48 protein-coding genes and 1 tRNA gene (2 of these 49 running past the window's edge) are annotated in these 57,671 nt (G+C 69.9%); 12 read left to right on the top strand and 37 right to left on the bottom strand.

The features are described 5' to 3' along the window. The 6 genes from uvrC to Acy02nite_RS06355 all read right to left on the bottom strand — a co-directional run. Positions 1-881, bottom strand: partial view of an excinuclease ABC subunit UvrC gene (gene uvrC, locus Acy02nite_RS06380; protein WP_239174291.1) — the beginning only. It extends 1,285 nt beyond the left edge of the window; the window shows 881 of its 2,166 coding nt (coding positions 1-881); its start codon is at positions 879-881; its stop codon lies beyond the left edge, outside the window. Between the two features lie 101 nt (positions 882-982). Continuing rightward, positions 983-1,525, bottom strand: coding sequence for a Rieske (2Fe-2S) protein (locus Acy02nite_RS06375; protein WP_203738833.1), 543 nt, complete (start codon positions 1,523-1,525; stop codon positions 983-985). Between the two features lie 436 nt (positions 1,526-1,961). Next, positions 1,962-4,931, bottom strand: coding sequence for an excinuclease ABC subunit UvrA (uvrA, locus tag Acy02nite_RS06370; protein ID WP_203738832.1), 2,970 nt, complete (start codon positions 4,929-4,931; stop codon positions 1,962-1,964). A 192-nt stretch (positions 4,932-5,123) separates the two neighbouring features. After that, complete coding sequence (locus Acy02nite_RS06365) at positions 5,124-6,920, bottom strand: glycosyltransferase family protein (RefSeq protein ID WP_203738831.1); 1,797 nt, start codon at positions 6,918-6,920, stop codon at positions 5,124-5,126. 134 nt (positions 6,921-7,054) lie between these two features. Continuing rightward, positions 7,055-7,681, bottom strand: coding sequence for an MBL fold metallo-hydrolase (locus tag Acy02nite_RS06360; protein WP_203738830.1), 627 nt, complete (start codon positions 7,679-7,681; stop codon positions 7,055-7,057). After that, positions 7,681-8,388 carry a maleylpyruvate isomerase family mycothiol-dependent enzyme gene (locus Acy02nite_RS06355; protein WP_203738829.1) on the bottom strand — a complete coding sequence of 236 codons (708 nt, stop codon included), beginning with the start codon at positions 8,386-8,388 and terminating at the stop codon, positions 7,681-7,683. Before Acy02nite_RS06355 ends, Acy02nite_RS06360 begins: the two co-directional genes overlap by 1 nt. A 180-nt stretch (positions 8,389-8,568) precedes the next feature. Between Acy02nite_RS06355 and rsgA the strand changes: the two genes are divergently transcribed. Then, on the top strand, positions 8,569-9,600 hold the full coding sequence (gene rsgA, locus Acy02nite_RS06350; RefSeq protein ID WP_203738828.1) for a ribosome small subunit-dependent GTPase A: 1,032 nt from the start codon (positions 8,569-8,571) through the stop codon (positions 9,598-9,600). 193 nt (positions 9,601-9,793) lie between these two features. Here the strand turns inward: rsgA and Acy02nite_RS06345 are convergent, their stop codons facing one another. The 10 genes from Acy02nite_RS06345 to Acy02nite_RS06300 form a co-directional block, all read right to left on the bottom strand. Then, the gene (locus Acy02nite_RS06345) at positions 9,794-10,501 is read right to left on the bottom strand and encodes a hypothetical protein (RefSeq protein ID WP_203738827.1); all 708 of its coding nucleotides are present in this window, start codon (positions 10,499-10,501) and stop codon (positions 9,794-9,796) included. 20 nt (positions 10,502-10,521) lie between these two features. Next, positions 10,522-11,034 carry a SigE family RNA polymerase sigma factor gene (locus Acy02nite_RS06340; RefSeq protein ID WP_203738826.1) on the bottom strand — a complete coding sequence of 171 codons (513 nt, stop codon included), beginning with the start codon at positions 11,032-11,034 and terminating at the stop codon, positions 10,522-10,524. 144 nt (positions 11,035-11,178) lie between these two features. Then, positions 11,179-12,957 (bottom strand): type IV secretory system conjugative DNA transfer family protein, encoded by a 1,779-nt coding sequence (locus Acy02nite_RS06335; RefSeq protein WP_239174289.1) that lies wholly within the window; start codon positions 12,955-12,957, stop codon positions 11,179-11,181. Beyond that, the gene (locus Acy02nite_RS06330) at positions 12,954-13,973 is read right to left on the bottom strand and encodes a C40 family peptidase (protein WP_203738825.1); all 1,020 of its coding nucleotides are present in this window, start codon (positions 13,971-13,973) and stop codon (positions 12,954-12,956) included. Before Acy02nite_RS06330 ends, Acy02nite_RS06335 begins: the two co-directional genes overlap by 4 nt. Then, positions 13,970-15,496 carry a putative type IV secretion/conjugal transfer ATPase gene (locus Acy02nite_RS06325; RefSeq protein WP_203738824.1) on the bottom strand — a complete coding sequence of 509 codons (1,527 nt, stop codon included), beginning with the start codon at positions 15,494-15,496 and terminating at the stop codon, positions 13,970-13,972. Before Acy02nite_RS06325 ends, Acy02nite_RS06330 begins: the two co-directional genes overlap by 4 nt. Next, on the bottom strand, positions 15,496-17,040 hold the full coding sequence (locus Acy02nite_RS06320; protein WP_239174287.1) for an SCO6880 family protein: 1,545 nt from the start codon (positions 17,038-17,040) through the stop codon (positions 15,496-15,498). Before Acy02nite_RS06320 ends, Acy02nite_RS06325 begins: the two co-directional genes overlap by 1 nt. After that, the gene (locus Acy02nite_RS06315) at positions 17,037-18,530 is read right to left on the bottom strand and encodes an ICP22 family protein (RefSeq protein WP_203738823.1); all 1,494 of its coding nucleotides are present in this window, start codon (positions 18,528-18,530) and stop codon (positions 17,037-17,039) included. The genes Acy02nite_RS06320 and Acy02nite_RS06315 overlap by 4 nt, the downstream gene beginning before the upstream one ends. After that, entirely contained in the window at positions 18,523-19,359 is an 837-nt protein-coding gene (locus Acy02nite_RS06310; protein ID WP_203738822.1) for a hypothetical protein, read from the bottom strand. The genes Acy02nite_RS06315 and Acy02nite_RS06310 overlap by 8 nt, the downstream gene beginning before the upstream one ends. Further along, entirely contained in the window at positions 19,356-19,667 is a 312-nt protein-coding gene (locus tag Acy02nite_RS06305; RefSeq protein WP_239174285.1) for a hypothetical protein, read from the bottom strand. The genes Acy02nite_RS06310 and Acy02nite_RS06305 overlap by 4 nt, the downstream gene beginning before the upstream one ends. Before the next feature lie 35 nt (positions 19,668-19,702). Continuing rightward, positions 19,703-20,578, bottom strand: coding sequence for a hypothetical protein (locus Acy02nite_RS06300; protein WP_203738821.1), 876 nt, complete (start codon positions 20,576-20,578; stop codon positions 19,703-19,705). Between the two features lie 276 nt (positions 20,579-20,854). Between Acy02nite_RS06300 and Acy02nite_RS06295 the strand changes: the two genes are divergently transcribed. Continuing rightward, positions 20,855-21,112 carry a hypothetical protein gene (locus tag Acy02nite_RS06295; protein ID WP_203738820.1) on the top strand — a complete coding sequence of 86 codons (258 nt, stop codon included), beginning with the start codon at positions 20,855-20,857 and terminating at the stop codon, positions 21,110-21,112. A gap of 29 nt (positions 21,113-21,141) precedes the next feature. Continuing rightward, positions 21,142-22,122 carry a zeta toxin family protein gene (locus Acy02nite_RS06290; protein ID WP_203738819.1) on the top strand — a complete coding sequence of 327 codons (981 nt, stop codon included), beginning with the start codon at positions 21,142-21,144 and terminating at the stop codon, positions 22,120-22,122. Between the two features lie 96 nt (positions 22,123-22,218). On the opposite strand, the gene Acy02nite_RS06285 is transcribed toward Acy02nite_RS06290, so the two are convergent. After that, positions 22,219-23,418, bottom strand: a complete 1,200-nt coding sequence (locus Acy02nite_RS06285; protein WP_239174283.1) for a MinD/ParA family ATP-binding protein — start codon at positions 23,416-23,418, stop codon at positions 22,219-22,221. Between the two features lie 308 nt (positions 23,419-23,726). Between Acy02nite_RS06285 and Acy02nite_RS06280 the strand changes: the two genes are divergently transcribed. After that, positions 23,727-24,350 (top strand): ATP-dependent Clp protease proteolytic subunit, encoded by a 624-nt coding sequence (locus Acy02nite_RS06280; protein ID WP_203738818.1) that lies wholly within the window; start codon positions 23,727-23,729, stop codon positions 24,348-24,350. Positions 24,351-24,437: 87 nt separating this feature from the next. Here Acy02nite_RS06280 and Acy02nite_RS06275 read toward each other — a convergent pair whose 3' ends face one another. Next, positions 24,438-24,863 (bottom strand): uL11 family ribosomal protein, encoded by a 426-nt coding sequence (locus Acy02nite_RS06275; protein ID WP_203738817.1) that lies wholly within the window; start codon positions 24,861-24,863, stop codon positions 24,438-24,440. 208 nt (positions 24,864-25,071) lie between these two features. Continuing rightward, positions 25,072-25,896 carry a lytic transglycosylase domain-containing protein gene (locus Acy02nite_RS06270; RefSeq protein WP_203738816.1) on the bottom strand — a complete coding sequence of 275 codons (825 nt, stop codon included), beginning with the start codon at positions 25,894-25,896 and terminating at the stop codon, positions 25,072-25,074. Between the two features lie 150 nt (positions 25,897-26,046). Between Acy02nite_RS06270 and typA the strand changes: the two genes are divergently transcribed. Beyond that, positions 26,047-27,909: a translational GTPase TypA gene (typA, locus tag Acy02nite_RS06265; protein WP_203738815.1), complete on the top strand. Its 1,863-nt coding sequence runs from the start codon at positions 26,047-26,049 to the stop codon at positions 27,907-27,909. Between the two features lie 478 nt (positions 27,910-28,387). Here typA and Acy02nite_RS06260 read toward each other — a convergent pair whose 3' ends face one another. Continuing rightward, on the bottom strand, positions 28,388-29,389 hold the full coding sequence (locus tag Acy02nite_RS06260) for a TerC family protein (protein ID WP_203738814.1): 1,002 nt from the start codon (positions 29,387-29,389) through the stop codon (positions 28,388-28,390). Positions 29,390-29,961: 572 nt separating this feature from the next. On the opposite strand from Acy02nite_RS06260, the gene Acy02nite_RS06255 reads away from it, so the two are divergent. Continuing rightward, positions 29,962-30,297, top strand: coding sequence for an antibiotic biosynthesis monooxygenase family protein (locus Acy02nite_RS06255; RefSeq protein WP_203738813.1), 336 nt, complete (start codon positions 29,962-29,964; stop codon positions 30,295-30,297). Positions 30,298-30,587: 290 nt separating this feature from the next. On the opposite strand, the gene uvrB is transcribed toward Acy02nite_RS06255, so the two are convergent. From uvrB to rpsA, 3 genes are all read right to left on the bottom strand, one after another. Continuing rightward, a complete protein-coding gene (gene uvrB / locus Acy02nite_RS06250) occupies positions 30,588-32,690 on the bottom strand; it encodes an excinuclease ABC subunit UvrB (RefSeq protein ID WP_203738812.1) in 2,103 nt (700 codons plus the stop codon). A 395-nt stretch (positions 32,691-33,085) separates the two neighbouring features. Then, positions 33,086-34,270, bottom strand: coding sequence for a dephospho-CoA kinase (gene coaE, locus Acy02nite_RS06245; protein WP_203738811.1), 1,185 nt, complete (start codon positions 34,268-34,270; stop codon positions 33,086-33,088). A 238-nt stretch (positions 34,271-34,508) separates the two neighbouring features. Next, a complete protein-coding gene (rpsA, locus tag Acy02nite_RS06240) occupies positions 34,509-36,011 on the bottom strand; it encodes a 30S ribosomal protein S1 (RefSeq protein ID WP_203738810.1) in 1,503 nt (500 codons plus the stop codon). 354 nt (positions 36,012-36,365) lie between these two features. Here rpsA and Acy02nite_RS06235 point away from each other — a divergent pair, with 354 nt between their 5' ends. The 3 genes from Acy02nite_RS06235 to Acy02nite_RS06225 all read left to right on the top strand — a co-directional run bounded on the left by Acy02nite_RS06235 (position 36,366) and on the right by Acy02nite_RS06225 (position 37,760). Beyond that, on the top strand, positions 36,366-37,157 hold the full coding sequence (locus tag Acy02nite_RS06235; protein ID WP_203738874.1) for a class I SAM-dependent methyltransferase: 792 nt from the start codon (positions 36,366-36,368) through the stop codon (positions 37,155-37,157). A gap of 74 nt (positions 37,158-37,231) precedes the next feature. After that, positions 37,232-37,444: a hypervirulence associated TUDOR domain-containing protein gene (locus Acy02nite_RS06230; RefSeq protein ID WP_203738809.1), complete on the top strand. Its 213-nt coding sequence runs from the start codon at positions 37,232-37,234 to the stop codon at positions 37,442-37,444. After that, entirely contained in the window at positions 37,437-37,760 is a 324-nt protein-coding gene (locus tag Acy02nite_RS06225) for a DUF3140 domain-containing protein (RefSeq protein WP_203738808.1), read from the top strand. The genes Acy02nite_RS06230 and Acy02nite_RS06225 overlap by 8 nt, the downstream gene beginning before the upstream one ends. Here Acy02nite_RS06225 and Acy02nite_RS06220 read toward each other — a convergent pair. The 5 genes from Acy02nite_RS06220 to Acy02nite_RS06200 form a co-directional block, all read right to left on the bottom strand. Next, the gene (locus Acy02nite_RS06220; protein WP_239174279.1) at positions 37,757-38,134 is read right to left on the bottom strand and encodes an ArsR/SmtB family transcription factor; all 378 of its coding nucleotides are present in this window, start codon (positions 38,132-38,134) and stop codon (positions 37,757-37,759) included. The two genes, Acy02nite_RS06225 and Acy02nite_RS06220, sit on opposite strands and share 4 nt — an antisense overlap. Before the next feature lie 90 nt (positions 38,135-38,224). Then, positions 38,225-40,912: a DNA polymerase I gene (polA, locus tag Acy02nite_RS06215; protein WP_203738872.1), complete on the bottom strand. Its 2,688-nt coding sequence runs from the start codon at positions 40,910-40,912 to the stop codon at positions 38,225-38,227. 69 nt (positions 40,913-40,981) lie between these two features. Further along, positions 40,982-41,743, bottom strand: coding sequence for an amino acid ABC transporter ATP-binding protein (locus Acy02nite_RS06210; protein ID WP_275407282.1), 762 nt, complete (start codon positions 41,741-41,743; stop codon positions 40,982-40,984). Beyond that, positions 41,740-42,729: an amino acid ABC transporter permease gene (locus Acy02nite_RS06205; protein ID WP_203738807.1), complete on the bottom strand. Its 990-nt coding sequence runs from the start codon at positions 42,727-42,729 to the stop codon at positions 41,740-41,742. The genes Acy02nite_RS06210 and Acy02nite_RS06205 overlap by 4 nt, the downstream gene beginning before the upstream one ends. Next, on the bottom strand, positions 42,726-43,628 hold the full coding sequence (locus Acy02nite_RS06200; RefSeq protein WP_203738806.1) for an ABC transporter substrate-binding protein: 903 nt from the start codon (positions 43,626-43,628) through the stop codon (positions 42,726-42,728). Before Acy02nite_RS06200 ends, Acy02nite_RS06205 begins: the two co-directional genes overlap by 4 nt. 279 nt (positions 43,629-43,907) lie before the next feature. Here Acy02nite_RS06200 and Acy02nite_RS06195 point away from each other — a divergent pair, with 279 nt between their 5' ends. Continuing rightward, on the top strand, positions 43,908-45,173 hold the full coding sequence (locus Acy02nite_RS06195; RefSeq protein WP_203738805.1) for an ABC transporter substrate-binding protein: 1,266 nt from the start codon (positions 43,908-43,910) through the stop codon (positions 45,171-45,173). A gap of 1,070 nt (positions 45,174-46,243) precedes the next feature. Here the strand turns inward: Acy02nite_RS06195 and Acy02nite_RS06190 are convergent. The 5 genes from Acy02nite_RS06190 to Acy02nite_RS06170 form a co-directional block, all read right to left on the bottom strand. Next, positions 46,244-47,023, bottom strand: a complete 780-nt coding sequence (locus tag Acy02nite_RS06190; RefSeq protein ID WP_203738804.1) for an ABC transporter ATP-binding protein — start codon at positions 47,021-47,023, stop codon at positions 46,244-46,246. After that, positions 47,016-47,939 carry an ABC transporter ATP-binding protein gene (locus tag Acy02nite_RS06185; RefSeq protein ID WP_239174276.1) on the bottom strand — a complete coding sequence of 308 codons (924 nt, stop codon included), beginning with the start codon at positions 47,937-47,939 and terminating at the stop codon, positions 47,016-47,018. Before Acy02nite_RS06185 ends, Acy02nite_RS06190 begins: the two co-directional genes overlap by 8 nt. Then, positions 47,929-48,918: a branched-chain amino acid ABC transporter permease gene (locus Acy02nite_RS06180; RefSeq protein WP_203738803.1), complete on the bottom strand. Its 990-nt coding sequence runs from the start codon at positions 48,916-48,918 to the stop codon at positions 47,929-47,931. The genes Acy02nite_RS06185 and Acy02nite_RS06180 overlap by 11 nt, the downstream gene beginning before the upstream one ends. Before the next feature lie 10 nt (positions 48,919-48,928). Then, on the bottom strand, positions 48,929-50,077 hold the full coding sequence (locus tag Acy02nite_RS06175; RefSeq protein WP_239174273.1) for a branched-chain amino acid ABC transporter permease: 1,149 nt from the start codon (positions 50,075-50,077) through the stop codon (positions 48,929-48,931). Positions 50,078-50,368: 291 nt separating this feature from the next. After that, positions 50,369-50,983, bottom strand: a complete 615-nt coding sequence (locus Acy02nite_RS06170) for an ANTAR domain-containing response regulator (RefSeq protein WP_203738802.1) — start codon at positions 50,981-50,983, stop codon at positions 50,369-50,371. Positions 50,984-51,113: 130 nt separating this feature from the next. Between Acy02nite_RS06170 and Acy02nite_RS06165 the strand changes: the two genes are divergently transcribed. Both Acy02nite_RS06165 and Acy02nite_RS06160 read left to right on the top strand, forming a co-directional pair. After that, a tRNA-Leu gene (locus Acy02nite_RS06165) sits at positions 51,114-51,190 on the top strand. A gap of 404 nt (positions 51,191-51,594) precedes the next feature. Continuing rightward, complete coding sequence (locus Acy02nite_RS06160; protein WP_203738801.1) at positions 51,595-52,596, top strand: hypothetical protein; 1,002 nt, start codon at positions 51,595-51,597, stop codon at positions 52,594-52,596. Between the two features lie 217 nt (positions 52,597-52,813). Here the strand turns inward: Acy02nite_RS06160 and Acy02nite_RS06155 are convergent, their stop codons facing one another. From Acy02nite_RS06155 to gltB, 4 genes are all read right to left on the bottom strand, one after another. Continuing rightward, positions 52,814-53,692: an acyl-CoA thioesterase gene (locus tag Acy02nite_RS06155; protein WP_203738800.1), complete on the bottom strand. Its 879-nt coding sequence runs from the start codon at positions 53,690-53,692 to the stop codon at positions 52,814-52,816. Further along, the gene (gene pyk / locus Acy02nite_RS06150; RefSeq protein WP_203738799.1) at positions 53,689-55,128 is read right to left on the bottom strand and encodes a pyruvate kinase; all 1,440 of its coding nucleotides are present in this window, start codon (positions 55,126-55,128) and stop codon (positions 53,689-53,691) included. Before pyk ends, Acy02nite_RS06155 begins: the two co-directional genes overlap by 4 nt. Before the next feature lie 418 nt (positions 55,129-55,546). Beyond that, entirely contained in the window at positions 55,547-57,016 is a 1,470-nt protein-coding gene (locus Acy02nite_RS06145; protein WP_203738798.1) for a glutamate synthase subunit beta, read from the bottom strand. Continuing rightward, positions 57,009-57,671, bottom strand: partial view of a glutamate synthase large subunit gene (gene gltB / locus Acy02nite_RS06140; RefSeq protein WP_203738797.1) — the final stretch only. 3,891 nt of this gene lie beyond the right edge of the window; the window shows 663 of its 4,554 coding nt (coding positions 3,892-4,554); its start codon lies off the right edge, out of view; the stop codon is at positions 57,009-57,011. Before gltB ends, Acy02nite_RS06145 begins: the two co-directional genes overlap by 8 nt.

Below are 57,671 nucleotides of genomic sequence, written 5' to 3'. Positions count from 1 at the left end.
TCCTCCACCTTCTCCACGACCCAGCCGCGCTGGCCGCGGACCCGGCCGTCACGCACGTGGAAGACCTGGACGGCGGCCTCCAGCGGATCCTCCGCGAAGGCGACCACGTCGGCGTCGGTGCCGTCACCGAGCACGACGGTCTGCTTCTCCATGGCGCGGCGCAGGGCGGCGATGTCGTCGCGCAGCCGGGCCGCGCGCTCGAACTCCAGGCTCTCCGAGGCGGCCATCATGTCGCGCTCCAGGCGCTTCACGAACGTGTCGGTGCGGCCGGCCATGAAGTCACAGAAGTCGTCGACGATCCCGCGGTGCTCCTCGGCGCTGACCTGGCCGACGCACGGCGCCGAGCACTTCCCGATGTAACCCAGCAGGCAGGGGCGGCCGACCTGGCCGGAGCGCTTGAAGACGCCGGTCGAGCAGGTGCGCGCGGGGAAGACCCGCAGCAGCAGGTCGAGCGTCTCCCGGATGGCCCAGGCGTGCGAGTAGGGCCCGAAGTAGCGCACGCCCTTGCGCTTGGCGCCGCGCATCACCTGCAGACGGGGGAACTCCTCGTTCAGGGTCACCGCGAGGAACGGGTACGACTTGTCGTCCCGATACTTCACGTTGAAGCGCGGGTCGAACTCCTTGATCCAGGAGAACTCCAGCTGCAGCGCCTCGACCTCGGTGCCGACCGTCACCCAGTCGACCGCGCCGGCGGTGGTGACCATCTGCTGGGTGCGCGGGTGCAGCGACCACGTGTCGGCGAAGTAGGAGTTGAGACGATTCCGCAGGCTCTTGGCCTTGCCGACGTAGATCACCCGGCCGGACGGATCGCGGAAGCGGTAGACGCCCGGAGCGTCGGGAATGGTACCGGGCGCCGGACGATAAGTGGACGGGTCTGGCACAACCACAACAGTAGTGCGTGGGACTGACAGAATTGCCCGACCGGAGGTCCGGTGCCGCCGCCACGGCGCCGGACCTCCGGCCTGTGCTCAGCCCGCCACGATCAGGCAGCGACGATCTTGTCGCCGTCGACCTTGACCTTCGTCTCGGCGAGCGGCTTCGGGGCCGGGCCGCCCTTCACCGAGCCGTCCTTGATCGAGTACTTCGCGCCGTGGCACGGGCAGTTGATCGTCCCGTCCTTCACCTCGTTGACCTCGCAGCCCTGGTGGGTGCAGATCTTGGTGAACGCCTTGAAGGTGCCCTGCTCCGGCTGGGTGATGACGAGATCACCGGCGATGATGCCGCCACCCGCCGGCACGTCGGCGACCAGCGCGAGGGACGCGCCCGCCGCGGCGCCGCCGCCGGTGCTGCCACCACCGGTGCTGCCGCCCGCCGCGGCGCCCTTGCTGCCGGCCGGGGCCGGCTCCTTGGCGAAGTCGGAGCCGTTCGGGTTACTGCTGGTGGTGGAGGTGCCACAAGCTGCCAGGACCGCGGCGGCGCCGAGGCCGCCGGCGCCCAGCAGGACGCACCGGCGGGTCGAGTGGGTGCCCGCCTGCTCGTGCTCGCACCGGGTGTCGACGTCGGTCCTCGTCTGCACGTCAGTCATGTATCGCCCCTCCAGTACATGGTCCGCGTCCGATGTCACGCGGAGTCGACCCTGAGTACGCGGCTGCCACCGCGATCGGTTCATGCGGGCGGCGAAATCACCTCGTCTGTCCGACGGCTTCTCCCGCCTTCGCCCGCATACGCCGCCCGGTTGGCCGATGCGGACGCGTTAGCGACCCTAGGCGACCCGCCTTGGACGCTCGCTATGAGTCATCTAAGAAGTTCCTAAAATCAACTTTCCCGCAGTGGAACAAGACCGCCCGGCGGTGTCTCGTGGTACGCCCGAGTAGCGAGGCGAGGTCCAGAGGGTGGCCGGCAGCGTGCGCTCCGGGGCCACGCCGAAGCCCGGCCGCACCACGTGACACCGCGCAGGACAGCACGACGCGGCGGACGTGGCTGAGCCACGTCCGCCGCCCGGCGTCGTACCCCCTGAGGCTCTAGACCGTCGCCTTGGCCTTGGAGCGCGTCGCCCTCGGCTTGGCCGCCGCCTTCGCCGCGGCCGGCTTCTCGCCGTTGGCCTTCGCCGCCCGGGTGACAGCGGCCGGTGCACCGGACCCGTCGCCCTTCAGGCCGAGCATGTGCCGCAGGAACTGCCCGGTGTGGCTCTCCGGCACCTCGGCGAGCTCCTCCGGCGTGCCGGTCGCGAGCACCAGCCCGCCCTTGTGACCGCCCTCGGGGCCCATGTCGATCAGCCAGTCAGCGGTCTTGATCACGTCGAGGTTGTGCTCGATCGTGATGACCGTGTTGCCTTTGTCGACCAGGCCGTTGAGGACCATCAGCAGCTTCCGGATGTCCTCGAAGTGCAGGCCCGTGGTCGGCTCGTCGAGCACGTAGACGGTCCGGCCGGTGGAACGTTTCTGCAGCTCGGAGGCGAGCTTGACGCGCTGCGCCTCGCCACCGGAGAGCGTCGTCGCGGGCTGGCCGAGCCGCACGTAGCCCAGGCCGACCTCGACCAGGGTGCGCAGGTGGCGGTGGATCGCCGGCAGCGCCGAGAAGAACTCGGCCGCCTCCTCGATCGGCATCTCCAGCACCTCGGAGATGGTCTTGCCCTTGTAGTGGACCTCGAGTGTCTCCCGGTTGTACCGCGCGCCCTTGCAGACCTCGCAGGGGACGTAGACGTCCGGCAGGAAGTTCATCTCGATCTTGATGGTGCCGTCGCCGGAGCAGTTCTCGCAGCGGCCGCCCTTGACGTTGAACGAGAACCGGCCGGGGCCGTAGCCGCGCACCTTCGCCTCGGCCGTCTCCGCGAACAGCTTGCGGACGTGGTCGAAGACGCCGGTGTAGGTGGCCGGGTTCGACCGCGGGGTGCGCCCGATCGGCGACTGGTCCACCCCGACGACCTTGTCCACGTTCTCCAGGCCGGTCACCTTGGTGTGCCGGCCGGGCACCTGGCGGGCGCCGTTGATCTGGTTCGCCATGACGGTGTGCAGGATGTCGTTGACCAGCGTCGACTTGCCCGAGCCGCTCACCCCGGTGACCGCGATGAACTGGCCCAGCGGGAACGGGACGGTCAGGTTGCGCAGGTTGTGCTCGCGGGCGCCGTGCACGACGACCTCACGGCCCGGGGTCTGCGGACGGCGGGTGGCCGGCAGCGGGATCGACTTGCGGCCGGACAGGTAGGCCCCGGTCGGGGACTGCTCGTTGGCGAGCAGGCCCTCGACGGTGCCGCTGTGCACGATGTGCCCGCCGTGCTCACCGGCACCCGGGCCGATGTCCACGATCCAGTCCGCCTGGCGGATGGTGTCCTCGTCGTGCTCGACCACGATCAGCGTGTTGCCCAGGTTCCGCAGCCGGACCAGGGTCTCGATGAGCCGGTGGTTGTCCCGCTGGTGCAGGCCGATCGACGGCTCGTCCAGCACGTAGAGCACGCCGACCAGGCCGGACCCGATCTGGGTGGCGAGCCGGATGCGCTGCGCCTCGCCGCCGGAGAGGGTGCCGGCGCCACGGTCCAGCGAGAGGTAGTCCAGGCCGACGTCGACCAGGAAGCGCAACCGGGCGTTGATCTCCTTGAGCACCCGCTCGGCGATCATCTTCTGCCGGTCGTCGAGCTCGATGCCGGCGAGCAGCTCGGCGCACTCGCCGACGGACAGGTTGCAGACCTCGGCGATGCTCTTGCCGGCCACGGTGACCGCGAGCACCTCGGGCTTGAGCCGGGCACCGCCGCAGACCGAGCAGGGCACGTCGCGCATGTACCCCTCATACTTGTCGCGCGACCAGTCGCTCTCGGTGTCGTTGTGCCGGCGCTCGATCCACTGCACCACGCCCTCGAAGCCGGTGTAGTACGAGCGCTCCCGCCCGTACTTGTTCCGGTAGCGCACGTGGACCTGGTCCTCGGAGCCGTGCAGGATCGTCTTCTGCGCGCGGCTGGGCAGCGCCCGCCACGGCGTGTCCAGCTTGAAGCCCTCGGCCTTGGCCAGCGCCTCCAGCAGCCGCAGGAAGTACTCCTGGGTCGTCCCGCCGGACCACGGCTGGATCGCGCCCTCGGCGAGGCTCTTCTCCTCGTCCGGGATGATCAGCTCGGGGTCGACCTCCTTCTTCGTCCCGAGGCCGGTGCACTCGGGGCAGGCGCCGTAGGGCGCGTTGAAGGAGAACACCCGCGGCTCGAGGTCCTCGATCGCCAGGGGGTGGTCGTTCGGGCAGGCCAGGTGCTCGGAGAAGCGGCGCTCGCGCTCCGGGTCGTCCTCCGCCAGGTCGACGAAGTCGAGCAGGACGATGCCGTTGGCCAGGCCGAGCGCGGACTCCACCGAGTCGGTGAGGCGCTGCTTGCTGGACGCCTTGACGCTGAGCCGGTCCACCACCACCTCGATGGTGTGCTTCTCCTGCTTCTTCAGCTTCGGCGGCTCGGTGAGCTGGTGGACCACGCCGTTCACCCGGGCGCGGGCATAGCCCTTGGCCTGGAGCTCGGCGAACAGGTCCACATACTCACCCTTGCGGCCGCGGACGACCGGGGCCAGGACCATGAAGCGGGTGCCCTCGGGCATCGCCAGGACCCGGTCGACGATCTGCTGCGGGGTCTGCTTGCTGATCCGCTCGCCGCAGACCGGGCAGTGCGGGATGCCCGTGCGGGCGAAGAGGAGCCGCAGGTAGTCGTAGACCTCGGTGATCGTGCCGACGGTCGAGCGCGGGTTCCGGTTCGTCGACTTCTGATCGATCGAGACGGCCGGCGAGAGGCCCTCGATGAAGTCGACGTCCGGCTTGTCCATCTGACCGAGGAACTGCCGCGCGTACGACGACAGGGACTCCACGTACCGCCGCTGCCCCTCGGCGAAGATCGTGTCGAACGCGAGACTCGACTTGCCCGAACCGGACAGGCCGGTGAAGACGATCATGGCGTCACGGGGCAGGTCGAGATTGACGTCACGCAGGTTGTGCTCGCGGGCGCCACGAATAGTCAGTCGGTCGGCCACTACTAGCCTCTCCGTACAGGTGTTTGAGAAGTCGAGTCGCCACTCTAGTCCGTACAAGTGTGCCAATGACGACTCGCCACTCCGGGGTCAGTTCTGCCGACGCGACCCTAGCGACGGGGTACGACATTTTCGTCGGCCCAGGTACAGCGCCTCGCACCTGACGGACATTCCCGCAGAACGGACCCCGGAACCTCACCCCTGCGAGTGAGCGTCCAGCACCCAGATGTAGACGCCACCGACCCGCTTCGGCGGGGCCTGGAACGCGTCGGCCAGGAAGGCCCGCAGCACCCGCTCGTTCTTCACGTTCGGCACCAGCACGACGACCGACGCCTTCCAGTACGCGAAGTCCTTGCGGACCCGCTCGCGATCGGCATCGGTCAGGCCCGGGCGCTTCCCGCGCAGCTGCGCCTTGACCAGCAGGTCGTTGGTGTAGGTAGCCGGCGCGCGCCACGACCCTCTGGTGCTCTCGGGCGGGTTCTCCGGGCCCATGAAGTAGCCGCCAGGAGTCGCGTAGTCCAGGTTCTGCAGGGTCGCCCAGCGCTGCCCGGTCCGCCCGTAGGTCACCTCGGGCAGCGGCACCGTCACCAGCGTCCGGCCCTCCGGCACGTACTGCTTCCACATCCCGGCGGAGATGAACGGCGGGATCGGCTCGTCCTGCACGACCGGCAGCGGCTTCGGGATCAGCGGGACGAGCGCGAGCGCCATGCCGATCCAGAACTTGCGGCGGCGCTCCGGCGCGTACTCCCGGATCCGGTCGGCGGCCAGCGCCAGCAGGATGCCGGCGATCGTGGCCGGCACCATCCCGAACCGGCTGACACTCACCAGGTCGATCACCGGCAGGTGCTGGACCAGCGCGAACGGCAGCGGGATCGAGGTGCGGAAGCCGGCGAACTGCAGGCTGGGGCCCAGCGAGAAGACCAGCAGCACCAGCCCGGCGATCGCCGCGGCGCGGGCCGCCACCGAGTGCCAGAGCATCCGCATCGCGACGATGATCATGACAAGGCCGAACGGGCCGAAGAACAGGTTGTCCTCGGTCGCGCTCAGGCTCAGGCGCTCGGCGACCGGGCCGATCCCGGCGAGCGAGTCCCGCGAGAAGGCCGGGAGCGACAGCAGGTCCATGACGATCGTGTCCGGCGCGAACGGCTGGCCCTGGTAGCTGCCGCGGGCGAAGAACTGGTACCACAACGGGTACGCCAGCAGCGCCAGCGAGAACCCGGCGGCGACCGCGAGCCCGCCGACGAACCGCTTGGCCACCTCGCGCACCTCGTCCCGGCGCATCACCGCGTACGCGATCACGAAGGCCGTGAACGTCAGCGCGATGAACAGCAGCGTCTCCTCGTTGAGGAAGACCTGCAGCACGATCAGCGCGCCGAGGATCAGCCCGCCGCGAACCGCCCGGCCCGGCTCACGCAGCCGCAGCACCTGCCAGACGATGAACGGCACCAGGTACTGATTGACGAAGTTCACGTGGCCGTTGGCGTGCGAGATCATCGCCGGCGCGAAGCCGCACCAGGCGGCGCCGATCACGGCGGCCCACCGGTTGCGGACCAGGTGCCGGGCAAACAGCCAGTACCACGCCGCGGCTGTCCCGGCCAGGCCGAAGCTGATCAGGAAGACCACCGAGACACCGGCGCCGAAGAAGTGTGTGATCGGCGCCATCGGCAGGCTGAGCAGCAGGATCGCGGTGTTCGCCATCATGTTCACGCCGACCGGCGCGTTCAGATGGGTCTCGTAGAACAGCGAGGCGCCGTCGAAGACCACGCGCTCACCGTGCGCCAGCATGAACAGGAAGATGCCGTGGTCGTCCCGGTTGCCGAACAGGACCCGGCTGTTCGGGTGGGCCCACAACCGGAGCATCACCCACACGGCCAGAACCGCGAAGCTCAGCAGCACCCAGAGGTCGAAACGCCTCCAGCCGGTGAACTCGCTCCGGACCTCGGGGACGACCGTCTCGTCCCGCTCCTGCACCATTTCTTCCGCCGCACGCACCGGGCGGATTCTGCCAGAGCGATGCCAGTTTCTCCCAAAGCCCCGAGGCCTCGCTGTCCGCATAAAACACCAGTTTCCCGTACGACGTGAGCTGTCTCACGCCGTACGGGAGATAGGTCGTTATGGTTTCGTTGTCACCAGCCCCGTGCACGCCACTCGGAAAGGTGCGGCCGTTCGGCGCCGAGGGTCGAGTCCTTGCCGTGGCCCGGGTAGAAGACCGTGTCGTCCGGGAAGCGGTCGAACAGCTTGCGCTCGACGTCGGAGATCAGCGACGCGAAGTTCTCCTTCACGCCGCGGGTGTTGCCGACGCCACCGGGGAACAGGCTGTCGCCGGTGAACAGGTGCACGCGGCCCCCGCCCGGCTCCTGGTAGGCCAGGACCACCGACCCCGGGGTGTGCCCGACGACGTGGATCACCTCCAGGCTGTGCCCGCCGATCTCGACCCGGTCGCCGTCGTGCAGCTTGCGGGTCACCACCGGCAGCGGGCCGGCGTCCGCCGTGTGGGCCAGCGACTCGGCGCCGGTCGCGGCCACCACCTCGTCCAGCGCGAGCCAGTGGTCCTGGTGCTGGTGGGTGGTGACCACGGTCCGCAGGCCGGTGTCGCCGATCAGGTCGAGCAGCACCGGGGCCTCGTTCGCAGCGTCGATCAGCAGCTGCTCGACGCCGGTGCTCAGCAGGTAGGCGTTGTTGTCCATCGGGCCGACCGACACCTTGGTCAGCGTGAGCCCGCCGCCCAGGTCACGCGTGTATTCCGGGGCCATCACTTCCACCTCGCAGGCTGGGGCAGCTCGCCGTCGGGCGAGACGGTCAGGTCGGCGCCGTCGGCGCGGCCGGCCAGCCACGCCGCGATCGACCGGGTCGGGCCGCCGATCGCCGGGGTGTTCCCGGCGGGCGTGCCGATCGTGATCGGGTGCTCCACCCCGGCCGGGCGCAGCACCATGGCCGGCGCGGACGCGGGCGGGTCACCGGCGATCTCGCGGAGCAGGCGCAGCGCGAACGCGTCCGACCAGTCCGCCGGGGTGTACCCCCGGCCCAGGTCGACGTGGTGCACCTCGACCTCGCGCAGCCGCGCCCACGGCACCACGGCCGCGGACGGCACGATCGACGGATAGCGGAACGTCCAGGCGGCCGCCGGCATCGCCGCCGCCGCGTCGGCGAAGCGCTCGTGCGCGGCCCGGAGGTCGGCGATCTGCTCGGCCAGCGGACGCCCCGCGCCCTCCTCGATCGCCGCGTCCCGCGCCTCGCGGGACGCGTACGCCGGGGTCTCGGCCCCGGTCCGCGCCCAGATCAGCAGATTCGTGTACGCCTCGGCGTTGCGGGCGAGGTGGGTGAGCACGTGCCCGACAGTCCAGCCGGGCAGCGCCGACGGCTCGCCGATCACGGCGCCGTCCAGCTCCTCGAGGGCTCGGAGCAGGGTTTCGGTGGCCTGGTCCACGTCGGTCATCAGGACCAGCGGATCGATCGTCACACCGAGAACACTAGCCGTGGAATTCACTTTCGCGGGGCTGGGCACGAACCGTACCGTCGGATCTCGAGACGCGCCGCCAGAAGAACCCGCGGAGGAGGTGAGGCACGTGCTTGTCGTCGTTGTCGCGTCCCTTCACCCGGGGGCCTCCGCCCCCACTTCTCGACCGTAAAGGGTTCCGAAATGTCGTACGACCTGTCCCAGCTCGGCTGGGACGAGCTCTTCGCATCCTCGTTCCGTCCCTATGACCGTTCCGACACCGTCCCCGGGCGGGTGCTGCGCGCCGATCGTGGCGTCAGCACCGTGCTGACCGCCGACGGCGTGACCCGCGCCGGCCTGGGCGGGAACGCGCTGCTCGAGGCCGCCCGCGACCCGTCCCTGCTGCCGTGCTCCGGCGACTGGGCGGTGCTGCGCAACTGGCCCGACCGCCGGGTCACCCTCGAACTGGTGCTGCCACGACGCACCACACTGATCCGCCGCACCGCCGACAAGGACTCCTCCGGTCAGGTGCTCGCCGCGAACATGGACACCGTCGCGGTGGTCGAGCCGATCTTCCCCGAGCCGAACGACGCCCGTGTCGAACGGCTCCTCGCCCTCGCCTGGGAGTCCGGCGCCGACCCGGTGCTGGTGCTCACCAAGAGCGACACCACGAGAGACCCCGCAGCGATCGCGCGGCAACTCGCCGCGCTGGCCCCGGACGTGCCGGTGATCCCGGTCAGCGTGCCGACCGGCGCCGGCCTGGACCAGCTCCGCGAGCTCGTGACGCCGGGCCGCACGCTGGCCCTGCTCGGCCGGTCCGGCGCGGGCAAATCGACGCTGGCGAACGCCCTCGCCGGGACGTCGGTGATGCCCGTGCAGACGATCCGCGACGCGGACGGCAAGGGGCGGCACACCACGGCGTTCCGTCAGCTGGTCACGGTTGCCGGCGGCGGGAGCGTGATCGACACCCCGGGCATCCGGGGCGTCGGCCTGCTGGACACGGATTCCGGGCTCGACCGGGCGTTCGCCGACGTGATCGAGCTGGCCGGGCACTGTCGCTTCGACAACTGCCGGCACGAGTCCGAGCCGGAGTGCGCGGTGCAGGCCGCGCTCGCCGACGGGTCGCTCACGCAGCGACGGCTGGCGAGCTGGCGCAAACTGCATCGCGAGGTCGCGGTGGAGAGCCGGCGTCGATCGGTGCGCATGGCCACGGCCCCGCGCCGCCGTCAGCACTGAGGTTCAAGAGCCGCGTTTCCCGTACGGGGTGGGTCCGCCCCCGCCGTACGGCGACGCGATCCTGGGACAGCGGCGGCCGGCCCGCTCACGCCGTACCGCGACATCGTCTTGGATCGGCCTGGTAAAGGTTGACGCACGCCGGATCCGGGCGATTGGCGCGCCCGGATCCGGTGTTCCCGTCGGTGTTACGAGGTCAGCCCCGGCCCTGCTTGGCGTTCGGGTTCACGTGGATGCCCTCGGCGAAGCTGACGATCTCGTCGGCCGACCAGCCGATCCCGTCCCAGACCTGGACCTGCACGTTGATGCCGTTGGCCTGCGGCAGGTACAGCGTGCGGCCATCGGTGTCGCCCTGCTTCTTGACCAGGGTGCCGGTCGCGTCACCGACCTTGACCTTCTCGCCGGCCGGCGTGCCCTGCTCGTCGGCGGACTGCAGCATCACGACGACCTTGCCGACGAAGCTGTTCGGGTCGGTGTCGGCCTCGTTGCCCTGCGGTTCGGCGCTGTTCCGGGGCTTGGCGCCCTTCGGGGCCAGGGTCAGCGCCGACTCGGAGATGCCCTGCACCTCCCAGCCGGCCGGAACCTTGTCGATGGAGAAGCCGGCCGGCTGCTTCCCGGTGTAGGCGACCAGGGAGAACGAGCCGGACGTGGCAGTGGTGGCGGTCGCGGCGGGCTTGGTGCCGCCGGCCAGCGGGCCGGTGCCGGTGGCCGGCCCGGAGGTGGTGGTGAACACGAAGGCCGCGGCGACGGCGGCGACCGCGAAGGCGGAGCCGGTGGCGCCCTGCACCAGCCGGCGGCGGCGCAGGGCGGTGCGGCCGCGGGCCAGGTCGGCGTCGGCCTGCTCGACGGTGGGGGTGCCCGGCGACCCGGCGAGGTCGGCGAGCTGGTCACGAAGATTCGTCATCGTCATGCTCTCTGTGGGGTTCAGCGGTTGGCGAACGAGGGGTTCTGGCCGATGACCACGCGGAGCCGGTCGAGGGCCCGGGCGGTCTGGCTCTTCACCGTTCCCTCGGAGCATCCGAGGGCGTCGGCGGTGTCAGCGATGTCGAGGTCGTAGAAGTAGCGGAAGACCAGCGCCGCCCGCATCCGCGGAGGCAACTGCTTCAGGGCCGCGCGCAGCCCGGCCGCCGTCTCCCCGTCCCTCGCCGGTTCCGCCGCGGGAAGGTCCGGCACGTCTGCCATCGTCTCCTCGCGCCGTCGCCACCAGCGCCGCCGTTCGTCGGTCAACGCGTTGACCAGCACCCGGCGCAGGTAGCCGTCCGGATTGTCCGCCCGCTGGAACGCCGGCCAGGCCACGTAGAGCTTGGTCAGGACCGACTGCACCAGATCCTCCGCCAGGTGGGCGTCGCCCGCCGTCAGCAGAGTGGCGGTGCGCACCAGGCCGGGTCTCCGGGACACCACGAAGCGGTGGAACTGCTCGTCGCGCTCGCTTCTCACGAGTCCTCCTTCGCTGTCACACCTCCCTGACGACCGCCGCCCGCATCGGGTTGCATGAACGACGCCGGCAATCCGGAGTATGGCTCGACCGGCGGCGGAGAGTACCCATCCCGTGCACGTTCCTCCTGCTGGGACTGCCCGGGCCTACTGCTGGGGCGAGGCGGGGGGCTCCGTGATCCCCGGGGCGGCGCCCGGCTCCCACCGGCGCAGCGAGGCGCGGATCGCGTCCGCGTGCGGGCCCTGCTGCCAGGGGCGGGTGCGGGCCAGCACCGCCGGGGCGCCGGAGGCGAGCACGACCATGCGGCCGCGCGGCAGGGCCGCCAGGTCGGCGACCTCCAGGATGCGGCGCCGCTGGGGCTGGACCTGGGTCGAGGAGCTCCACAGCGACCGGCTGTCCTGGGTCTTGGAACGCACGTCGACGTCGTGCTCGCCGATCAGCCGGCTGAGGCCCTCGAGCCACTGATCGTCCTTGACCCCGCCGCCGTAGGTGATGATGTTCGCGGCGCTCCACAGCTTGCGCAGGCCCTCCTCTCCCCAGACGGCCTCGATCTGGCCCGGCGACTGGAAGATGCCGATCAGCGACAGCCCTCTGCTGCCGAAGTGGCTGTAGAGATCCGGCAGATTCTTGATCTTCACGATGTTCGCGCACTCGTCCAGCACGCCGAGCAACGGAGGATCCAGGCGCCGGCCCGGCATCCGGGCGGAGGCTCGTTCCCCGGCCAGCAGCACCGCGTCGGTGAACGCGGCGATCAGCGCCGCCGGGGACCCGGCGCCACCGGCCGACAACAGGTACAGCGTGTCGCGTGACGTGACGAACTGCTCGGTGTCGAACCGCGGGCGCTCTCCCGGCTGCGGGGTGACCCAGCGGGTGACCGATGGTTCGGCGAGCGACATCATCATCTTGCGCGCGACGGCGTAGACCGAGCCGCGAGTACGCTCCGGCAACGCCTTGACGCCCGCCAGGCTGTCCGCGGACAGGTCGTGCCCGGCCCGGCGCAGCACCTGGATCGGCAGCTCGTCGTCGGGTCTCATCAGCCAGCGGTACGCCATCATCAGCGACGGCACCCGCGACGCGGCGGCCGCCAGCAGCAGGCACGCGACGAGTTCCTCACCGGCGGTGTCGAAGTACGCGTCGCCCTTGTCGCCCTCGTTGCGTTCCGCGGCGGCGAAGTGCGAGGCCAGCCGCCGGGCCGCGGTGATGGTGCCGACCCCGGTCAGCGGATTCCACCACCACCCGGGTTCCGCGCCGTCGAGCATCCCCTGCGGGTCGAAGACCCAGACGTCGCCGACCTCGGCGCGCACGTCACGGGTGGCGTCGACCACGTCACCCTTGACCGAGGTCACCAGGACCGGACCGGGAGCGTCCACGATGGCGGGAATCGCCCGCGCTGTCGTCTTGCCCGTCCGCGGCCCCCAGATGTCGACCGCCATGTCCTCCCAGGACTGCAGCAGCGGCCGGCCGCCGGTGACCGCGTCACCGATCACCACGCCGGCGTCGGTGTCGGAGACCCGCCGCTCGTCGTGCAGGCTCGGCCGCAGCCGGCGGGCGTTCCGCGCGACCGTCCCGGCGGTGATCCCGTCGACCTCGCGGCCGCGGCCCATCCGCGACGCGGCGTGATCCACCCGGGTGCGGCGCCGCCGCCAGGCACTCCAGCCCCCGATCCCGGCGATGACCAGAAGGGTGAGCAGCACCAGCTCACCGGCCGCGATGAGCGTGCACGCGAGCGACCAGTCGATCTGGCCACGTGCCAGCCCCACCGGAACCTCGATCGGATTCTGGTTGTCGTAGCCCGGCGGCCGGGCGAGGGCCACCGGCACCCACAGGGCGCCGGCGAGAACGATCAGGAAACCGCCCACCCCGATGATCAGCAGCTCCGCGACCATCGAGCCGCCCCCGGCCGCCGGGCCCTTGCCGCGGCTCATGACTTGTCCACCGGTCGGCGAATGCTCACGATCTTCCTGGCCCAGCTACTGACCTTGCTCGTCTTCACCACGTCGCCCGTCTTCGGTGCCTGGACCAGCCACTGCTCGCCCTTGCTGTCGGTGCCGATGTACATGCCGACGTGCCGGGGGTTGGTGGCCGAGCCGAGGCTGCCCGGGATGAACACCAGGTCGCCGGGTTGCATCGCCGACAGTCCCGGCACCGCGACGCCGGATTTGACCTGCTCGTACGTCACCCGGGGAATGGCCACGCCCGCGGCCGCCCAGGATCCCTGCATGAGGCTGGAGCAGTCCCAGGTGTCGGGGCCGTTGGCACCGAACACGTACCGCTCCCCCAGCTGAGCCAGCGCGAACGACACGGCCGTGCGCTGCTGGGCGTCCGTCGGCAGTTGGTAGCCGTCCGGGAGGCCGGCTGCTCCGTCGTCGAGCCCCGCACCCGGCCCATCGGCGCAGGTCGTCGTCGACCCGGGCAGGAACCGCTGGGTCAGCGTGGTCGCCAGCTGCTCCCACTTGGCGTACTCCCCGCGCAGGTCTGCCCGGGGAATCTGCACGTCGGCGGCCACCTCGGTCAGTGGCCGGGTCTGCCAGTCCGGCTGTTTCACCAGCTTGGCCAGGAAGGCCTTGGTGGATCTGACCGGGTTGCCGGCCACGTCCGCGCCGTAGATGGAGACCCGCTGCTGGAACAGGCCGATCGAGTCGTGGTCGAGCTGCCGGAGGTTGTTGACCAGGCTCGACTCCTGCATCGAGGTGGCCAGCGAGATCACCGCGGCGCGGGCCGGCAACTTCTCGTCCTTGACGACCCCGACGATCAGCTCGGCGTTGGCCAGCTGCTCACCGCTGAGGTCCGTGCCCTCGACCTGCTCCGCGGCCTCGCTCGGAGCCCCGCACGGATTGGCGATGCCGGCCACCGCCGCGGACGCGATCAGGACGATCACCCCGGGGCTGAGCAGGATGCCGAGCACGACGACGAGGAGAAGGTTGCGGGCGCCCCTGCTCATGGCACCGGCGCCTTCGCGGTCTCGGCGACCAGGGCGGTGTTGGTGTCCAGCAGGGGAATCTCCACCGGCGTCCGCACCGTCGTCACCTTGAAGAGACGATCGCCGACCTTCCAGACGGCTCGCCCGTGGCGCTGCCGTGCCCAGCCCGACACCCAGTCCCGCGCGATGTCGCCCAGGCCCACCAGCTCCGAGAGCTCGTCGGCGATGCCGGGGTCCTGCGCGAACATCACCTTCGTGTCGCAGAGCGCCATCATGTCGCGGGCGATGGTGACTTCCTGGCTGCCGGCCGCCCCGACCGACAGCAGGTCGGACGGCTTGTGCGCGATGATCACCTGGATCTCGCCGTCGTTGCGGCTCAGCCGCAGGTCGGCGTCGAGCGACTGCACCGCGCCGACGCCGAGGCGCATCTGGCGCCAGACCTCGTCACGGACCACGATGGTGATCTCACCGGGGCGCCGCATGTCGGTCTGCGCCCGCGACCAGCTGTTGACACAGGCCAGGGCGATACCCACGACCTCGTCGCCCAGATCGTCGAGCCGTTGCAACGACAGCGACTGGATCGGGGCGTTCCAATCCAGGTTGATGTTGGTGAAGTCGTCGAAGAGCCCCGCCAGCGCGCCGCGTACGAGCGAGCCGAGCGCGTCGGTCACCTGCCGGGTCTCGTCGATCATCTGCTGGGTGGTCGCGTACCGGCATTGCCGGGCCAGTTCCTCGGTGGGTCGGGCCAGCATGTCGTGGACCTGGGGGATGGTGACCGTGGTGAGGTGCCCCTCGCCACGGGACCAGCCGGACAGCTCCGCCAGCACGGTGGACATCGCGTTCTCGTCGGCCGGAGTGACCGGCACACCCCGGGCACCGACCAGCGCCTTGAGGAGCACCACCCAGCGGGCGAAGATCAGTGACGCGCGCGTCCGGCGCTCCTCCACCGGCAGCGTTCCCCAGCCCTGTCCCAGCGGGCCGAGATCCAGCGGGTTGATCCGGGCCCCGAGACCGAGGCCCAGCGCGATCGGCTGGACCCCGACCGCCGTGCAGACCTTCTCGTACTCGCCCTTGACGTCGCCGGCGACCAGGGTGCGGGCTCCGAACATCATCATCCGGAGCAGGAACGCCTTGATCGTGGTCGACTTCCCGGCGCCGGGCTTGCCGAAGAAGATCATGTTGGGGTTGGTGACGACACCGTCCAGCAGCCACCCGATGGGGTCGCAGTAGAAACCGCCGGAGGTGAGGCTGTCGTAGCCGAGCAGCGCACCGGTGGGCGGCAGCCCGTTGGCCGTCAGCAGCGGGAAGACCCCGCCGATCTCGGCCGTGGAGGCCCGATAGGCCGTCAGCGGCGCCGGGATCGGCGACCAGCCGAAACCGCGCTGCCGGTGGCCGCGAGCCGGCGCCGCCGGCCGGATCAGGTCGTATTCGGCGCGTCGCCCCACCTGCTCCGGCGCGGCGGCGGCGGCCGGAAGCCGGCCGCCGTGCTCGCCGAGCAGCTCGGCCAGTGACCGTCCGGCGTCACTCCTGGAAGATCTCGCCATCACGCCGCGCTCCGGTCCGGCAGACCGATGCCCAGCGGCAGGCAGGCGGCCACGAAGCCGGTGTCCTGCGCCAGCTCCAGCCGCAGCGGCCGGAAGTGGCACGCCCGCACGGCGGCCTCGAAGGTCGCCGCATGATCCTCGGCCGGCCAGGTCGAGGGCACCGTGACGGCGGCGGCCCCCGCGACCCGCACCATCGTGTGCCCCGCGGCCAGCTGCGACTCGTGGGAGGCGACCTCGGCCGAACGGCGCCGTTGTTCCCGCGACACCCGGAAGCCCCGTTTCCTGCGGACGTCCTCGGCCATCTCCGCCGTCCAGATGTCGCGCTCCACCTCCTTGGAGGCCTTCTGCGGGTTCTGCGGCTCGTAGTGCAGCGCCAGCGTGCGCCGCTCCCCCGGTGTCGACGGGGCCAGCAGCTGCGCCATCGCACCGACCCGGGTCGGCAGGTCCGGCAGCATCAGCGCGTACGAGACCGTGGTCCAGGCATCGTGGACGTACGACCGGGCGGGCGGAGCCGGCGCGTTGACCGGGCCGGCCGCGCCCGGCGGGACCCCCGTCGTGGTGGGCCGGTTGCGTGCCTGCTCCTGACGGGCACGTTCCAGCGTCGCGGCGTCAGCCGGGTTGTACCCGGTGCGGATCGCCCCGGCGACGTCCTCGGTGTGCAGCCACTCCACGCTGGTCGCGCCCATCCCGCGCAGGTGACCCTCCATCTCCTGCAGATGCCGGTAGAGCACCCGGGCACGGCCGACGACCCCGCCACCTGCCTGGGCCGCCTGCCGGCGGATCTTGCGCTCGTCGACGGCGATCGTCACGTAGACCTCGTGCCGGACCGCGGCGGAGGTGACCGCGTTCTCCAACTGCGCGCTGATCTGCGTCACCACCGCCGGGGCGTGCGCCCACCGGTTGTCGGCCAGCCATGCCGCGCGGTGCGCGCCGTCGTCAGGGACCGTGCGAACCACGAACGACACCCGGGAGATCTGCTCGCCGCGGGCCGCGGACGCCAGCAGCGCCCCCAGCTGATCGGCGTAGTGGTTGCGGGTCTCCGCGTCCGCCGCGCCCAGCCCGGGATGCGTGATGCGGGCGACGGCCGCCCACCGGCCGGCCACGGAGTCCTGCAGCACGCAGACCCGTTGCAGCGTGGGCCCGAACGGCGGTCCGTCGTGCATCCGCAGACCGGCCAGCACCCCCGGCAGGTCCGGCTGCCTCAGCTCCTCCGTGGTCGCCGACCCGGTGGCGGCCTTCGACCGCCATTGTGACCAACCCATTGCCTTCCCCCAGGCGTACATGCAGACATCGGTCAGCCAGCGGACCGCCGGCCGGCCCCGGATCGGCACCACCACCAGGGCGATGGCCACCGAGGCGATCGGAATCAGCTCCAAGGTGAGCAGCCAGCGGCTGCGGCCGATGGCCAGCAGCACGGGTAGCGCGACGATCCCGCACAGGATCAGCTGAGGCCCGGTCAGGCCCAGGAACCAGCCGAACCGCTCACGGCGCCAGCCCGAGTACAGGCGGTCGCGCCGCTGCTCACTGACGGCGTTCACGCTCACAGCGCCACCGCCGCGGTCTCCGCCGCGCCGGCGGCGCCGGCGCTGCCACCGCTGCCACCGGCCGAACCTCCGCCACCGCCGGCAGCCGGCGGTTCACCACCACCGTCCGGCACCTGGGGCGGCGCCGCCGGGCTGCCCGCTGACGGCTCGCTCGCCGAACCCCCGGCCGGGGCCGGCACCGGGGCGCTGCTCTCCCCCGCCGGTGCCGTGCCCGCGCTGCCGCCGGCCGTGGACGGGGAACCACCGTCGTCGGCGACGGCACCGGATCCGCTGTCCGCGGAGGGGCCGGCACCGGAGTCCCCGGCATCACCGGGCTCATTGTTGTTGTCGTCGCCGGACTTGCTCGGGTCGCCGCCGGACCGGCCCTTCGAGGAGCCGTTCTGGCTGTCGGGGCCGCCGGGATGCCCGGCTCCCGCCACGTCGAGGATGCCGCTGCCCTTGGCGGCCAGATCCGGCCCCATCGAGCTGAGCGCGCCCATCGCCGCACCGACCGGGCCGAGAGCGGACATCGCCTGGGCGAAGCGGCCCTCGCCGGCCTCCTCGGCGCCGCCCTCCGAACTGTCGGCGCTGCCGCCCTGAGCGCTACGGCCACCGCTCCCGCCGCCGGACACGAAGGCGCGCACGCCGGCTCCGGAAAGGCTGTTGGGGTCGACGAACGCGAACAACTTGAACAGGGCCATGGGGCAGGCCAAGGCGATGATCAGCACGATGCCGGAGACCAGTGCTCCGGCGATGGCGTGCCCGGCGTCCGTGTTCTGCCCGTGGCCACCGGCGGCGGCGATGGCGAGATTCTCGCCGATGACGACGGCGAAGGCCGTGGCCGGTGTCATGAACAGCAGGGCCAGCATCCAGCGCAGCCCGGTCCAGAACATCTGCTTCGCGCTCTCCGAGACCAGACCTGCCGCGAGGATCGCGATCGTGGCGCCCAGGATCAGGATGCCGGCGAATCGTGCAACGGCCTCGATGGCGAATCCGAGCGAGGCCGGGATGACCAACAGCAGCGCGACCAGACCCAGGACCACACCCGACAGGCCCTGTACCCCATCTGCCCACGCTGAGCTCCGCCCGGCGAGGCCCTCCCAGTTGCTCAGGTTGGCCGACTTGAGGATGGCCGTCGTCAGCGCATTGGTGGCCTCGACCATCGCGGCGAGGATGCCGAGGCCCGACGCCGTGATGAACGCGTACTGGACCAGGCCGATGAGGATGCGGGCGAAGCCGCGGCCGCCGGCCAGGACCGCTTTGCCGATCTGCACGAACGTCATCGCGATCAGCACGACCAGGCCGATCCAGATGGTCATGGGCAGCAGGCCGAGGTACGCGCTGTTGTCACCGCTGACCTGCGGCGTGGTGTAGCGGTCGATGAACCCGAAGACGGCCTTCAGGATCTCGATCGAGGCGTTCCACAAGGCTTTCATGGCGCTGTTGAAGGCGTCCTCGGCGAATTCGCCGACCTTGTCACCGGCCCAGCCGAAAAACCCTCCGTTACCCACGGCTGACCACCCGCCACCCGGCGCGCACCGCGTCGGCACTGCCCGGCCAGGCCATCGGCGCCTGGGCGGGCTGGGAACCAGCCCCGATCCACCAGCGGCCGTCGTTCCAGCTCATGCGCTGGCAGTCGCCGAACCCGCCCCGCTCGGTGACGGTCAGGGTGGCGGCGAACTCTCCCAGGACACAGGCCACCACGAAGTCGCCGCCCACCTGCCCCTTGATCTGGCCTTGCACCACCTGGTACGAGGCGCTGACGGTCCGCCCGGCGCCGGAGTCACCCACATGTTCCAGGAACGTGGAGATGCCGGAATACGGGTGCCATTGACGCAGTTCCACAGCTCCCGGCGCGGCGGCCCACCGGTAGATCTCCTCGATCCGCTGCAGGTCCGTCGAGGACAGTGCCGACTCCTCGATGGCCGCGAGCTGCGCCAGCGCCCCCTCCGGTGTCTGGGGGAAACCCGTGGCCACCGGCGGACCACCCACCACGACGGTCTGCGCCGCTTTCGGGAGAACGATCGTCGGGCCTGCGGTCTCCGCCACCAGCGGCTGCGGTTCCACGGCAGACGGGGGCAACTTGAACATGGGTTCTTCGGCCAGCGCGTCCTGCTGCTCCCGCACGGACCCGGTGGCCGTCGCCGGCACTGCCGCCGGCGCCGGCACGGCCGCCGACACGGTGGGACCCGCGGCGACCGGCTGATCCTTGTCGTCGTCGGTCAGCGCCCGGAGCACCAGCATCCCGCCGGCGACCACGAGCAGCAGCACGACCCCTACCGCGACCACCAGAACCGCGACGGCGAGGTTTCGCTTCCTTTGGTTCACTGGCGTGGTCATCCGTTGGTGATCGCCGTGATGATCGAGTAGACACCGACGAAGACCACAGCGCCGCCGAGCGCGCTGAGCAGGATGCCGACGCCGACCTTCGACGCTCCGTGGTTGGCGAAGATCCGGCCACCGGCGATCGCCCCGGCGCCGACGAATCCGGCGGCGATGATGACGGCCAGCACACCCCATTTCAGATAGCCCATGAGCTGGTTGATCGGCTTCTCGGCGCCCGGAGGAGCCTTCGGCGCCGGGTTGTCCGGGGTGTCGGCCAACGGCAGCGACGACAGCTGGTCAAGGACGGAGTGCAGTACGGACACGGAGGGTTCCTCCCCTGGAACAGGACAGATACTGGTCAGGACGAGCGGGAGCGCCGCCAGGACCGCCGCGACGGCTCCGGGACGGGCAGCGCCTCGGTGAAGGGCGGGCCGAGCGTCCGCAGCACCGCGGCCGCGGGAGCGGCGAACTCGGGTGGAGTCGCCTCGCTGGTCCAGCCGTCGACGGCGACACCGGCGTCATGCGGCAGGAAGATCGCGTTGTCGGCCTGAGCGTCGAGCCACCGCCCCATCGACGCCCGGACATGCTCCGGCCACGCCTGAGCGCCGGTCACCACGACCCGCTCCACCGGGGCGCAGCCGATCTTCTCGACGCCGACGTTGTAGCGGTGCAGGATCACCTCGGCCGCCGACGCCGACGGCCACGACCCCTTCATGACCAGCACCGGGCGCACCACCACGGTGTCGAGACCGGACCAGAGCAGCGGCCCCATGCCGCTTTCCGGCGACATCGCGGTCCACATGTCGAACCCGGCGTCGACCACCGTGAGCTGGGCCCGGAAGGGCGCCGAGGCCAAGGCCCAGTCGACCGGCCGGGGGATCTGATCAAGACGCGGCGGCCGCGCGCCCGCCGCGAGCCGCAGGACCCGTACCGAGCCCGAGCCGACGCGGCGGGTTCCCTTCCTGATGAGGAAACCTCCGGGGCCGCCCGGAACGGCGGGACCTTCGGTGTGGCAGACGCCGGCCAGACCCGTACGTGCCGGATCCGCGCTGTCGATCAACTGGACCGCGAGCCCGGCTGCCGCCGCGACGTCGGCCATCGCCAGGGCCACCCCCGACGTACCGGACTGTGGTTGAGCTCCGAAGACCAGCACGACGGTGCCGAGGTATTCCGGAGACGGCGTCGGTTCTGGAAGGGGCACCGCGGCCCGGGCATCCGTCACCGGTTGTGCCATCGCACGGTTCCTGGGTATGCAGAAAAGCCTCGCGGCCAGAGCATCGCGCCTCCCCGAATTCGCGCATGTGGATCACTCTGTCGTCAAGACTCAAGACCATAGCTGATCTGCTCGGTTGACGGCGGTGAGTATTCACAAGCGACCGTCCACGTGACGAACTCCTCATCGGAGGATCACGGCCGCCGCTTCGAGCCCGACCGGATCGGGGTCGCGTGGGCGCCACCTGAACAGTAAGAATGTAGATCCATTGTGACCACGACGGCGGGAGAGAAGCCGATGGCCAACCCTGGTGACCTGAACTTCGGAACCCCGGACCAGCAGGATCAGTTCGACAACGTCCGCGAGAGCCTCCTCTCGCTGATGGGCGTGTGCAGCTCCCGCATCCCCCTTGCCACGCCGGAGCGCGCCGAGTACCTGCGTGCCGAACGGCGCCGCTACGCACGTCTGCTGCGGGAGATCTCCCCGACCGATGAACGCCTGGCCGAGCTCGCCGACGAGCTGCCCAAGCAGTTCGCGAAGCTCACCTCGAGCTGACGTCCCGACTCGAACGAAACGTGACCGGAATGCCCGAGGCTGGAACCTACAAGCTGCCCGACGATCTCGCCGAACAGATCTTCAGAGAGGACATCGTTCCGGAGCGGCTGGAGGCTGAGGCCAGCAGCAATCCCACAGTGCTTTTCGTGACCGGTCAGCCCGGCGCCGGCAAGTCCAAATCCGAGCAGATATTACGCGCGGCTCTCCACTTGACCGATGCCGTCGGCCTCGATGCGGATGACCTGCGGACCTATCACCCGGACTATGAACTGCTCTCGAGGCTGGACGACCGGACAGCCTCCTCGCACATGCACGCCGATGCCCGTCGCTGGCTGGACATGGCGATCGACACCTGCATCCAGCAGCGCGCCGACGTCGTCGTGAGCGCGACGTTCGGCGACCCGCAGAGCGGCGAGCGGCAGATCCAGCGGTTCCGTGAAGCCGGGTACAACGTCGAGGTGGCGGCGATCGGCGTGCACCAGACTCACAGCGAACTCAGCGTGATCAAGCGGTATCAGGATGCCCGTGAGCGTGAGGGATTCGGCCGTTACGTGCCGGAGGACGTTCGTGAGGGCGCCTACGAAGGCCTTTCGGGCACCGTGGAGCACATCGAGACCGGGAAACTCGCTGACGCCGTCTACGTCTACGACCGCGGCGGGCACCAGGCGTACGTCAACCGTCTCGTCGACGGCGAATGGGAGCACCCGCCGGCCGCCTCCGAGGCCCTTCAGCGGACCAGGGAAGAGAACCTGCTCGCCAATGCCCAGTGGTTCGCCGGAACCGCGACCGGCCTGCAGGGATCGTTGCCACCGGACCTGACCCAGCAGGTGGAACGGTTCGCCCAGAACGCGGTGGCCGCGAGCCGGCAGCTCGGCGCCGACCCGGGCACCCAGCAGCTGTACGAGAAGGCCGCGGCCGAGCTGGCGAAGCCGTACGGCATCGACGTCGAGCAGGACGACCGGGAGCCGACCCGCGAAGCCCACCACAGCGACCCCGAACTCGGCGACTGAGGCGTCCGCCACGTCGTCAGCAGAGCCGCCCTGTTCGAGGAACCCGGACCTCGCCGGCCGGCACAGCTGGCCCGGCCCGACGGCCGGGCCCCGTGCTCAGAGCCCTTCGGCGACAGCCGCGGCGACCTGCAGCCAGGCGCGGCGGGTGGCCGGGGCGAGCGCGTCGTACGCGATCGGACCACCGGCGACCAGGGCCGGGTCGTGCGGCACGTCGAGAACCGCGCGGGTGAGAGCTCCGAAGTGCCGGTGCAGCCGCTTGCGCAACTCCTTGTCGACGGTGTCGGCCGGGTCGGCGAGAACCGTGACCGCGTTGGCGACCAGGTCGCCGCGATCGGACTTGTTCAGCGCGTCGGCCATCCACGCCGCACTCTGCGACGTGTCCTCCCGCACCGTGGAGACGATGAGCAACTGGTCCGCGGCGTCGATCGCCGCCTGCCAGTTGCTGGCCCGCATGTTGTTGCCGGTGTCGATCACCGTGATCCGGTAGAAGCGGGACAGGGTGCGGTGCAGTGCGCCGAACGCGTCGGCGTCGATGCTGGCCGCCGACGCGGAGTCCTCGTCCGAGGCCAGGACGTCGAACTGGGCGCTGCCCTGCGATCGGACGTAGTTGTCCAGGTCTCCCACCCGGGCGCTGCGCACGTCGGCGAAGCGCTCCAGATCGTGCAGCAGATTGACGGCCGTGTTGGTGTGCCGGGCCGCGACCGCCCGCCAGCCGAGAGTTCCTCTCGTCTCGTTGTTGTCCCAGGCCAGCACGTACCCACCCCGATGGACGCCGAACGTGGCGGCGGTGAGCAACGTGGCCGTGGTCTTGTGGGCACCGCCCTTCGGGTTCACCACGACAATCGTCTTGGGACCGCGCAGGCTGCGCTGCACCGACGCCACAGCGGTGCGGTGGCGCATCTCCTCCTCCCCCGGCCGCAGCGAGACCAGGCCTCCCGTCGCCCGGCGGACGGCCGCCCGCCAGCCGATCATGGCCGGCCCCGTCGGCGGCGCCGGTCGATCCGCGAGCAGGTCCTCGAGGGTCGGTGGCGCCGGCGCCGGCGCGGGTGCGGCCGGGGCGGCCTCCGGCGCCGGCACCGCGTCCTGCGCCGGGGCGGGGTGCGGCGTCGGTGACGGTCGCGGCGCGGGCCACGGTCGCGGCGCGGGGGAAGGCCGCGGCGCGGGGAGCGGTTCGCCCGGGCCGGCGGCGGTAGCTGCCGGCCCTTGTGGCTCCACCTCGCTGCGCGGGGTGGGCCGGATGCCGGCTTCCTCGTCGTCGCCGTCGGCTGCCCAGAAGTCTGTGCCAGTGCTTGACATTGTTTGCCTCCGACAAAGGGGTGTGATGCGAGGGTTCAGTCCACCGGACTCGCATCGATCCGAAGCGTCGATCAACAATCGCCGACAAGCGATCTTATGTGGATCGGCACCATCGCGCGGGCACCCTGGGCCCCGCAGGACGCACCCGGAACCCATGGCCGACCGGCCGGGCCGCGTCCTGCCGATCACCGCAGGGAGACGAGGACCGAGTGGTGGGGTCCACGGAAGGGCCACACCCGGCCGCTCCCCGTCATCGGCAGATTTCCCGCGTACGCTGGCGGCACAGGCCGTGACCAGCGGAGGCGCCCGTGAATCTGCGACATGACCCGTCCCGGTGGGGTTTCCCGCCGCAGCAGCCGTCCGCGCCGTTCGATCTGCCACCGGGCGGTCCGACGTTCCCGGGCTGGCTCGAGGAGCGGCTCTTCGACCAGCGCATCGTGATGCTGCGTGGCCAGTTGACCGCGGAGGCGTCGACCTCCATCTCGGCGGCGCTGCTCACTCTCGACGCGGCCGGCCAGGCCCCCATCCAGTTGCACGTGGCCTGTCCCGGCGGGGATCTGAGCGCGGCGCTCGCGGTGGTCGACGTGATCGACGCGCTGGTCTCGCCGGTGCACTCCCTGGTGACGGCCGAGGCGGGCGGCGCCGCGCTGGCGGTCCTGGCCGCGGCGGACCGGCGGGCCGCCTATCGGCACGCCCGTTTCCGGCTGACCGAGCCCCGGGCGGCCGGTGTCACCGGAACGGCCGACGAGGTCGCGGCCGCGGCCGGCCAGCACCTCCGCGAGCTGGAGGAGATCGTGGTCCGGCTGGCCGAGGTCACAGGCAAGCCTCGCAGCCGGGTGGAGGACGACCTTTCCGCCGGTCGTTCCCTGAGCGCCGCCGAAGCCCTGGACTACGGCCTCCTGGACGAGGTCGTGACCCCGAAGGCCCGCTGACCGCGGCTCGCAATCGTCACGAATGTGATCCTGGAAACGGGAACGGCCCCGAGCTGAAGCCCGGGGCCGTCCTGGAGAAGCGCTGGGTCAGGACGCGACCTTGACGCCCATCGAACGCGCGGTGCCGGCCACGATCTTGATGGCGGCGTCCAGGTCGTTCGCGTTGAGGTCGGGCAGCTTGCGCTCCGCGATCTCCTTGACCTGGGTGGCGCTGAGGGTGCCCACGTTCTGGGTCAGCGGGTTCGACGCGCCGGACTGGATCCCCAGGGACTTGCGGATGAGGAAGCTCGTCGGCGGGGTCTTGTAGGCCAGCGTGTGGCTGCGGTCCTCGTAGACCGACACGATGACCGGGATGATCTCGCCCCGGTTCTTCGCGGTGGCCTCGTCGTACTCGACCTTGACGGCACGCATGTTGGCGCCGGTCGGGCCGAGCATCTTACCGAGGTCGACCATCGCGGCGTTACCCGCCTCAAGCGCGAGGGTTACCTCATGGGTCTTCTTCTTGGGAGGCATCGGGTAAGGCTCCTTAGGGTGAGCTGCGGGCCGAGACAAACGCAGCTCGCCAGCATCAACGACACACGACAACCCCGAGACCTTACTACCGCTACGACGGGAGGGTCAAAACGGCTGGTAAGCGGGGTCTCGGGTCCGCAGACCAGTGTAGCTCGCGGTCCGGACCGGCTCGGGACCGCCCCGGATCAGTTCGCGTCGCGAAGCAGGATCAGTACTTGTCGCAGAAGCACGACTTCATGAGCGCGCGCACCGAGTCCACGTACTCCGGGTTGGGCAGTTTCTTGGTCTTCATGTTCGCCAGCACGTCGGCCGGGCCGAACTGGTACGCCGAGATCACCAGGTTCAGCAGGCACCACGAGCTGTGCGTCTTGCACTTGCTCGCGCTCAGGTCGAACGTCTTGTCGTTGTCGAACGCCTTCTGTGACATGTACCGCGTCAGCCAGGCGATGTAGTTCGCGCCGGCGGTCGCGTTCTGCTGGTAGTTCCCGACGTCGTAGCTCAACCCGAACCGGTTGTTGATCATGTCGACGGTGTCCGGCATGAGCTGCATCAGGCCCTGCCCGCCGTCACAGTTGAAGACGTTGGTCTGCCAGCCGCTCTCGTGCCAGGCGATCGCCTTGACCAGCGGATAGTTCAGCTTCAGCTGCGGCGCCTCGTTGGTCCAGTAGGTCTTGCCGGCCGCGGTCTTCAGCGCCGCCTTCACCTTGGTCTTGGCGACCGCGGTGCCCTTGGTGGTGGAGCAGGCCGACACCTCGAAGTTGTTCGTCGGGCCGGTCGGCGACGGCTTCGACGTGGGCGACTTCGAGGTCTTGGACGGCTTCGGCGCCGGGGAGGACGTGGTCTCCGCCGGCTCCGGGGTCTCCGTCTCCTCGAGCGTGACCGGCTCCTCGGAGACGGCGACGGAGGCGGCGGCGGTCTCGGCCACCACCGGGGTCGTGCCCGCCGACGACGACTTGTCCTCACCACCGCCGAGCAGGCCGCAGCCGGTCGTCATCATCAGCGCGGCGGCCACCGCCAGCAACCGGATCTTCATCGACGAAACCTTTCCCCGTTCAAGCATCGAGGACGAACGTTAACAGTGGTTGATCACTCCACGGTGACCGGCAAATCGCCCAAACGATCCCAAGGTTCTGGACTTGACCCCGTGTCACGAACGGCAACCTGAGCCGGGGACAATAGAGGCATGCAGACCCGCACCGACCTCCGTAATGTCGCCATCATCGCTCACGTCGACCATGGCAAAACCACCCTGGTCGACGCCATGCTCCGACAGGGCGGTCAGTCCCACGCACGTGGAGAGATGGCCGAGCGCGCCATGGACTCCATGGACCTGGAGCGGGAAAAGGGCATCACCATTCTCGCCAAGAACACCGCGATCAGCTACAAGCCGGCCGAGGGTGACCCGGTCGTCATCAACATCATCGACACCCCGGGCCACGCCGACTTCGGTGGCGAGGTCGAGCGCGGCCTCACCATGGTCGACGGCGTGGTGCTGCTGGTCGACGCGTCCGAGGGCCCGCTGCCGCAGACCCGCTTCGTGCTCCGCAAGGCGCTGTCGGCCAAGCTCCCGATCATCCTGGTGATCAACAAGGTGGACCGGCCGGACGCCCGGATCAAGGAGGTCGTGGACGACACGTACGCGCTCTTCTTCGACCTGGACGCCGACGAGGACCAGATCGAGTTCCCGATCGTCTACGCGTGCGCCCGTGACGGCATCGCCTCGCTCAACCAGCCGGCCGACGGCGCCGTGCCGACCGACAGCGCCGACCTGGAGCCGCTGTTCTCCACGATCCTGAACACGATCCCGGCCCCGACCTACACCGAGGGCGCGCCGCTGCAGGCGCACGTCGTCAACCTCGACGCCTCGCCGTTCCTCGGCCGGCTCGCGCTCTGCCGCGTGCACGAGGGCACGATCCGCAAGGGCCAGACCGTCGCCTGGTGCAAGACCGACGGCACGATCTCCAACGTCCGGATCTCCGAGCTGCTGATCACCGAGGGCCTGGAGCGCAAGCCGGCCGAGAGCGCCGGCCCCGGCGACATCATGGCCGTCGCCGGCATCCCGGAGATCATGATCGGCGAGACCCTGGCCGACGCGGAGAACCCCGTCCCGCTGCCGCTCATCACGGTCGACGAGCCGGCCATCTCGATGGTCATCGGCACCAACACCTCGCCGCTGGTCGGCAAGGTCAAGGGCGCCAAGGTCACCGCGCGCATGGTCAAGGACCGGCTGGACAAGGAGCTGATCGGTAACGTCTCGCTCCGCGTCCTGAACACCGAGCGGCCGGACGCCTGGGAGGTCCAGGGCCGTGGTGAGCTCGCCCTCGCCATCCTGGTCGAGCAGATGCGCCGCGAGTCGTACGAGCTGACCGTCGGCAAGCCGCAGGTGGTCACCAAGGTCATCGACGGCAAGGTGCACGAGCCGGTCGAGCGCCTGACCATCGACGCCCCCGACGAGTACATGGGCGCCATCACCACCCTGCTCGCCACCCGCAAGGGCCGGATGGAGCACCTGACCAACCACGGCACCGGCTGGCTCCGGATGGAGTGGCTCGTCCCGGCGCGTGGCCTGATCGGCTTCCGCACGGAGTTCCTCACCGAGACCCGCGGCACCGGCATCATGCACCACCTCTACGAGGACCACGAGCCCTGGTTCGGCGAGCTCCGCACCCGGCAGAACGGGTCGCTCGTGGCCGACCGCGCGGGTGTGGTGACCGGCTTCGCGATGACCAACATCCAGGAGCGCGGCCAGCTGTTCGTCGAGCCCACCACCGAGGTGTACGAGGGCATGATCGTCGGGGAGAACTCCCGCGAGGACGACATGGACGTCAACATCACCAAGGAGAAGAAGCTCACCAACATGCGGGCGGCGAGCGCCGACAACACCGAGAAGCTGATCCCGCCGCGCAAGCTGTCGCTGGAGCAGTCCCTCGAGTTCTGCCGTGAGGACGAGTGCGTCGAGGTCACCCCGAGCGCGATCCGCATCCGCAAGGTCGTCCTCGACCAGAACGCTCGTGGCCGCGCCGCCGCGCGCCGCAAGCACCAGTAATCACCCACGGCCGCGGCACCGCGCACCGCGGCCACCCGTGATCACCTCCGGTCGTGGTGGCACCGCCGCGTGCCGCCGCCACCGGTGATCACTCACGGTCGTGGCGGCACCGCCGCGTGCCGCGACCACCGGTGATCACTCACGGTCGCTGATTCGCCCCCGCTTTTCCCGGCGGGGGCGTTTCTCATTTCCCGGGTACGTCATCTGTCCGGCCCCCGGCTCGGCGCCCGCAAGCCCCAGCCCGATCCGGCCCGCTGCGCGCCGCGCTCCCCCGGCTGGTTGTCATGGGCGTTATGAGGCACGAATAACGCCCATGACAACCAGCCGGAAAGCACGCGCCCGCCCGCGTGGTCTCCCCGGCCGGCGCTCACGGTGTCGCACTAGACCATGATCAACACTGGGAAACGGGCGAGCCCGGGTGGCCATGCCACCCGGGCTCAGTGCTGATGCCGTACCGAATAGTCTCTTTTGACGGGTGTCAGTGGTCCGCGCTCACGAGCTCCCTTTTACGCTCCCGGGCGGACTTGGCGAGACTGGCGACCGTGGCGATGCCGAGCGTGCCGAGGATCACCAGCAGCGACAGCCAGATCGGGATCTCCGGCGCCCAGTGCAGGCCGTGCCCGTCGTTGATGAACGGCAGGCTGTTCGTGTGCAGCGCCTCGAGGAACAGCTTGACCCCGATGAACGCGAGCACCACGGCGAGGCCGATGTTCAGGTAGACCAGGCGCTCCAGCAGGCCGCCGAGCAGGAAGTAGAGCTGCCGCAGGCCCATCAGCGCGAAAACGTTCGCGGTGAAGACCAGGTACGGCTCCTTCGTGATGCCGAAGATCGCCGGGATCGAGTCGAGCGCGAAGATCAGGTCGGTCGTCCCGATCGCGATCATGACGATCAGCATCGGGGTGAAGAGCCGCTTGCCGGCCGCGGTGACCACCCGGAACTGCCCGTCACCGAACGACGACGAGAGCGGCAGCGCCCGTTTCGCCCAGCGGATCAGCACGTTCTCCTTGAAGTCCTCCTCGTCGCTCTCGCCACCCTTGACGAGCGTCACGGCGGTGTACACCAGGAACGCCCCGAAGATGTAGAACACCCAGGAGAACTGCGAGATCAGCGCCGCGCCGGCCGCGATGAACGCGCCCCGCATGACCAGCGCGAGCACGATGCCGATCAGCAGAACCTTCTGCTGGTAGCGGCGGGGCACGGCGAACCGGCCCATGATGATGACGAAGACGAACAGGTTGTCGACGCTCAACGAGTACTCGGTGAGCCAGCCGGTGTAGAACTCACCGGCGGACTGGCCCCCGGCGACGACCCAGACCCCGACACCGAAGAGCAGCGCGAGCGCGACGTAGAAGGCCACCCAGCCACTGGCCTCTTTCATGGTGGGCTCGTGAGGCCGGCGCCCGATGATCAGAAGATCGACGGCGAGGACGGCCACCAGCGCCACCAATGTGGCGATCCAAACCCAGGCTGAAACGTTCAACGCGAACCTCCGGCAGACACGTGTCGTCGCTGCGCCTTCTCAAGATTCGGAGAAAGTGCAGCGACGTGCGACTGTCGGAGGTCTCTTCCGCCGCGAACGTCCGCGACCCCCGGCCCCGGGTTCCCATCGGCTGGTGACCAGCCGAGCGTTCCGTGTTGACAAGACCGGAGCGGGGGAATACTCCCCTCCCACACAACCATTGTTGCGCATCCAGAGCCCGATCGACACACCGGGCGGCGAAGAGTGGCTCGAATCGCGGTCCAAACCACCCAGGGCAGGCATTACCGGTACGTAAGTCCGGAGTTACCCCGCCTTCACCTTCGTCCAGCCTGTCGGTGGCGCGGAAACATGGCCCTCACCAGCGACTTTGCTCCCTGGAGCCACAACCCCGGGGCGATCCTCATCAGTCGTCCAGACGCACCGGGAACACCTCTGGGCTGCAACGACCGGTGCGGGGTGCCGCCCGTTTCACTCACGTCATCGGACCCGGCCGGCCGCTCGTGGCACACGGGAAACCTTCGGCAGGCATCCTAGTAAGCTAGCCATCTGGTGCGTATGGGACGCTTGCGGGCATGATCCTCGAAGTCACGCTAATCGACATCCTGCCCGGACGAGAGGACGATTTCGTCGCCGCCTACCAGCTCGCCCGGCCGCTGATCGCGGGCGCCGAAGGCTGCCGGGGCCTGCGGCTCAAGCGTGGCACCGAGTCGTCGACCCGTTTCGCGCTGCTGGTGGAGTGGGACTCCATGGAGGCGCAGGACCACAACTTCCGCCGCACCGAGCGCAACGCCCAGTGGCGCGCCTCGATCGCGGCGACGCTCGCCCAGCCGCCGCTCGCCGAGTACTTCACCGATCTTCCGCTGGACTCCGGCCGCCCCGACCCCGACCACGACTTCTTCGCCGCCTGACCCAGCCGCCCAGCGCAGGCCAGTTGGACGGCTCGGGGCCAGTTGGACGGCTCGGGGCAGGTGGACGGCTCAGGCGAGCCGGTGCCGTCGGTGAGGCGAGCCCGCGCAGGCGCCCGGGGCGCTGCAGGCCGGCGAGGCGATGTACGGCCAGCGGGGCGATGCGGGCCAGCCGGGCGCTGCAGGCGGGCGGGGCGACGCAGGCGGGCCGCCCCGGGTGACGCAGGCGCCCCGCGGGCCTGGGTGACGCAACCCGCCCGGCCCTGCGTTGCCGGGCGGGTTGCCGCCTGCCGCTACTTCACGCCGGCCGCGTCCATCCCCCGCATCTCCTTCTTCAGCTCGCCGATCTCGTCCCGGATCCGCGCCGCCAGCTCGAACTGCAACTCCCGCGCCGCCCCCAGCATCTGATCGTTCAGATCCTGGATGAGCTGCGCCAACTCCGCCCGGGCCATGCCTTCGCGTGCGGGCCCGGCCGCCCCGCGAGCCTTGGACCGTGTCTCCGGCACCGGCGCCTTGCCGCGCGACATCTGGCGGCCGGCACCGCCCACCATGGCGTCGGTGTCCTCGGCATCCCGGTAGATGTCATCCAGAATGTCGTGGATCTTCTTCCGGAGGGCCTGCGGCACGATCCCGTTCGCCTCGTTGTGGGCGATCTGCTTGGCGCGACGCCGGTCGGTCTCCTCGATCGCGTTCCGCATCGACGGCGTGATCTTGTCCGCATACATGTGGACCTCGCCGGACACGTTTCGCGCGGCACGACCGATCGTCTGGATCAGCGACCGGCCGCTGCGCAGGAAGCCTTCCTTGTCGGCGTCGAGGATCGCGACCAGCGACACCTCGGGCAGGTCGAGGCCCTCGCGCAGCAGGTTGATGCCGATCAGGACGTCGTAGTCCCCCTTGCGCAGTTCCTTGAGCAGCTCGACGCGGCGCAGCGTGTCCACCTCGGAGTGCAGGTAGCGCACCCGGATGCCGTTCTCCAGCAGGTAGTCGGTGAGGTCTTCGGCCATCTTCTTGGTGAGCGTGGTGACCAGGATGCGCTCGTCCTTCTCCGTCCGGAGCTTGATCTCGTGCATCAGGTCGTCGATCTGGCCCTTTGTCGGTTTCACCACCACCTGCGGGTCGACCAGACCGGTGGGCCGGATCACCTGCTCGACGAACTCGCCCTGCGCCTGCTCCATCTCCCAGTTGCCCGGGGTCGCGGAGAGGAAGACCATCTGGCCGACCCGCTCGAGGAACTCGTCCCACCGGAGCGGGCGGTTGTCGGCGGCGCTGGGCAGCCGGAACCCGTGCTCGATCAGGATCCGTTTCCGCGAGGCGTCGCCCTCATACATCCCGCCGATCTGCGGGACGGTGACGTGCGACTCGTCGATGACGGTGACGAAATCGTCCGGGAAGTAGTCGAGCAACGTATAGGCCGGCTCACCGGGCTGGCGGCCGTCCATGTGCATCGAATAGTTCTCGATGCCGTTGCAGAAGCCGACCTGCCGCATCATCTCGATGTCGTAGGTCGTGCGCATCCGCAGCCGCTGCGCCTCCAGCAGCTTGCCCTGGCGCTCCAGCTCGGCCAGCCGCTCGGCCAGCTCGGCCTCGATGTCGCGGATCGCCCGCTCCATCCGCTCCGGGCCGGCCACGTAGTGCGTCGCCGGGAAGATGATCAGCTCGTCGACCTCGCGGACCACCTCGCCGGTGAGCGGGTGCAGGTAGTAGAGCTTCTCCACCTCGTCGCCGAACAGCTCGACCCGGACGGCGAGCTCCTCGTAGGCCGGGATGATCTCCAGCGTGTCGCCGCGCACCCGGAACGTGCCGCGTTGGAAGGCCACGTCGTTCCGCGCGTATTGGATGTCGACCAGCCGGCGCAGCAGCTTGTCGCGGTCGATCTCGCCGCCGACCTTCACCTTCACGGCGCGCTCGATGTACTCCTGGGGGGTGCCCAGACCGTAGATCGCGCTGACCGTGGCGACCACGATCGTGTCCCGCCTGGTGAGCAGCGACATCGTGGCCGAGTGCCGGAGTCGCTCGACCTCCTCGTTGACCGACGAGTCCTTCTCGATGTAGGTGTCGGTCTGAGCGATGTAGGCCTCAGGCTGGTAGTAGTCGTAGTAACTGACGAAGTATTCGACGGCGTTGTTCGGCAGCAGCTCGCGGAACTCCTTGGCGAGCTGGGCGCAGAGCGTCTTGTTCGGCGCGAGGACCAGCGCGGGCCGCTGCAGCCGCTCGATCAGCCAGGCGGTGGTCGCGCTCTTACCGGTGCCGGTGGCGCCGAGCAGCACGGTGTGCCGGTCGCCGGCGCGGACGCGCCGCTCCAGCTCGTCGATCGCCGCGGGCTGGTCACCGGCCGGTTTGTAGTCGCTGACGACCTCGAACCGGCCGTCGAGTCGTGGGATGTCGAGCGCCATGCCCACCACCGTACGTCGAGGGTATGACAAGTTCCGGCAACGCCCGCCGTGGCCGCGGCGGGCCCCGTGCCGATGGTGCACATTCGGCCGTGTCGTGCGCCGTTGTCGGCCTTTACCCCGACCCCTACTCTGGCGGGGTAGGCCGCTCGCGGCGGCCGACGTGCGCGGTGCGGGCCATCCAACGGTCCAGCCGCGCCGCATCGCGGTCGATGCGCCCCGGCCTCCGGCGAGCGCACCCGCGAGGGTCGCGCAAGATGCGGCCGGCCGCCGCGAGCGCCGTCAAGCTTCCCCACAAGCGCGGCCACGCTCGACCACGAGCGCCACGAACTTGACCACACGCGCCGCCGAGTTCGGGCGACAGCACCGCCCCAACTCGGCCGCGAGCGCCGTCAAGGTCAGGAGAGCGGCGGCTGCCACCCCGTCGCCAGCGCCCAGTCGTCGGCGGCCCGGGCCTCCTCGTCGAACCACGGCTCCTTGGCCGCCGCGTAACCCGCCCGGTCCGCGAAACGCAGCGCCAGTTCCGCCTTGGCCGCCGCGTACGCGTCCCGCGCCTCCGGCACCGCCCGCAGGTGGTCGCGCATGAGCAGCGCGAACCGCCACCCCGGCGAGCCGGCGACCCGCAGGTGCAGGATCACCGGCCGCCCCGGATCGGCCGAGCCGTGCATCCGTTTCGGCCAGGTCACACCGGGCAGGCCACGCCCGCTGTCCGTCCATTCGCCGGGCCGCAGCGGGAAACCGGCCGCCGCGAGGCGCTCGGCGAGGGCGTCGGCCGCGGCCAGCGTTCGTACCGAGAGCATGAGGTCGATGATGTCCTTGGCGGGCAGGCCGGGGACCGCTGTCGATCCGATGTGGTGCACGTCGACCGCGCCGAGGTGGTGCCGGATCCGCGCGATCAAGCGGTCGGCAGCTTGCGGCCAGGTCTCGTCGGGCGGGACGATGCGCAGCTCGGGAGCCTTGCGGGCGGCGGTGCGGAGCCGCACGTTGCGCTCGAAGTCGATCAGGCGGTCGCGCCACAGCGCGTCGACACGGGCGTGCAGCGTGGCGAGGTCGTCCTCATTCGGCAGGATCACGTCCGCCGCGGCCCGGCGGGTGGCGTCGTCGGCCTGCGCGCTGATCCGGGCGGCGGCCTCGGCCGGCGACATGCCACGGTCCCGGACGAGACGCTGCGTTCGCACCTCGCTGTCCGCCGTGACGACAATCACCAGGTGGTACGTCGGAGCCAGCCCCGTCTCCACCAGCAACGGCACGTCGTTCACGACGACGGCCTGCGGCGGCGCGGCCTTGACCAGCTCAGCGGTGCGTGCCCGGACCCGCGGGTGGATGATCCGCTCCAGCGTGCGGCGGGCCTCCTCGTCGCCGAAGACCTTCGCCCCCAGCGCCGGCCGGTCCAGCGCTCCCTCCGGGGTCAGCACCCCGGAGCCGAACGCCGCCACGATCTCCGCGAGCCCGTCGGTGCCCGGCTCGACCACCTCCCGGGCCAGTTTGTCGGCATCGATGATCACCGCACCGCGCTCGGCGAGCCGTGCTGAGACGGCGCTCTTGCCCGCACCGATGCCACCCGTGAGACCGACCATCAACATGGATTCAGTATCGCGGCCCCGCCCCCGAACGGAGCGTCGGCGCCGGGTCACGCTTCGGCAAACCCCGCGTAGCGACCCGGCCCTGGAACCTGCCCGGCGGACCGCCCATGGCTGCGGCCCGGCCCTGGGTGATCAGCCGGACAGACCCCACAGCCAGGCCCGGAAAGGCGAAAGACCGCCCCGGCCGAAGCCGGGACGGTCTTTCTCAGGTACTACCTACCGGAGCAACCGGACGGGGTCAGCTCTTGCCGCCGGCCAGCTTCTCGCGCAGGGCGGCGAGAGCCTCGTCGGTCGCCAGGGTGCCCGCGGGCTCCTCGGCGGAGCGCGCCGGAGCCGACGAGCTCGTCGAGGTCGACGACGAGGTGGTCACGCCGCCGGCCGGAGCCGGGTTGAGCGCGGCCTCGGCGTCGGCGTCGCGGGACGCCTGCACCTGCTTGGTGTGGGCCTCCCAGCGCTCGCGGGCGTCGGCGTACTGCTTCTCCCACGTCTCGCGCTGCTTCTCGAAGCCCTCGAGCCACTCGCCCGTCTCCGGGTCGAAGCCCTCCGGGTAGATGTAGTTGCCCTCGGCGTCGTACGTCGCGGCCATGCCGTAGAGCGTCGGGTCGAAGTGCTCCTCGCCCTCGACGAAGCCCTCGTTGGCCTGCTTGAGCGACAGCGAGATCCGGCGGCGCTCCAGGTCGATGTCGATGACCTTGACCAGGACGTCCGAACCCACCTGGACGACCTGCTCGGGCAGCTCGACGTGACGCTCGGCCAGCTCGGAGATGTGCACCAGGCCCTCGATGCCGTCGTCGACGCGGACGAACGCGCCGAACGGAACGAGCTTGGTGACCTTGCCCGGCACGATCTGGTTGATCGCGTGGGTCCGGGCGAACTGACGCCACGGGTCTTCCTGGGTCGCCTTCAGCGACAGCGAGACGCGCTCGCGGTCCAGGTCGACGTCCAGCACCTCGACCTCGACCTCCTGGCCGACCTCGACGACCTCGGAGGGGTGGTCGATGTGCTTCCAGGAGAGCTCGGAGACGTGCACCAGGCCGTCCACACCGCCGAGGTCGACGAAGGCGCCGAAGTTGACGATGGAGGACACGACGCCCTTGCGGACCTGGCCCTTCTGCAGCTTGTTGAGGAACTCGGTGCGAACCTCGGACTGCGTCTGCTCGAGCCACGCGCGGCGGGACAGGACCACGTTGTTGCGGTTCTTGTCCAGCTCGATGATCTTCGCCTCGAGCTCACGGCCGACATACGGCTGGAGGTCGCGGACGCGCCGCATCTCGACCAGGGAGGCCGGCAGGAAGCCACGGAGGCCGATGTCCAGGATGAGACCACCCTTGACGACCTCGATGACCGAGCCGCGGACGACGCCGTCCTCTTCCTTGATCTTCTCGATGGTGCCCCAAGCCCGCTCGTACTGAGCGCGCTTCTTCGAGAGGATCAGGCGGCCTTCCTTGTCCTCCTTGGTGAGGACGAGGGCCTCGATGTGGTCACCGACCGACACCACTTCCGCGGGGTCCACGTCGTGCTTGATCGACAACTCGCGCGAGGGGATGACACCCTCGGTCTTGTAGCCGATGTCGAGCAGGACCTCGTCCCGATCGACCTTGACGACGGTGCCTTCGACAATGTCGCCGTCGTTGAAGTACTTGATGGTCTCGTCGATGGCTGCGAGGAAAGCTTCCTCAGAGCCGAGGTCGTCGACGGTGACACGGTTGGCGCTCGAGGTGGCCTCGATGCTGCTCGTCATGTGGACAGTTGCTCCGAACGGATGGATTCGTGGTGTCTCCCGCGCTCGGCGGAACTGCCGCCGGAAGCGGCACGAACGAGACGAGACGACTCAACCCATGGAGCAGTTGATCATTGCCAGTCGATCATGCCGGGACCGGCGACCACGGAACCTGCTCCCTGCCGAGGCACACGTTCCGCGAGCGCATCGACTAGCTTACCGTGCGCATTACCACAGGTTGCAAGCCCTCCTGAGTACCGCGGCACATTGTTGGCGCAGAACCCGTCAGCATGCCCGTTTTGAACCGAATCGGGACGCCCGCCACGCCTGTCGTACCGTGGTCGGGTGACTGAGATTCCCCCTCCCGGCAGCGCTGTGGCTCCCCCTTCCGGCCGAGTTCTCGAGGATGAGGCGCGCCACGCGAACCGGTCCTGGTGGGATCTGGACGCCGACGACTATCAGGACGAGCACGGCGCGTTCCTCGGTGACGTCGACTTCGTCTGGTGCCCGGAGCGGCTGCGGGAAGCCGACGCGGGGCTCCTCGGCGACGTACGCGGGAAGAAGATCCTGGAGCTCGGCGCCGGCGCCGCGGCCGGAGCCCGGTGGTTGCGCGTGCAGGGCGCGAAACCCGTCGCGATGGACCTCTCCGCCGGGATGCTCGAGCACGCGGCCGAGGCGGCGGCGCGCAGCCGGGTGAGCGTCCCGCTGGTCCAGGCCGACGCGCTGGCGCTGCCGTTCCGGGCCGGGTCGTTCGACATCGTGTGCACGGCGTTCGGGGCGATCCCGTTCGTGGCCGACTCGGCGGCGGCGATGCGTGAGGTGGCGCGGGTGCTGCGTCCCGGTGGCAGCTGGGTGTTCTCGGTCACTCACCCGATGCGGTGGATCTTCTGGGACGAGCCCGGTGAGGACGGGCTGGTCGCCCGCAACTCGTACTTCAACCGCTCGCCGTACGTGGAGCGCGACGAGCAGGGCCGGATGGTCTACCTGGAGCAGCACCGGACTCTCGGCGACCGGATCCGCGAACTGGTCGCGGCCGGCTTCGTGCTCCGGGATCTGGTCGAGCCGGAGTGGCCGGAGGGCCACGAGGAGATCTGGGGGCAGTGGAGCCCGCTGCGTGGCCGCCTCTTCCCGGGGACCGCCATCTTCGTCTGCGACCTCCCCGCCTGACCGGCGTCCGCTCATAGCGCCCACCCCGGGCTGACCAGCGGTTTCCCTCGCCGGACGGTGGGTAAGCGCCGGATATGAGCGAGAAGGACCTGCACAAGGGCGACGACGTCAGCTGGCGGAGCCACGGTCAGACCGTCCACGGCACCGTCGAGCAGAAGATCACCGAGCGGACCGAGGCGGCCGGCCGGACCGTGGACGCGTCGAAGGACGACCCGCAGTACCGGGTGCGCAGCGACAAGAGCGGCCGCGACGCCGTCCACAAGCCGGGAGCGCTCAAGCATGACTGACGTGTACGCCGACTTCCGCGAAGCGGTCAACATGAGCCCGGCCGACCTGCGGACATGGCTCGACAGCGACGAGTCCCGGGAGGTCGGGCAGAAGGCGTCGGCCGGCGCGGAGTCGGTCGGCCACGACTCCGGCCGCACGATCGTCCGGCTGCTGGAGAAGAAGAAGTCCTCGCTCACCGAGGCCGACGAGGAGCACATGCGCAAGGTCGTCGGATACGTGCACCGGCACCTCGCCCAGCGCCCGGACGGCGACGTCACCGCGACGAGGTGGCGGCACTCCCTGATGAACTGGGGCCACGACCCCCTCAAGGACTAACCCGTGTGCAGCAGACCGGCCAGCAGGAGCAGGGTCGCCGGGACCGCGCGGTAGTAGACCCAGGTCCCCCGCCGGTCGCTGTCGACCAGACCGGCCTCGCGCAGGATTCGCAGATGGTGCGAGATCGTCGGACCGGTCAGGTGGAACGCGCTGCTCAGGTCGCAGACGCAGATCTCGCCGCCGGGCGCCGAGGCGATCATCGAGAGCAGCCGGAGCCGGACCGGGTCGCCGAGCGCCTTGAACATCGTGGCGAACGTCGTCGCGTTGGAGGCTTCGAGCGGCGCGACGCCGAGCCCGAACTCGGCACCCGGACCAGCGTCCGGATCCGTCGGCGGGAGCACGGCCGGTTCCATCGACATCGATCGGCTCGACATCGGTCCAGCCTCGCAGATCCAGACCGGCCGCGTTGTCCCCGGGGTGCCGGAATCGCTTCGGGCACCCCCGATCGGGTCAGCGATCACCCGTCAGTGATCGGCGCCGTTCCAGTCCCGCCCGGTGCCGACGGAGACCTCCAGCGGGACGGCCAGCGCCATGGCGCCGCCCATCTCGCGCCGGACCAGTTCCTCCAGCGCGTCCCGCTCCCCCGGCGCGACCTCGAACACCAGCTCGTCGTGAACCTGCAGCAGCATCCGGGAGGCGAGCTCCGACTCGCGCAGCGCCCGGTCCACGTTCAACATCGCGATCTTGATGATGTCCGCGGCGGAGCCCTGGATCGGCGCGTTCAGCGCCATGCGCTGGGCCATCTCGCGTCGCTGCCGGTTGTCGCTGCTCAGGTCGGGCAGGTAACGGCGGCGGCCGAGGATGGTGGCGGTGTACCCGTCCTTGCCGGCCTGGACGACCACCGACTGGAGGTACTCCCGGACGCCTCCGAACCGCTCGAAGTACTCCTCCATCAGGGCTTTCGCCTCGTCGTTGCTGATGGTGAGCTGGTTCGACAGGCCGAAGGAGCTCAATCCGTACGCCAAGCCGTAGTTCATGGCTTTGATCTTGCGGCGCTGGTCGGGAGTGACGTCGCCGAGCTCCACGTGGAAGACCGACGAGGCGGTGGCCGCGTGGAAGTCGGCGCCCGAGTTGAAGGCCGCGATCAACGCCGCGTCCTCCGACAGGTGCGCCATGATCCGCATCTCGATCTGGCTGTAGTCCGCGGTCATGAGCTGCTCGAAGCCGTCGCCGACGATGAACGCGCGACGGATCCGCCGGCCCTCCTCGGTGCGGATCGGGATGTTCTGCAGGTTCGGGTCGGTCGACGAGAGCCGGCCGGTCGCGGCGACCGTCTGGTTGAACGTGGTGTGGATGCGCGCGTCGTCGGAGACCGACTTGAGCAGCCCGTCCACCGTCGACTTGAGCTTCGCCATGTCCCGGTAGCGCAGGAGGTGGGCGAGCAGCGGGTCCTCGGTCTTGGCGAACAGGTCCTGCAGCGCGTCCGCGTCAGTGGTGTAGCCGGACTTGATCTTCTTGGTCTTCGGCAGGTTGCGCTCGACGAAGAGGATCTCCTGCAGCTGCTTGGGTGAGCCGAGGTTGAACTCACGGCCATGCACCTCGTACGCCGCCTGCTGGGCCGCTTTCACCTCGGCGGCGAAGCGGGTCTCCAGCTCCGACAGGTAATCCGTGTCGGCGGCGATGCCCTTGCTCTCCATCTCGGCGAGCACGACCGAGAGCGGCTGCTCCACCTCGGCGAGCAGCCGCTGCGACTCGCCGCCGTCGCGGGACAGCTCGGCGGTGAGCACGTCGGCCAGGTCGAGGGTGGCGCGGGCGCGCAGCATCACGCCCTCCTCCGCCGCGGCGTCCTGCTCCTCGTCGCCGAACGACAGGGCGAGCTGACCGTTGTCGGCGGGCGGGGCGTCGACCTTCAGCTCGCGCTTGAGGTAACGCAGGGCGAGGTCGTTCAGGTCATACGCCCTCTGGTCGGGCTTCGCCAGGTAGGCCGCCATCGCCGTGTCGACGGTGACGCCCTCCAGCTGCCAGCCGTGGGCGCGGAAGGCGAGCAGCGCCGGCTTCGCGTCGTGGATCACCTTGGGCCGCGCGGGGTCGGCGAGCCACGCGGCGACCGCGCCCTCGTCGCCCTCGTCCAGCGCGGCCGGGTCGAACCAGGCGGCCGGGCCGCTGCCGGTGGCCACCGCGATGCCGGTGACCTGGCCGGTGCCCCGGCCGAAGCTGCCGGTGACGGCGACGCCGACCGGGGCCGCCGCAGCGTGCTCGGTGAGCCACGCGGCGACCTGCCCGGCACCCAGGACCCGGCCCTCCAGGTCGAAGCCGGACTCGGCCTCGGGCTCGACGGCCTCCAGGTACGAGTAGAGCCGCTCGCGCAGCACCCGGAACTCCAGCGCGTCGAAGACCTGGTGCACCGCCTCGCGATCCCACCCGTGCCAGCGCACGTCCTCCGGCCGCTTGGACAGCTCCAGATCGCAGATCAGCCTGTTCAGGTCGTAGTTGCGCATGACCTCGGCGAGGTGGGCGCGCAGGCTCTCGCCGGCCTTGCCCTTGATCTTGTCGGCGTTGGCGATCACGCCGTCCAGGCCGCCGTACTCATTGATCCACTTGGCGGCGGTCTTGTCGCCGACGCCGGGCACGCCGATCAGGTTGTCGCTGCTCTCGCCGACCAGGGCGGCCTTGTCCCGGTAGCGCGAGGGGGGCACGAAGTACTTCGCCTCGATCGCCTCGGGAGTCATCCGCCAGACTTCGGAGACGCCGCGGACCGGGTAGAGGATCGTGACGTGCTCGTCGGCGAGCTGGAACGCGTCCCGGTCGCCGGAGGAGATGAGCACCTCCATGCCGGCCGCGCGGGCCTGCGTGGCCAGCGTCGCGATGACGTCGTCGGCCTCGTAGTTCTCCTTCTCCACCACCGGGATGCGCAGCGCCTCCAGGACCTCCTTGATCAGGCTGACCTGGCCCTGGAAGGGCGCCGGCGTCTCGGAGCGGCCGGCCTTGTACTCCGCGTACTTCTCGGTGCGGAACGACTTCCGCGAGAGGTCGAAGGAGACGACGATGTGCGTCGGCTTCTCGTCGCGCAGCATGTTGATGAGCATCGAGGTGAAGCCGAACACCGCGTTGGTCGCCTGGCCCGTGACGGTGGAGAAGTTGTCCACGGGCAGCGCGTGATAAGCCCGGTAGGCCAGCGAATGGCCGTCGAGCAGCAGCAGGCGGGGGGTCATCACGTCGTCGCTCACGTCCAGGAACTCTAGACGGCTGGTACGACAAGAACACCGACCGCCCCGCCCGCTTTACAGCACCTTGCTCAGGAATGCCTTGGTACGTTCCTGCTGCGGATTCGCGATGATCTCGGCAGGCGGGCCCTTCTCGACGACCACACCGCCGTCCATGAAGACCACCTCGTCGGCCACCTCCCGGGCGAAGCCGATCTCGTGGGTCACCACGATCATCGTCATGCCGTCCCGGGCCAGGCCCTTCATCACCTCGAGCACCTCGCCGACGAGCTCGGGGTCGAGCGCGCTGGTCGGCTCGTCGAAGAGCATCACCTTGGGGCGCATCGCCAGGGCCCGCGCGATCGCCACCCGCTGCTGCTGGCCGCCGGAGAGCTGACCCGGGTAGTTGTCCACCTTCTCGGCGAGGCCGACCCGGTCCAGCAGGGCTAGCGCGCGGTCACGTACCTCCGCCTTGCTCTCCCTCTTGACGCGGCAGGGCGCCTCCATGACGTTGTCCAGGGCCGTCATGTGCGGGAAGAGGTTGAACCGCTGGAACACCATGCCGATCGTCTGCCGCTGCTTGGCGACATCGCGCTCGCTGAGCTCGTGCAGCTTGCCGCCGCGCTCGCGGTAACCGACCAGCTCGCCGTCGACCAGGATCCGGCCGGCGTCGAGCTTGTCCAGGTGGTTGATGCAGCGCAGGAACGTCGACTTGCCCGAGCCGGACGGGCCGAGCACGCAGCTCACCCCGCCCTGCGGCACGGTCAGGTCGACACCCTTGAGCACTTCGAGCGAGCCGAAGGACTTGTGGACGCTCTCCGCCCTCACCATCTCGGTCATGTGGTGATCCGCCCGCCCTGCTCGACCTGGATGTCGCGGAGCCGCTGACGCGCCTTGCCGGCCGCGCCGTACCCCTTGCTGAAGTGCCGCTCGACGAAGAACTGGATGACCATCAGGACGCTGCAGATGATCAGATACCAAAGCAGCGCGGCGACCAGGCAGGGCAGCACCACGAAGGTCCGGGCCTCGACCTGCTGCAGCTGGAAGAAGAGCTCGCCGGTGACCGGCACGTACGCCACCAGCGACGTGTCCTTGACCATCGCGATGACCTCGTTGCCGGTCGGCGGCACGATCACCCGCATCGCCTGCGGCAGCACGATCCGGCGCAGCACCTGCCCGCGGGACATGCCCAGGGCGACGGCCGCCTCGGACTGCCCCTCGTCGATCGACTGGATGCCGGCCCGGACGATCTCGGCCATGTACGCCGCCTCGGACAGGCCCAGCGCGATCATGCCGGCCACGAACCCGGCGAGCAGGTCCGTCGACTTGACGCTGAAGATCTGCCCGTCGAAGTTGTCGATGCCGAACAGCTGGCCGATCTGCTTGTCGAACGGCAGGCCGAACCCGATCCGCGTCCACAGGATGTTCAGGTTGCCGAAGATCACCGCGAGCACGAGCCGCGGCACGGCCCGGAAGAACCAGGTGTAGACCCACGCCACCGTGGAGAGCACCTTGTTCGGCGAGAGCCGCATGATCGCGATCACGATGCCCAGGCCGACGCCGATCAGCATCGAGAACACGGTCAGCAGGATCGTCCCGCGCAGGCCCTCCAGGACCGGCTCGGTGAACATCACGCCGCGCTTGCCCGGCGCGTACGAGGTGAAGATGAACGACCAGCGGAAGCCGGCGTTCGTGAAGATCAGGTGCAGGAACATCGCGACGAGCACCGCGAGCACGGCGATCGCCACCCACCTGCCGGGGTGCCGGACGGGCACGGCCTTGATCGCCGCAGGCCGCTCCCGCCCGGTCTCGGTCGGGTGTGTCATGCCGGCGGGTTCACCGCGGGCGTGGCGATGGCGCCGGCGGTGACGCCCCACTTGTCGAGGATCGTCTTGTACGTGCCGTCGGCGATCAGCGCCGTGACCGCCTCGGCGATCACGTTCGCGAACTCGGTCTGGGTCTTGCCGACCGCGTAGCCGTACGGCGCCGAGTCGTAGATCTCGCCGAGCAGCGCGAGCTGGCCGGCGGTCTGCTTCACCGCGTACGCCGTGATCGGGGAGTCGGCCAGCATGGCCTCGTCCTTACCGGTCACCACGGCGTTGGTGGCGTCCGACTGGGCCTGGTACTGGTCGATCGTGATCGCCGCCTTGCCGGCGTCGGTGCACTTCTTCGACCGGGCCTTGATGTCGTCGGCCTGCACGGTGGCGGTCTGCACGGCGATCTTCTTGCCGCAGGCGTCGTCCGGGCTGAGCGTGGAGCCGGTCTTGGCCGCCCACTGGGTGCCGGCCGAGAAGTAGGAGATCATGTTGACCTCCTTCATCCGGTCCGCGTTGATCGTGAAGGACGAGACGCCGACCGTGTACTTCCCGCTGCCGACGCCCGGGATGATGCTGTCGAACTTGGCGGTCTGCCACTCGGTCTTCAGGCCCAGCTTCTGCCCGACCGCGTTGAACAGGTCGACGTCGAAGCCGACGACGCTCTTGCCGTCGGTGTCGATGAACTCGTTCGGCGCGTACGTCGAATCGGTGCCGATGACCAGCTTGCCGGCGGACTTGATGTCGGCCGGGACCTTGCCGGCGAGGCCGGTGTCCGCGGAAGCGCTGGGCACCGTCGCGGAACCGGTCGACGTGTCGTCGGACTCCGAACCGCATGCGGCCGCGGACAGCGTGAGCGCCGTCGCGGCGGCCAGGCCGAGGATCGCCCGGCCGGGGTGGCTGCGGAACATGGTGACTCCTAGGTGAAGTTCAGGGGTGTTACGGCTGGATAGATTGCCGCCCCGAGGCCACCTTGGGAAGTGTGAGATGCGCTCGGACCCGGCCCATGCCCATCTTGCCCCGGACCGATCTGTCAGACCGATGGGTAAGGTTACGACTACGCAACTGTCCTGTTGCGGCGACGGTCTGCACCTGGTGCAGCGGACTCCAGCTCATTAAGTTGCCACCCATCAGCAACATGGCAGTGGGGCGTTACCCCGCCACCACCGCAGCTGGACAAAGGAGAATTGATGATTCGCCGCAACTTCGCATGGCGCAGTGTCGCTGTGCTGGGTGCCGCTTCCCTTGCCCTGGGCGCGTGCTCTAACGACAGCAAGGAGCCAGCTGCCGGTTCCTCCTCCGCCGCCACCTCGGCCGGTGGTGACGGCGTGCTCAAGATCGGCACCCTGCTGCCGCAGACCGGTTCGCTCGCGTTCCTCGGCCCGCCGGAGTTCGCCGGCGTCAAGCTCGCCGTCAAGGACATCAACGCGGCCGGCGGCGTCCTCGGCAAGGACGTCGTGGAGAGCGACACCGACTCCGGTGACACCTCCACCGACATCGCCAGCCAGTCGGTGAACAAGCTGCTCGCCGAGAAGGCCGACGTCGTCATCGGCGCCGCCTCGTCCTCGGTCTCGCTGTCCGTGATCGACAAGATCACCGGTGCGGGCGTCGTCCAGATCTCGCCGGCGAACACGTCGGACCAGTTCACGACGTACAACGACAAGGGCCTCTACTTCCGGACCGCGCCGCCGGACCAGCTGCAGGGCCGCGTCCTCGGTGACCTGATCGTCGCCGACGGCAACGCCAAGGTCGGCCTGCTGGTCATGCAGGACGCGTACGGCACCGGTCTCGCCAAGTCCGCCCGCGGCTCGATCGAGAGCGGCGGCGGCCAGATCGTCGCCGAGGAGGTCTACGACCCGAAGGCGGCCGACTTCTCCGCCGAGGTCGGCAAGATCAAGACCGCCAACCCGGACGCGATCGTCATGATCGGCTTCGACGAGACCAAGAAGATCGTCCCCAAGCTGGTCGAGGCGGGCCTGACCTCGAAGACCAAGAAGTGGTACTTCGTCGACGGCAACCTGTCGAACTACGGCAAGGAGTTCCCGAACGGGACCTTCGAGGGCGCGAAGGGCACCACCCCGGGCGCCAAGGCCAACGACGACTTCAAGAAGCAGCTGCTGACGATCGACCCGGCGCTGAAGGACTACACCTACTCCGCCGAGTCCTACGACGCGACGATCCTGACGGCGCTCGCCGCCACCGCCGCGAAGAGCGACGCCCCCGCCGACTACTCGAAGAAGCTGACCGACGTCAGCAAGGGTGGCGAGAAGTGCACCACCTTCAAGGACTGCAAGGCCCTGCTCGACGCCGGTAAGGACATCGACTACGACGGCATGAGCGGCCCGATCGAGTGGAACGACGCCGGCGACCCGGCCGAGGCCACCATCGGCATCTACCAGTACGGCGCCGACAACACCTACAAGAACGTCGCCTACCAGACTGGCAAGATCAGCTGACCCAGCGACACCCGACGAGGGCCCGGCCGTTCATGGCCGGGCCCTCGCCCTTTTCCACGCTTCGCGCAAGATCAACCCCCTTCGCCGGTACGGCCGGGCGTGCCCCTCACCCGCAGCGTCCCGGCCCTTGGTCCTGGGCCGCGAGCTCGCCGGTGCTCCAGGCCGCCCAGCGACCATCCGGGCATGCCGGATGCCCGCAACCTGATCCCCGCGACCACCCGAGCGTGACCCGCGCCCCGCAACCCGATACCCGCGAGCACCGAGCGTGACCCGTGCCCCGCAACCGATCCCGGCGACCATCCGAGCGTGACGCGAGCCCCGCAACCTGATCCCGGCGAGCGCCGAGCGTGACGCGTGGCCCGCGACCTGATCCCGGCGCGGGCCCCTGCGCGCCTCCCCCTCCCGGCTGGTCCTCATGGGCGTTATCCGTCCCGGATAACGCCCATGAGGACCAGCCGAACACTCCGCGCGCCCCCGCCCGGCCTCGCCGCTGCCGAGCAGACGCGAGCGAAGCGCCGCGAGATCCGCAACTCGCAACCCGGCGCCCCCGCGACCCTGCGGATTCACGGCGCCGCGGGGTCGCGGGGTCGCCGCGGGGCGCCAGGTCGTCGCGGCGCGGGACGCGGGACGCGGGGGCGCCGCAGGGCGCGAGGTCGTCGCGGCGCGGCGCGGGGCGCGAGGGCGCCGCGGGGCGCGAGGTCGTCGCGGCGCGCGGGGCGCGAGGTCGTCGCGGCGCGCCACGCGGCAGCCCAGCTGGTCCTCATGGGCGTTATGAGGGACGAATAGCGCCCATGAGGACCAGCCGGGGGGCGGGAGTCGCGTGGCGGGGGCTGGGGCACGGTGGGGGCGCGGGCTACCTGCCACGCCCGGATGGTCGCCGGGCGGCCTGGACCACCTGCCACGCCCGGATGGTCGCCGGGCGGCCTGGACCACCCGGCCAGCTCGCGCCCCAGGACCAGGGGCTGCGTCCTTGCGCTTGGGGAGTGGGCTAGGCCGTACCGGCAAAGGGTTGGGGTGGAAATGCAGTGGCCCCGGATCGGCGAGCGATCCGGGGCCACTGACGAAAGCGGTCAGGCTCGGGCGAGGGTGCCCAGGTAGAGCTCGATCACCTTCGGGTCGTGCATGAGGTCGCGGCCGGAGGCCGTGTAGGCGTTGCGGCCCTGGTCGAGGACGTAGCCGCGGTCGCAGATCTGCAGGCAGCGGCGGGCGTTCTGCTCGACCATGATCACCGTGACGCCGGTCTCGTTGATCTGCTTGGTGCGGAAGAACACCTCGTCCTGCATGGCCGGCGAGAGGCCGGCCGACGGCTCGTCGAGCAGCAGCACGCTGGGCTCCATCATCAGGGCCCGGCCCATCGCCACCATCTGCCGCTCACCGCCGGAGAGCGAGCCGGCGCGCTGCTTGCGGCGCTGGCCCAGGGCGGGGAAGAGCTCGGCGACGAAGTCGAAGCGCTCCTTGAAGCGCTTCGGCCGCAGGAACGTCCCCATCTCGAGGTTCTCCTCGATGGTGAGGGTGCCGAAGACGTTGTTGGTCTGCGGGACGAAGCCGATCCCCTTGGCGACCAGCTTGTTCGCCTTCAGGTTGGTGATCTTCTCGCCGCGCAGGATCACGTCGCCGGAGCGGATGTTGACCAGGCCGAAGAGGGCCTTGAGCAGGGTCGACTTACCGGCGCCGTTGGGGCCGATGATGCCGACCAGCTCGCCGTCCTTGGCGTAGAGGTCACAGCCGGTGAGGATGTTGACGCCCGGGAGGTAACCGGCGGTCAGGTCGTCGGCCCGGACCAGGGCGCCCTCCGAGGCGGCCAGGTGTTCCGAGCGGTCGCCGATCTTGTTGCTCGACTCGTCAGTCATCAGCGGTCGTCCCCTCCTCTTCGGCAACTTCTTCCGCGACGGCCTCGGGGTCGTGCTGAGTGCCGTCGTGGTGGGCGCCCAGGTAGGCGTCGATCACCCGCGGGTCGGCCATCACGGTGTCCGGCGTGCCCTCGGCGATGACCTGGCCCTGGCCCATCACGATCACCCAGTCGCTGATGTCGCGGACCATGTCCATGTCGTGCTCGACGAACAGGACGGTCATCCCGTCCTCGCGCAGGCTCTTGACGTGCCCGAGCAGCGACTGCGTCAGGGCCGGGTTAACACCGGCCATCGGCTCGTCCAGCATGACCATGTCGGGCTGGACCATCAGCGCCCGGGCCATCTCCAGGAGCTTGCGCTGGCCGCCGGAGAGGCTGCCGGCGAAGTCCTCGCGCTTGGCGTCGAGCTTGAACCGGGCGAGCAGCTCGTCGGCCCGCTCGGTGATCTCCTTCTCCTGGCCGGACCAGATGCCGGGGATCAGGGACGCCCAGAACTTCTCGCCCTTCTGACCGGTGCCGCCCAGCCGCATGTTGTCGATCACCGAAAGCCGCGACAGCGCCTTGGTGAGCTGGAACGTGCGGACCATGCCCTGGCGGGCCACCTTGTGGGCGGCCACCCCGGCGAGCGACTTGCCGTTGAACTCCCACTTGCCCTCGTCGGGCCGGTCGAAGCCGGTCAGCAGGTTGAAGAACGTGGTCTTGCCGGCGCCGTTCGGGCCGATCAGCGCGGTGATCGCGCCGCGCTGGATCTCGACGTGGCCCACGTTGACGGCGGTCAGACCGCCGAAGCGGCGCACGACCGAGTCGGCGACCAGGATCGGGTCCTGCTTCTTGGCGCCGGGCTCGTGCGGGACGTCCTTGAGCGCCTCACGCGCCTTCAGCACGCCGGGCGGCACGGTGGTGGTGTCATCGGCCATCGAGCATGACCTCCTTCTTGTCACCGAAGATGCCCTGCGGACGGAAGACCAGCAAGAGGATCAGGCCCAGACCGACCAGGACGTAACCGACCGCGCCCGCCTGGGTCGGCGTCATGAACCAGGTCGGGATGTAGCCGTTCTTGATCAGCTCGGGCAGCAGCGCGTTGATGAACGCCAGCAGGAACCAGAAGATCATCGAACCGATGACCGGGCCGAAGACGCGCGCGGCGCCACCGAGGATCACGATGGTGTACGCGTAGAACGTGAACTCGGTGCCGTAGGTGTCCGGCTGCACCGCCGCGTTGCTCAGGGCGATCACGAAGCCGCCCAGCGAGCCGAGCACGCCACCGAGGATCAGCGACTGCATCTTGTACGACACGACGTTCTTGCCGAGGCTGCGGACCGCGTCCTCGTCCTCGCGGATGGCCTTGATGACCCGGCCCCACGGGCTGCGCATCGCCAGGAAGACGACCACCAGCGAGACCGCGATCAGGATCCAGCCGACCGTCATGACCCAGAGCTCACGGTTGTCCCAGGAGACGATCCCCAGGTCCAGGGTCGAGCTGTACGGGTTCATGGCGTAGAAGTCGTCCGAGAACCGCTGGAGACCGTCGGAGCCGCCGGTCCACTCGCTCAGCGTGACCGAGCGGAACAGCAAGCGGATGATCTCGGCCGCCGCGATCGTCACGATCGCCAGGTAGTCGGCGCGCAGGCGCAGCGTGGGGATGCCGAGCAGCAGCGCCAGCACGACCGCGCCGAGCAGGCCGATCACCAGGCCGAGCCAGAACGGCGCGCCGAACGTGGCGACGGCCATCGCCAGGCCGTACGCGGCGACGCCGAGGAAGGCCGACTGACCGAAGTTCAGCAGGCCGGTGTACCCGAAATGCACGTTCAGGCCGATCGCGGCCAGCGCGTACGCGATCATGGTGGCGTTGAACAGTGACTCCAGCGAGACGCCGAAGATGAGTTCCCAGTTCATCGTGTCCCCCTCAGCCGATCCGCTCGCGGCGGCCCAGGATGCCCTGTGGCCGGAACAGGATGATCACGATCAGCACCACCAGGGCGCCGACGTTCTTGAGCTCGGTCGGGATCCACAGCGTCGAGAGCTGCGTGGCCAGACCGACCACGAGGCTGCCGACCAGCGCGCCGAACGCGGTGCCGAGGCCACCGAGGGTGACCGCGGCGAAGACCAGGAGCAGGACCTGGAAGCCCATCTGGTAGTTCACGCCCTGGAAGAGCGCCAGCATCACGCCGCTGAGCGCGGCCAGCGCGCCGCCGATGGTCCAGACCAGACGGATGATCGCGTCGACGCTGATGCCGGAGGCCGCGGCGAGCGCCGGGTTGGTCGACACCGCGCGGGTCGCCTTGCCCAGGCGCGTCTTGGTCAGTGCCAGCGACACCGCGATCAGGACGACGATCGCGACGGCGTCCATCACCAGGTTCTTCGGCGCGATCGCCAGCGGGCCGACGTCGATGCCGGGCTGCGCGACGTACTCCGCGTACTGCCGGGTGTCGCCACCGAAGAAGTACAGGTAGATGTAGCGCAGCATCAGGGCCAGGCCGATCGAGATGATCATCATGCCGATCAGGCCGGTACGCCGGTTGCGCAGCCAGCCCCAGAAGATCCTGTCCTGGAACCAGCCGAAGCCCGCGCCGAGGACCACGGCGAGAACCGCCGCCAGCCACAGCGGCAGGCCGAGCTTGACGTTCAGCAGGAAACAGCCCAGCGCGCCGAAGGTGATCAGCTCACCGTGCGCGAAGTTGGTCAGGCCCATGGTGCCGAAGATCAGCGACAGGCCGAGCGCGGCGAGCGCGATGACCAGGCCGAAATGAATGCCGGTGTAGATGAGGTCGAGCACCCGGTCGAACTGCGACGGGGCCTCGCTCTCGGCCGGCTTGCTCCCCGGCGCGGCGGCCGAGCCGAGAGGGAACAGCACGTTACGTGCGTTGCCCTCGAAGACGGTCAAGGTCAGGCTGGGGCGACCGTTCGTGACGGTCACGCCCTGCGGGAGCGTCGTGGTGTCCAGGTCGACCTTGTAGGTGCCGGGTCCCTTGACCGCGACGGACCACTTGCCGTCCGCGGCGGAGGTTGCCGTACCGGCCGAAGTGCCGCTCTCGTCGGAAACGTTGATCTTCACGCCGGCCACTGGCTGGCCGGCGTTGGCCAACGTGCCTTGCAAAGACTCGCCCGCGGCGAGAGCGCTCGTGGCGCCCAGCCCCAGGGACATCAACACAAATCCGAGAACGGCCGTGAAGATGATCACGGCTCTACGCAACGATGCTCCTCGTGTTTAGCAGCAGAAATCCCCGCCAGCGATGTCGCGAAGACTGGCGGGGATCATAGCTTCAGAGACGAGTCACACAGTCGGCCGTAACAAAGCCGTTACTGAGCCTCAACTTACGGTCAAGGGCCAATATCTGAACGGTGGCTACTCAGCGGCGGGCGTCTCACCCTCGGACTCCTTGAGGATCCGGTCCGCCACCTCGCGCATCGTCATGCGGTGATCCATCGCCGTGCGCTGGATCCACTTGAACGCCTGCGGCTCGGTCATCGCATACTTCGTCATCAGCTCGCCCTTGGCACGCTCGACCGACTTCCGCGTCTCCAGACGGTCGGTCAGGCCGGCGACCTCGGACTCCAGCGCGGCGATCTCCGAATACCGCGACAGTGCGATCTCGATCGCCGGCACCAGGTCCGACTTCTGGAACGGCTTCACCAGGTACGCCATGGCGCCTGCCGCCCGGGCACGCTCGACCAGATCGCGCTGGCTGAACGCGGTGAGGATCACGACCGGGGCGATGCGCCCACCGGCGATCCGCTCGGCGGCGGCCAGCCCGTCCATGATCGGCATCTTGATGTCCAGAATCACCAGGTCCGGCTTCAGCTCCTCGGCCAGCCGGACGGCGGTCTCGCCGTCCCCGGCCTCACCGACGACGTCGTAGCCCTCCTCGACGAGCATCTCGGCGAGATCCAACCGGATCAGGGCCTCGTCCTCGGCGATGAGCACCCGCCTGCGCTCGGCACCAGCCTGCGTGTCGGCCACGGAACCTCTTCCCCCAACCTCTGCTGACGCGACACCCCGGTATCTGGGTGTCACCCTCCTCAGCGTAGTAGGTAGGCTGTCTCTCGCTGAGCTTGGCATCACCGCTTGCCGCGGTGCCGCCATCCGTCCTGTCCCCGTAGACCAACCGGCAGAGTCGATGGACTCAAAATCCATTCAGTGTGGGTTCGAATCCCACCGGGGACACCACAAATACCACCTCGCGGGCCCGCCTGGCGAGCGTCCCATTCACCGTTGACCATGCGGTGACACGGCACACATCAGCCGGAAACATCTACCGACGTCAGCGGTGATCGCCGTGGTGCCGCTGCACCTGGTGCGGAGGCTCCTGCCAGGCCCCTTCGGCCGCGCCGGGGAAAAGCATTACGACATTTGTGGTACGACCATTACGGCGTACTCGTAATCGCCTCGCGGTGGCCTGACGTCCCGGCCATGCCCGGCTGCCGGACAGTCGTTCCCGGCTGACCGGGCGGGCAATCTCGGCGTTCACCCGATCGTCACCTCCCCCGGGTGCTGTCATGGCAGGGACAGCATCAGCGGGAGGCCTCATGTTGTGGTCCGGTTCGTCACCACTGACCGCCACGCGCGGAGGCATGTGGGGATTCCTGATGGTCGCCGCCGCCGCGTGGCTGGTCATCGGCTGGAGCGTGCTGCGACTCGAGCCGGCCGGGATCGCGGGCGTCGCCGGGCCGATCGTGCTGTTCGGGGCGGTCTGCGAGGGCCTGCGCGCACTCGCCGGGACCAGGACCTGGTGGCTCAACACCGCCCTCGCCGCGCTCTTCGCCGCGACCGGCGCTGCCATGCTGCTCAGCGACGACGCCGGCTGGACCACGACGGCGTCGCTCATCGGGTGGTACCTGCTGGTGCGCGGCGCCGTGGACGTCGCTGTCGGCATGATGACACGCGGCACGGACCGGGTGTGGAGCCTGATCGTCACCGTCGGCGTGCTGGAGACCGGGCTGGGCTTCACCGCCGCCGGGCCTCTCGCCCGCAGCGCCGGGGCCGTCATCGTCATCCTGGGCGGGCTGGGCGTGCTGCGGGCGGTCGCCGACCTGGTCACCGCGCTGCGGCTGCGGGAGATCGCGGCCAAGGGCCGGGACGTGCTGGAGCTGCCACCGGAGCGGGCCGCCGGGCTGACCGGGTACACCGCGGGGCACGCCGACTTCGAGGCCCGCAAACCGGCCCGGCACCGGGCCCGCGACGCGGGCACACCCGCGTCGCCGGCGGGTGACACCACGGTGCCGGTCGGCGCCTCGTTGCCGGTCGGCACCCCGATGCCCGCCGGGGCCCCGATGCCCGCCGGCGCTTCGATGCCCGCCGGCGGCTCGTTGTCAGCCAGCGCCTCGATGTCAGCCGGGGCCTTGGTGCCGCACGGTTCGGAGGCGCCCGGCGAGTCGTTCCACGACCGGGTAGTGCGGACCACCGCGGATCTGGACGCGATGCTGGCCCAGGCCGGGATCACCGGGCCGCGGCCGGGCGCCGCCCCGGGGCCGCACGCCGGGGATCTGCCGCCGGTGCCGGACAGCCCGGAAGGCATCGAGGGAACCCCGGCCGGAAACGCCGCCAAGCCGGATCGACCGGCGGGCGGTCACTAGGAAAGTCCTGTCCCCGGCTCCGTCGGTGGTGGATCCGTTTGTCCGGCCGGTCGCCAGGCCGGGACCCACCATCGGCGGAGCCACAGGACTTCTCCGGCTTGCCGGACTCGCGACGTGACACGGCTGCCGTGCTGGGCGCCGGCCCGCTGCCAACGTGATCTTCCTGGACGCGCTGCCGCGCAACGCCACCGGCAGTCAGGAGCCGGCCCTGCCGCTGTCAGGCGCCGACGCGGCGCAGCAGGCCCTCCTGGACGGCGCTGGCGATGTGCCGGCCGTCCCGGGTGAACATCCGCCCGCTGGCCAGGCCCCGGGCACGACTCGCCGACGGGCTGGCACTGTCGTAGAGGAACCACTCGTCGGCCCGGAAGTCGCGGTGGAACCAGAGCGCGTGGTCGAGGCTCGCGCCGACGACGCCGCCCGGCCCCCACACCTCGCCGTGGTACGACAGGACCGCGTCCAGCAGCGACAGGTCGGACGCGTAGGTCAGCGCGCACGCGTGGATCAGCGGATCGTCGGGCAGCTTGCCGTCGATGCGCATCCACACCCGCTGCTGCGGGTCGGCGTCCCGGTCGCCGGGCGGCACCCAGCCGGGCTGGCCCAGGTACCGCACGTCGACCGCCTGCGGGCTGGCGTTGAAGACCGTGCGGCGGCTCGGGTACTTCGCCACCCAGTCCCGCATGGTGGGGACGTCCTCCGGGGCGGGCACCCCCTCCGGCGCCGGCTCGTGGTGATCCAGGCCCTCCTCGGGGATCTGGAACGACGCCGACATGAAGAAGATCGTCTTGCCGTGCTGCTTCGCGGTGGAACGCCGTACCGAGAAGGATCTTCCGTCCCTGATGTTCTCCACCTGGAACGTGATCGGCTCGGTCGGATCGCCCGGCCGGACGAAGTAGCCGTGGAGCGAGTGCACCGTGCGGGCCGGATCGACCGTCCGGCCCGCGGCGACCAGCGCCTGCCCGGCGACCTGGCCGCCGAACACGCGCTGGGCACCGGTCTGCGGGCTGTCACCGGTGAAGGTGGCCGCGTCGACCTGCCTCAGGTCGAGGATCTCCAGAAGCTGGTCGACGGCGGCCTGGCCCTGCAGGGGCTGCGTCATACGGCGGAGGGGTCCACGAGGGAGCCGAGCTGGTGGACGCGCAGGGTGTTGGTGGAGCCGGGCGCGTTCGGCGGGGAGCCGGCCACGACGACCACGTAGTCGCCGGGCTTGGCCAGGCCGAGACCCAGCATCTTCGCGTCCACCTGGCGGAACATGTCGTCGGTGTGCTCGACGAAGTCGGTCAGGAACGTCTCGACGCCCCAGCTCAGCGCCAGCGTGTTGCGCACCTCGGCGACCGGGGTGAACGCGTAGAGCGGCAGGTCGCAGTGCAGACGCGCGAGGCGGCGCACGGTGTCGCCGGTCTGCGAGAACGCGACCAGCGCCTTGGCGCCGATGTTCCGGGCGATCTGCGAGGCGGCGATGGTCAGCGCGCCACCGTGCGTCTTCGGGTCGTGCTGCAGCCGGGCCACGCCCAGGCCGCCACCCTCGGTGGTGGTGACGATCTTGGCCATCGTGCTGACCGTGAGCACCGGGTACTTACCGACGGAGGTCTCGCCCGAGAGCATGACCGCGTCGGCGCCGTCGAGCACCGCGTTCGCGACGTCGGAGGCCTCGGCGCGGGTCGGGCGCGAGTTCTCGATCATGGAGTCGAGCATCTGGGTCGCGACGATGACGGGCTTCGCGTTCTCCCGGCAGAGCTGCACGGCGCGCTTCTGCACCAGCGGGACCTGGTCCAGCGGGAGCTCGACGCCCAGGTCGCCACGGGCCACCATGACGCCGTCGAAGGCCAGCACGATCGCCTCGAGGTGGTCGACCGCCTCCGGCTTCTCCACCTTGGCGATGACCGGGACGCGACGACCCTCCTCATCCATCACCGAGTGGACCATCTTGATGTCCTCCGGCGAGCGGACGAACGAGAGCGCGACCAGGTCGACGCCGAGCTTCAGGGCGAAGCGCAGGTCCTCCTCGTCCTTGTCGCTCATGGCCGGGACGGAGACCGCGACGTTCGGCAGCGAGACACCCTTGTTGTTGCTGACCGGGCCACCCTCGGTGACCAGGCACTGGATGTCCTTGCCGTCGACGACGCCGGTCACCTCGACAGCGACCTTGCCGTCGTCGATCAGGAGCCGGTCACCGGCCTTGACCTCCAGCGGCAGCTTCGTGTACGTGCAGGAGACCCGCTCCTTGGTACCGACGATGTCGTCGCTGGTGATGACCACGCGGTCACCGGTCTCCCAGCGGTGCGGCCCGTCGGCGAACTTGCCGAGCCGGATCTTCGGACCCTGGAGGTCGGCGAGGATCGCGACCGGACGGTCGGCCTGCTCCGCGGCGGAGCGGACCAGCTCGTACATCTCCCGGTGGTTCTCCCGGGTGTCGTGGCTGAAGTTCATCCGGGCCACGTTCATGCCCGCTTCCACCAGGCCGAGCATCCGCTCCGGCGACTTGGTGGCGGGGCCCATCGTGCAGACGATCTTTACGCGGCGTGTCACGGCCATCAGGCTAGTCCTTCTCCTGGGGCGGCTCGGCGGCCGACCCCCGTCCTCGGCATGAACTGCGAGTGTCGACGGCGAGGTCAACCCGGGAAGTCACGGGAACGCTACGTCGTCCGCGGGCTTCAGCGACCGCCGGCTCAGCTTAACGGTCGCCGCTGTGCGCCCGTCGGCACATGCCACAACCCCGCCCCACCAGCACAAACAGGACCCGCCACCCGATCGGGTGAAAGGTCCTGTGAGTTACCCGAGAGCACCACGCATTTCGCCCGTCGATGCCGAGAGTGCCGGAAAACAACCAGCGAAGCGCAGTCGTTTTCCGGTGCTCTCGGCATCGACCTGAAGGGCCGAAATGCCGCGAGCCGAAGGCGACGCCGATTACACAGCCCGCGAGCCGAAGGCGATGCCGATTACACCGAGCCGATCACACAGCGAGAGGCTGCTGGTCGGACCGGACCGGCGCGGGAAGGTCCCCCGCGGCGCCCAGGTAGTCGTGGATCGCCGCCGCGGCCGACCGGCCCTCGGCGATCGCCCACACGATCAGCGACGCGCCCTTGTGCATGTCGCCCGCCACGAAGACACCCTCGGCGGACGTCTGCCAGCCACCGTCCGCGTCCAGCACGCTGCGCCGGTTGCGGGTCAGGCCGAACTGGGACAGCAGCGGCTGGTCCTCGGTGCCCTCGAAGCCGATCGCCAGCAGCACCAGGTCGGCGCGCAGCTCACGCTCCGAGCCGGGAGTGACGGTGACCGTCCGGACGCCGTCGATCCGCTGCACCGACACCTCGGCGAGCCGGATCGCGACCAGGTTGCCGTCCGCGTCACCGACGAACTCCTGCACGGCCACGCCGAAGACGCGGTCGCCGCCCTCCTCGTGCGCCGCGTAGCTGCGCAGGATCATCGGCCAGGTCGGCCAGGGGTCCTTGACACCGACCCGGGTCTCGGGCGGCAGCGGGTACTGGTCGAGCTGGGTGACCGAGGCGGCGCCCTGGCGGTGCGCGACGCCGAGGCAGTCCGCTCCGGTGTCGCCGCCACCGATGATGACCACGTGCTTGCCCTTGGCGTCGATCGGCGTGGTGTCCTGCAGGCCGGCGACGATCCGGTTGGCCGGCACCAGGTGCTCCATCGCCAGGTGCACGCCCTTCAGGTGGCGGCCCGGGGTCTCCGAGGTGTCCCGGCCGGCGAGCGCACCGGCGGCCAGCAGCACCGCGTCGAACCGCTCACGCAGGTCGTCGGCGGTGATGTCGACGCCCACGTTCACGCCGGTCTGGAACTCGACACCCTCGGCGGACATCTGCGCGAGCCGCTCGTCGATGACGTGCTTCTCGATCTTGAAGTCCGGGATGCCGTACCGCAGCAGGCCCCCGATCCGATCGTCGCGCTCGTAGACCGTGACCGCGTGACCGGCCCGGGCCAGCTGCTGGGCGGCGGCCAGGCCGGCCGGGCCGGAGCCGACCACCGCGACCGACTTGCCGGAGGCGACCGGCGCCGGCTGCGGGACCAGGCCCCGCTCGAACGCGTGGTTCGCGATCTCCACCTCGACCTGCTTGATCGTCACCGGGTCGTCGGAGATGCCGAGCACGCAGGCCGCCTCGCACGGCGCCGGGCAGAGCCGGCCGGTGAACTCCGGGAAGTTGTTGGTGGCGTGCAGCGACTCGATCGCCGACTCCCAGTTCCCGGTACGGACCAGGTCGTTCCAGTCCGGGATCCGGTTGCCCAGCGGGCAGCCTTCGTGGCAGAACGGGATGCCGCAGTCCATGCAGCGGGTGGCCTGGTCGCGGATCAGCTCCTCGCCCGCGGGCGGGTAGACCTCTTTCCAGTCCATCAGGCGCAGCGGGACGGGCCGCCGCTTGGGCAGCTGCCGCTCGTACCGGAGGAAACCGTTCGGATCAGGCACTGGTGACCCCCATGACCGCCTCGTCAACGTTGCGACCGGCGGCTTCGGCGGTCCTGATCAGCTCCATCACGCGCTTGTAGTCGCGCGGCACCACGGCGGTGAACTGCTCGACCGCGGCCGGCCAGTCCTTGAGCAGGCGCTCGGCGACGGCCGAGTCGGTCTCCGCGTGGTGCTTCTCCACCAGCGAGCGCAGCGTGTCGCGCTCCTCGTCGGTGAGCGGCGCGAGGTCGACCAGTTCCGGGTTCACCAGGTTCTGGTCGAGGTCGAGCACGAACGCCTTGCCGCCGCTCATGCCGGCCGCGAAGTTGCGCCCGGTCGGGCCGAGCACCACGACGGTGCCACCGGTCATGTACTCGCAGCCGTGGTCGCCCACGCCCTCGACGACGGCCACGCCACCCGAGTTGCGGACCGCGAACCGCTCGCCGACCCGCCCGCGCAGGAACAGCTCGCCGGCCGTCGCGCCGTACAGGATGGTGTTGCCGGCGATGGTGTTCTCCTCCGCCGTGAACGGCGCGTCCTCGGCCGGGCGCACGATGATCCGGCCGCCGGAGAGACCCTTGGCGACGTAGTCGTTCGTGTCGCCGATCAGCCGCAGCGTGACGCCCCGCGGCAGGAACGCGCCGAACGACTGGCCACCGGTGCCCCGCAGGGTGAA

The sequence above is a fragment of the Actinoplanes cyaneus genome (assembly GCF_016862095.1).
GTDB lineage: Bacteria > Actinomycetota > Actinomycetes > Mycobacteriales > Micromonosporaceae > Actinoplanes > Actinoplanes cyaneus.
The sequence above is the reverse complement of the archived record's forward strand: the minus strand, read 5'-3'. Positions and strand labels throughout refer to the sequence as shown.

Coding starts and splice junctions, on each gene's coding strand:
- Acy02nite_RS06375 (WP_203738833.1), bottom strand. CDS start 1,525: ATGACTGACGTGCAGACGAGGACCGACGTCGACACCCGGTGCGAGCAC.
- Acy02nite_RS06360 (WP_203738830.1), bottom strand. CDS start 7,681: ATGGCCCCGGAATACACGCGTGACCTGGGCGGCGGGCTCACGCTGACC.
- rsgA (WP_203738828.1), top strand. CDS start 8,569: ATGTCGTACGACCTGTCCCAGCTCGGCTGGGACGAGCTCTTCGCATCC.
- Acy02nite_RS06345 (WP_203738827.1), bottom strand. CDS start 10,501: ATGACGAATCTTCGTGACCAGCTCGCCGACCTCGCCGGGTCGCCGGGC.
- Acy02nite_RS06335 (WP_239174289.1), bottom strand. CDS start 12,957: ATGAGCCGCGGCAAGGGCCCGGCGGCCGGGGGCGGCTCGATGGTCGCG.
- Acy02nite_RS06330 (WP_203738825.1), bottom strand. CDS start 13,973: ATGAGCAGGGGCGCCCGCAACCTTCTCCTCGTCGTCGTGCTCGGCATC.
- Acy02nite_RS06325 (WP_203738824.1), bottom strand. CDS start 15,496: ATGGCGAGATCTTCCAGGAGTGACGCCGGACGGTCACTGGCCGAGCTG.
- Acy02nite_RS06310 (WP_203738822.1), bottom strand. CDS start 19,359: ATGACCACGCCAGTGAACCAAAGGAAGCGAAACCTCGCCGTCGCGGTT.
- Acy02nite_RS06300 (WP_203738821.1), bottom strand. CDS start 20,578: ATGGCACAACCGGTGACGGATGCCCGGGCCGCGGTGCCCCTTCCAGAA.
- Acy02nite_RS06295 (WP_203738820.1), top strand. CDS start 20,855: ATGGCCAACCCTGGTGACCTGAACTTCGGAACCCCGGACCAGCAGGAT.
- Acy02nite_RS06290 (WP_203738819.1), top strand. CDS start 21,142: ATGCCCGAGGCTGGAACCTACAAGCTGCCCGACGATCTCGCCGAACAG.
- Acy02nite_RS06285 (WP_239174283.1), bottom strand. CDS start 23,418: ATGTCAAGCACTGGCACAGACTTCTGGGCAGCCGACGGCGACGACGAG.
- Acy02nite_RS06275 (WP_203738817.1), bottom strand. CDS start 24,863: ATGCCTCCCAAGAAGAAGACCCATGAGGTAACCCTCGCGCTTGAGGCG.
- Acy02nite_RS06270 (WP_203738816.1), bottom strand. CDS start 25,896: ATGAAGATCCGGTTGCTGGCGGTGGCCGCCGCGCTGATGATGACGACC.
- typA (WP_203738815.1), top strand. CDS start 26,047: ATGCAGACCCGCACCGACCTCCGTAATGTCGCCATCATCGCTCACGTC.
- Acy02nite_RS06255 (WP_203738813.1), top strand. CDS start 29,962: ATGATCCTCGAAGTCACGCTAATCGACATCCTGCCCGGACGAGAGGAC.
- uvrB (WP_203738812.1), bottom strand. CDS start 32,690: ATGGCGCTCGACATCCCACGACTCGACGGCCGGTTCGAGGTCGTCAGC.
- coaE (WP_203738811.1), bottom strand. CDS start 34,270: ATGTTGATGGTCGGTCTCACGGGTGGCATCGGTGCGGGCAAGAGCGCC.
- rpsA (WP_203738810.1), bottom strand. CDS start 36,011: ATGACGAGCAGCATCGAGGCCACCTCGAGCGCCAACCGTGTCACCGTC.
- Acy02nite_RS06230 (WP_203738809.1), top strand. CDS start 37,232: ATGAGCGAGAAGGACCTGCACAAGGGCGACGACGTCAGCTGGCGGAGC.
- Acy02nite_RS06225 (WP_203738808.1), top strand. CDS start 37,437: ATGACTGACGTGTACGCCGACTTCCGCGAAGCGGTCAACATGAGCCCG.
- Acy02nite_RS06220 (WP_239174279.1), bottom strand. CDS start 38,134: ATGTCGAGCCGATCGATGTCGATGGAACCGGCCGTGCTCCCGCCGACG.
- polA (WP_203738872.1), bottom strand. CDS start 40,912: ATGACCCCCCGCCTGCTGCTGCTCGACGGCCATTCGCTGGCCTACCGG.
- Acy02nite_RS06210 (WP_275407282.1), bottom strand. CDS start 41,743: ATGACCGAGATGGTGAGGGCGGAGAGCGTCCACAAGTCCTTCGGCTCG.
- Acy02nite_RS06205 (WP_203738807.1), bottom strand. CDS start 42,729: ATGACACACCCGACCGAGACCGGGCGGGAGCGGCCTGCGGCGATCAAG.
- Acy02nite_RS06200 (WP_203738806.1), bottom strand. CDS start 43,628: ATGTTCCGCAGCCACCCCGGCCGGGCGATCCTCGGCCTGGCCGCCGCG.
- Acy02nite_RS06195 (WP_203738805.1), top strand. CDS start 43,908: ATGATTCGCCGCAACTTCGCATGGCGCAGTGTCGCTGTGCTGGGTGCC.
- Acy02nite_RS06190 (WP_203738804.1), bottom strand. CDS start 47,023: ATGACTGACGAGTCGAGCAACAAGATCGGCGACCGCTCGGAACACCTG.
- Acy02nite_RS06185 (WP_239174276.1), bottom strand. CDS start 47,939: ATGGCCGATGACACCACCACCGTGCCGCCCGGCGTGCTGAAGGCGCGT.
- Acy02nite_RS06180 (WP_203738803.1), bottom strand. CDS start 48,918: ATGAACTGGGAACTCATCTTCGGCGTCTCGCTGGAGTCACTGTTCAAC.
- Acy02nite_RS06160 (WP_203738801.1), top strand. CDS start 51,595: ATGTGGGGATTCCTGATGGTCGCCGCCGCCGCGTGGCTGGTCATCGGC.
- Acy02nite_RS06155 (WP_203738800.1), bottom strand. CDS start 53,692: ATGACGCAGCCCCTGCAGGGCCAGGCCGCCGTCGACCAGCTTCTGGAG.
- pyk (WP_203738799.1), bottom strand. CDS start 55,128: ATGGCCGTGACACGCCGCGTAAAGATCGTCTGCACGATGGGCCCCGCC.